The organism is Thiobaca trueperi, from assembly GCF_004342175.1.
GTDB lineage: Bacteria > Pseudomonadota > Gammaproteobacteria > Chromatiales > Chromatiaceae > Thiobaca > Thiobaca trueperi.
The window spans coordinates 114,212-171,882 of sequence record NZ_SMAO01000007.1; the positions used below are offsets into that span (position 1 = coordinate 114,212).

46 protein-coding genes (2 of these 46 running past the window's edge) are annotated in these 57,671 nt (G+C 62.0%); 34 read left to right on the top strand and 12 right to left on the bottom strand.

What is annotated here, in order from left to right:
• A protein-coding gene (locus EDC35_RS13705) for a TolC family outer membrane protein (RefSeq protein WP_132977818.1) crosses the window boundary here: on the bottom strand, positions 1 to 675 show its 5' end (the start). The gene continues 678 nt to the left of window position 1, outside the view; only the first 675 of its 1,353 coding nucleotides appear in the window; its start codon is at positions 673 to 675; its stop codon lies beyond the left edge, outside the window.
• Positions 676 to 1,150: 475 nt separating this feature from the next.
• Here EDC35_RS13705 and EDC35_RS13710 point away from each other — a divergent pair, with 475 nt between their 5' ends.
• On the top strand, positions 1,151 to 2,749 hold the full coding sequence (locus EDC35_RS13710) for a hypothetical protein (RefSeq protein ID WP_132977819.1): 1,599 nt from the start codon (positions 1,151 to 1,153) through the stop codon (positions 2,747 to 2,749).
• Between the two features lie 19 nt (positions 2,750 to 2,768).
• Here EDC35_RS13710 and lon read toward each other — a convergent pair whose 3' ends face one another.
• Positions 2,769 to 5,156, bottom strand: a complete 2,388-nt coding sequence (gene lon, locus EDC35_RS13715; protein WP_132977820.1) for an endopeptidase La — start codon at positions 5,154 to 5,156, stop codon at positions 2,769 to 2,771.
• A 239-nt stretch (positions 5,157 to 5,395) separates the two neighbouring features.
• Between lon and EDC35_RS13720 the strand changes: the two genes are divergently transcribed.
• The 5 genes from EDC35_RS13720 (at position 5,396) to lnt (ending at position 13,088) form a co-directional block, all read left to right on the top strand.
• Positions 5,396 to 7,672: a flagellin N-terminal helical domain-containing protein gene (locus EDC35_RS13720; protein ID WP_132977821.1), complete on the top strand. Its 2,277-nt coding sequence runs from the start codon at positions 5,396 to 5,398 to the stop codon at positions 7,670 to 7,672.
• Positions 7,673 to 7,743: 71 nt separating this feature from the next.
• Entirely contained in the window at positions 7,744 to 8,181 is a 438-nt protein-coding gene (locus EDC35_RS13725; protein WP_132977822.1) for a flagellar protein FlaG, read from the top strand.
• A 10-nt stretch (positions 8,182 to 8,191) separates the two neighbouring features.
• Positions 8,192 to 8,521 carry a hypothetical protein gene (locus tag EDC35_RS13730; protein ID WP_132977823.1) on the top strand — a complete coding sequence of 110 codons (330 nt, stop codon included), beginning with the start codon at positions 8,192 to 8,194 and terminating at the stop codon, positions 8,519 to 8,521.
• A 154-nt stretch (positions 8,522 to 8,675) separates the two neighbouring features.
• A complete protein-coding gene (gene fliD, locus EDC35_RS18875) occupies positions 8,676 to 11,426 on the top strand; it encodes a flagellar filament capping protein FliD (protein WP_243651670.1) in 2,751 nt (916 codons plus the stop codon).
• 150 nt (positions 11,427 to 11,576) lie between these two features.
• On the top strand, positions 11,577 to 13,088 hold the full coding sequence (lnt, locus tag EDC35_RS13745; protein ID WP_132977824.1) for an apolipoprotein N-acyltransferase: 1,512 nt from the start codon (positions 11,577 to 11,579) through the stop codon (positions 13,086 to 13,088).
• A 506-nt stretch (positions 13,089 to 13,594) separates the two neighbouring features.
• Here the strand turns inward: lnt and EDC35_RS13750 are convergent.
• The gene (locus EDC35_RS13750) at positions 13,595 to 14,452 is read right to left on the bottom strand and encodes an NAD(+)--dinitrogen-reductase ADP-D-ribosyltransferase (RefSeq protein ID WP_132977825.1); all 858 of its coding nucleotides are present in this window, start codon (positions 14,450 to 14,452) and stop codon (positions 13,595 to 13,597) included.
• A 187-nt stretch (positions 14,453 to 14,639) separates the two neighbouring features.
• Between EDC35_RS13750 and nifH the strand changes: the two genes are divergently transcribed.
• From nifH to EDC35_RS13795, 9 genes are all read left to right on the top strand, one after another.
• Positions 14,640 to 15,521: a nitrogenase iron protein gene (nifH, locus tag EDC35_RS13755; RefSeq protein ID WP_132977826.1), complete on the top strand. Its 882-nt coding sequence runs from the start codon at positions 14,640 to 14,642 to the stop codon at positions 15,519 to 15,521.
• A 166-nt stretch (positions 15,522 to 15,687) separates the two neighbouring features.
• Entirely contained in the window at positions 15,688 to 17,178 is a 1,491-nt protein-coding gene (gene nifD / locus EDC35_RS13760; protein ID WP_132977827.1) for a nitrogenase molybdenum-iron protein alpha chain, read from the top strand.
• Positions 17,179 to 17,311: 133 nt separating this feature from the next.
• Positions 17,312 to 18,883, top strand: a complete 1,572-nt coding sequence (gene nifK / locus EDC35_RS13765) for a nitrogenase molybdenum-iron protein subunit beta (RefSeq protein WP_132977828.1) — start codon at positions 17,312 to 17,314, stop codon at positions 18,881 to 18,883.
• Positions 18,884 to 19,036: 153 nt separating this feature from the next.
• A complete protein-coding gene (gene nifT / locus EDC35_RS13770; RefSeq protein WP_132977829.1) occupies positions 19,037 to 19,255 on the top strand; it encodes a putative nitrogen fixation protein NifT in 219 nt (72 codons plus the stop codon).
• 17 nt (positions 19,256 to 19,272) lie between these two features.
• Positions 19,273 to 19,473, top strand: coding sequence for a 4Fe-4S binding protein (locus EDC35_RS13775; RefSeq protein ID WP_132977830.1), 201 nt, complete (start codon positions 19,273 to 19,275; stop codon positions 19,471 to 19,473).
• 189 nt (positions 19,474 to 19,662) lie between these two features.
• Positions 19,663 to 20,370 carry a dinitrogenase iron-molybdenum cofactor biosynthesis protein gene (locus EDC35_RS13780; protein WP_132977831.1) on the top strand — a complete coding sequence of 236 codons (708 nt, stop codon included), beginning with the start codon at positions 19,663 to 19,665 and terminating at the stop codon, positions 20,368 to 20,370.
• A complete protein-coding gene (locus EDC35_RS13785) occupies positions 20,367 to 20,636 on the top strand; it encodes a DUF6129 family protein (RefSeq protein ID WP_132977832.1) in 270 nt (89 codons plus the stop codon). Before EDC35_RS13780 ends, EDC35_RS13785 begins: the two co-directional genes overlap by 4 nt.
• 324 nt (positions 20,637 to 20,960) lie before the next feature.
• Positions 20,961 to 21,920, top strand: coding sequence for a hypothetical protein (locus tag EDC35_RS13790; protein ID WP_132977833.1), 960 nt, complete (start codon positions 20,961 to 20,963; stop codon positions 21,918 to 21,920).
• Positions 21,921 to 22,184: 264 nt separating this feature from the next.
• On the top strand, positions 22,185 to 24,251 hold the full coding sequence (locus tag EDC35_RS13795; RefSeq protein ID WP_132977834.1) for an EAL domain-containing protein: 2,067 nt from the start codon (positions 22,185 to 22,187) through the stop codon (positions 24,249 to 24,251).
• 3 nt (positions 24,252 to 24,254) lie between these two features.
• On the opposite strand, the gene EDC35_RS13800 is transcribed toward EDC35_RS13795, so the two are convergent.
• Genes EDC35_RS13800 through EDC35_RS13810 form a run of 3 tightly spaced genes read right to left on the bottom strand, consistent with a single transcriptional unit; the run spans position 24,255 to position 31,881 of the window.
• Positions 24,255 to 28,283: a translocation/assembly module TamB domain-containing protein gene (locus tag EDC35_RS13800; protein WP_132977835.1), complete on the bottom strand. Its 4,029-nt coding sequence runs from the start codon at positions 28,281 to 28,283 to the stop codon at positions 24,255 to 24,257.
• A 2-nt stretch (positions 28,284 to 28,285) separates the two neighbouring features.
• Positions 28,286 to 30,211, bottom strand: a complete 1,926-nt coding sequence (locus EDC35_RS13805; protein ID WP_132977836.1) for an autotransporter assembly complex protein TamA — start codon at positions 30,209 to 30,211, stop codon at positions 28,286 to 28,288.
• 35 nt (positions 30,212 to 30,246) lie between these two features.
• Positions 30,247 to 31,881, bottom strand: a complete 1,635-nt coding sequence (locus tag EDC35_RS13810) for an alpha-D-glucose phosphate-specific phosphoglucomutase (protein WP_132977837.1) — start codon at positions 31,879 to 31,881, stop codon at positions 30,247 to 30,249.
• A 203-nt stretch (positions 31,882 to 32,084) separates the two neighbouring features.
• Here EDC35_RS13810 and htpG point away from each other — a divergent pair, with 203 nt between their 5' ends.
• The 3 genes from htpG (at position 32,085) to EDC35_RS13825 (ending at position 36,912) form a co-directional block, all read left to right on the top strand.
• Positions 32,085 to 34,004 carry a molecular chaperone HtpG gene (gene htpG, locus EDC35_RS13815; RefSeq protein WP_132977838.1) on the top strand — a complete coding sequence of 640 codons (1,920 nt, stop codon included), beginning with the start codon at positions 32,085 to 32,087 and terminating at the stop codon, positions 34,002 to 34,004.
• Between the two features lie 189 nt (positions 34,005 to 34,193).
• On the top strand, positions 34,194 to 35,708 hold the full coding sequence (gene purF, locus EDC35_RS13820) for an amidophosphoribosyltransferase (protein ID WP_132977839.1): 1,515 nt from the start codon (positions 34,194 to 34,196) through the stop codon (positions 35,706 to 35,708).
• The gene (locus tag EDC35_RS13825; RefSeq protein ID WP_243651685.1) at positions 35,689 to 36,912 is read left to right on the top strand and encodes an O-succinylhomoserine sulfhydrylase; all 1,224 of its coding nucleotides are present in this window, start codon (positions 35,689 to 35,691) and stop codon (positions 36,910 to 36,912) included. The genes purF and EDC35_RS13825 overlap by 20 nt, the downstream gene beginning before the upstream one ends.
• Positions 36,913 to 37,122: 210 nt before the next feature.
• Here the strand turns inward: EDC35_RS13825 and EDC35_RS13830 are convergent, their stop codons facing one another.
• Together EDC35_RS13830 and EDC35_RS18585 are read right to left on the bottom strand one after the other, a co-directional pair.
• Entirely contained in the window at positions 37,123 to 37,953 is an 831-nt protein-coding gene (locus EDC35_RS13830) for a retropepsin-like aspartic protease (RefSeq protein ID WP_243651672.1), read from the bottom strand.
• Positions 37,950 to 38,138: a hypothetical protein gene (locus EDC35_RS18585; protein ID WP_165903433.1), complete on the bottom strand. Its 189-nt coding sequence runs from the start codon at positions 38,136 to 38,138 to the stop codon at positions 37,950 to 37,952. Before EDC35_RS18585 ends, EDC35_RS13830 begins: the two co-directional genes overlap by 4 nt.
• 158 nt (positions 38,139 to 38,296) lie before the next feature.
• Between EDC35_RS18585 and EDC35_RS13835 the strand changes: the two genes are divergently transcribed.
• Positions 38,297 to 38,719: a hypothetical protein gene (locus tag EDC35_RS13835; RefSeq protein WP_132977841.1), complete on the top strand. Its 423-nt coding sequence runs from the start codon at positions 38,297 to 38,299 to the stop codon at positions 38,717 to 38,719.
• Between the two features lie 30 nt (positions 38,720 to 38,749).
• Here the strand turns inward: EDC35_RS13835 and EDC35_RS13840 are convergent, their stop codons facing one another.
• Positions 38,750 to 40,093, bottom strand: coding sequence for an alanine/glycine:cation symporter family protein (locus EDC35_RS13840; protein WP_132977842.1), 1,344 nt, complete (start codon positions 40,091 to 40,093; stop codon positions 38,750 to 38,752).
• Between the two features lie 180 nt (positions 40,094 to 40,273).
• Here EDC35_RS13840 and EDC35_RS13845 point away from each other — a divergent pair, with 180 nt between their 5' ends.
• The 5 genes from EDC35_RS13845 (at position 40,274) to fliS (ending at position 43,621) form a co-directional block, all read left to right on the top strand.
• Positions 40,274 to 40,948: a septation protein A gene (locus EDC35_RS13845; RefSeq protein WP_132977843.1), complete on the top strand. Its 675-nt coding sequence runs from the start codon at positions 40,274 to 40,276 to the stop codon at positions 40,946 to 40,948.
• A 1-nt stretch (position 40,949) separates the two neighbouring features.
• Complete coding sequence (locus EDC35_RS13850) at positions 40,950 to 41,249, top strand: YciI family protein (protein ID WP_132977844.1); 300 nt, start codon at positions 40,950 to 40,952, stop codon at positions 41,247 to 41,249.
• 58 nt (positions 41,250 to 41,307) lie between these two features.
• Entirely contained in the window at positions 41,308 to 42,234 is a 927-nt protein-coding gene (locus tag EDC35_RS13855; RefSeq protein ID WP_243651674.1) for a peptidylprolyl isomerase, read from the top strand.
• Between the two features lie 609 nt (positions 42,235 to 42,843).
• Positions 42,844 to 43,140: a flagellar protein FlaG gene (locus EDC35_RS13860; RefSeq protein ID WP_132977845.1), complete on the top strand. Its 297-nt coding sequence runs from the start codon at positions 42,844 to 42,846 to the stop codon at positions 43,138 to 43,140.
• Between the two features lie 79 nt (positions 43,141 to 43,219).
• A complete protein-coding gene (gene fliS, locus EDC35_RS13865) occupies positions 43,220 to 43,621 on the top strand; it encodes a flagellar export chaperone FliS (protein ID WP_132977846.1) in 402 nt (133 codons plus the stop codon).
• Positions 43,622 to 43,735: 114 nt separating this feature from the next.
• Here the strand turns inward: fliS and EDC35_RS13870 are convergent, their stop codons facing one another.
• Together EDC35_RS13870 and EDC35_RS13875 are read right to left on the bottom strand one after the other, a co-directional pair.
• A complete protein-coding gene (locus EDC35_RS13870) occupies positions 43,736 to 44,848 on the bottom strand; it encodes a phosphoserine transaminase (protein WP_132977847.1) in 1,113 nt (370 codons plus the stop codon).
• Between the two features lie 91 nt (positions 44,849 to 44,939).
• On the bottom strand, positions 44,940 to 46,172 hold the full coding sequence (locus tag EDC35_RS13875; RefSeq protein ID WP_132977848.1) for an ATP-grasp domain-containing protein: 1,233 nt from the start codon (positions 46,170 to 46,172) through the stop codon (positions 44,940 to 44,942).
• Positions 46,173 to 46,666: 494 nt separating this feature from the next.
• On the opposite strand from EDC35_RS13875, the gene EDC35_RS13880 reads away from it, so the two are divergent.
• Entirely contained in the window at positions 46,667 to 47,623 is a 957-nt protein-coding gene (locus EDC35_RS13880; RefSeq protein WP_132977849.1) for a GGDEF domain-containing protein, read from the top strand.
• Between the two features lie 116 nt (positions 47,624 to 47,739).
• Entirely contained in the window at positions 47,740 to 49,413 is a 1,674-nt protein-coding gene (locus EDC35_RS13885; protein WP_132977850.1) for a methyl-accepting chemotaxis protein, read from the top strand.
• On the opposite strand, the gene EDC35_RS13890 is transcribed toward EDC35_RS13885, so the two are convergent.
• Positions 49,381 to 49,770 (bottom strand): Uma2 family endonuclease, encoded by a 390-nt coding sequence (locus EDC35_RS13890; protein ID WP_243651676.1) that lies wholly within the window; start codon positions 49,768 to 49,770, stop codon positions 49,381 to 49,383. The genes EDC35_RS13885 and EDC35_RS13890 overlap by 33 nt on opposite strands.
• A 126-nt stretch (positions 49,771 to 49,896) precedes the next feature.
• On the opposite strand from EDC35_RS13890, the gene EDC35_RS19010 reads away from it, so the two are divergent.
• The 8 genes from EDC35_RS19010 to EDC35_RS13925 all read left to right on the top strand — a co-directional run.
• A complete protein-coding gene (locus EDC35_RS19010; RefSeq protein ID WP_279388001.1) occupies positions 49,897 to 50,028 on the top strand; it encodes a hypothetical protein in 132 nt (43 codons plus the stop codon).
• 31 nt (positions 50,029 to 50,059) lie between these two features.
• Positions 50,060 to 52,840 carry an ATP-binding protein gene (locus tag EDC35_RS13895; protein WP_132977852.1) on the top strand — a complete coding sequence of 927 codons (2,781 nt, stop codon included), beginning with the start codon at positions 50,060 to 50,062 and terminating at the stop codon, positions 52,838 to 52,840.
• A gap of 3 nt (positions 52,841 to 52,843) precedes the next feature.
• Positions 52,844 to 53,938, top strand: a complete 1,095-nt coding sequence (locus EDC35_RS13900) for a response regulator (RefSeq protein WP_132977853.1) — start codon at positions 52,844 to 52,846, stop codon at positions 53,936 to 53,938.
• 1 nt (position 53,939) lies between these two features.
• Complete coding sequence (locus EDC35_RS13905; protein ID WP_207896240.1) at positions 53,940 to 55,229, top strand: hypothetical protein; 1,290 nt, start codon at positions 53,940 to 53,942, stop codon at positions 55,227 to 55,229.
• A 10-nt stretch (positions 55,230 to 55,239) separates the two neighbouring features.
• Positions 55,240 to 55,644 carry a hypothetical protein gene (locus EDC35_RS13910; RefSeq protein WP_132977854.1) on the top strand — a complete coding sequence of 135 codons (405 nt, stop codon included), beginning with the start codon at positions 55,240 to 55,242 and terminating at the stop codon, positions 55,642 to 55,644.
• Positions 55,645 to 55,844: 200 nt separating this feature from the next.
• Positions 55,845 to 56,900, top strand: coding sequence for a HAMP domain-containing protein (locus EDC35_RS13915; protein ID WP_165903436.1), 1,056 nt, complete (start codon positions 55,845 to 55,847; stop codon positions 56,898 to 56,900).
• A gap of 2 nt (positions 56,901 to 56,902) precedes the next feature.
• Positions 56,903 to 57,430: a DUF8082 domain-containing protein gene (locus EDC35_RS13920; protein ID WP_132977856.1), complete on the top strand. Its 528-nt coding sequence runs from the start codon at positions 56,903 to 56,905 to the stop codon at positions 57,428 to 57,430.
• A 164-nt stretch (positions 57,431 to 57,594) separates the two neighbouring features.
• A protein-coding gene (locus EDC35_RS13925; RefSeq protein ID WP_243651677.1) for a response regulator crosses the window boundary here: on the top strand, positions 57,595 to 57,671 show its 5' end (the start). 781 nt of this gene lie beyond the right edge of the window; the window shows 77 of its 858 coding nt (coding positions 1-77); its start codon is at positions 57,595 to 57,597; its stop codon lies off the right edge, out of view.

A 57,671-nucleotide genomic window follows, 5' to 3' on the forward strand; every position in this document is an offset into this window, starting at 1 on the left:
CGCCAGTGGCGCATTGATCGGGCCGACGATGGTCCGCAGCAGTTCCCAGGCATTGTTCAGCAGATTTTTGGCGTTGATCAGATCCGCGCGCGACTTGTCATAGGCCGCCTGACTTTCGTTCACGTCGGTGATCGCCACCAGACCGACCTCGAAGCGTTGCCTGGACTGCTCCAGTTGGCGCTCGTTGGCGCGCAGCAGCGCATCCTGCACCGTCACGGCATCGGCTCGCCGCAGGACATTGAAATACGCCTCGGTGGTCTTGACCATGAGATCGATCTGGGCGTTGCGATAGGTCGCCTCGGCCTGCGCGATCACATTGTCGGACTGCTTGAGCGTCATCCAGTTGCCCCGGTTGTAAACCGACTGGTTGATCACCGCCTGCAGGCCCTGGGTATCGTAGTTTTCGGAGCGGCTGACGCGGCTGCCGGTGGCGCTCCGGCCGCTGCTATCGACGTTCTGGTAGGCCAGATTGCCGGTCGCGCTCACACTGGGGAGCAGCAGCGCCTGCGCCTGGGGTTTGACCTCACGGGTCGCGAAGAGGGTCTGTTCGGCCTCGCGCAGCGCGGGGGAGCTGACGACTGCCATATCGTAGATCTGGAGCAGATCCTCAGCCTGACTCACTGGAGTCAGACCGCACATGAGCATGGCGATCAGGGTTGGAAGACGTTTCCGCATCGGCTTTGGTTTCCTGTTCCTAAGCGGGCAAAAAAGGCCGCAAATCTAATGGTGCAGTATAGGGGACAAGCAGGCTTGCCCTCAATGAGCGGGCCAAGGGCGCGCCAGATATTCTGGATCTTTGCAAATTCAGTTGCTTAACCAATCTGGACCTCGTGCTCCACGTCTGCCTCATCAAGCAATCCGGATCTTTCCTTGATTTTTCCATCGTCACCAACTGGTCGGTGCCGCCGCCCGAGGTCAATCGCGATCCTTCGGAATGGCACCTCGAATGCACAGTGATGTCTGAACGGCGTCAGCAGTACGCAAGGTCGTATTTTTCGGCCCAACGAACGTCGCCGTCTTCAAACGAGCCGGCGCCTGGCGGAGGCCAAAATCATTCGGAGCAAAAAAGGTTATGAATCAGTCCACTATTCGAGCGGTCTCCCTCGTTCTTTCGCTCAGTGCATCCATGACGACGAGCGCTCAAATCCCAATGGCCGGCGACCTCGGCGACACGCCCATCGTCAACACTTCGGAGGCGACCGACAGATTGCCGGTCTGCCCGGATCACTGCCGGATCGGCGCGTTCAATGACACGGCGAGCTGTCATCTATGGGATTCACGAACCGGCCTCTGGAGCCATGATCCAGATGATCGTGAATACCGGCTGCATAACCGGGCGCGCCATCATATCGCCTGGCTGAACCAGTGGATGATGCCTGCCGGCGGCGTCATGGCCGCCGAGTTCGCCGACGCGACCCTGAGCGCGGTTCGCTCCTATGGCGGGCGGCGTGACTCGCCGATCTGGACCGGAACCTATCTGGCCGCCGAGGCGCTGCGCCTGATGAATACGGGTGCGCCGGACGCCGAGCGCGCGCTGCGCGAAACGGTCGAGACGCTGCATCGCTGGTGGAACATCTCGGGTGATCGCGGCTATCTGGCCCGTTATGCGGCGCCCGCCGATAGTCCGGCGCCGATTCAGGCGCTTCTGAGCGCCGATGATCCCGAGGTGCATCGGGATGTGAGTTATGAGAACCAAATCTGGCACTGGCGCGGCAACATCAGTCGCGATCAGTACCAGGGCGTGATGCTCGGCTATTCGCTGGCCTATGAGGCAACCTCCAACCCGACGATACGCGAGATCATCCGGCATGACGTGGTGGAATTCGTCGAACAGCTGATGAACAGCGAACGCCAGCGGGTCAATCTCATGATCAATGGATGGAACCTGAAAGCCAATGTCACCATTCCCTACGCCGTCTTCAGTCAGGCCGACGCACCCAACGGGACACCGGCCCTGACACTCAACACCAACCCTTTCGATGTTGTCGGCGAAGGCGTGCTCTTTTTTCTGCCCAATGCCGCCGATCTGGTGCGTCAGCTACCGGGCTTCGGCGCTTTCCCCGATTTTTACCAGCCGACCCAGGCGATTCAGCTCGCCGCCATCTTCCGCGTGGCGCTCCAGGTGACTGAGGATGTGCCTGAATATGCCGAGCGTCGCCAGATCATCGCGGAGCACTATGAGCGCCATGCCGACGAGTGGCTCGACATCGCCGCCGACTGGCGTAACACCAACCGCTGCGATTCCGGCTACTTCGGTCTCAACATCGGTTTCATGCCGCTCTACAACTGGATCCGGCTGGAGACGGACCCGGCACGCCGGGGACGGCTGCAGCGTGAGGTCTTGCGCGACGCACTCTGGGCCGAGGTTGCCGGGCACAAAAACGTCTTCTTTGCCTTCATCTATGCCGCGCAGGCGCCCGATGAGGATGACACGCGCGCCGTGATCGATGCCCATGTCGCCCAGTTGGCCCGCTTCCCTGACGCCCCCAATCTATCGCATCCGATCGATCTGCGCGGCCGCTATCCCGAGAGCACGACCTGTCCAGGGATCTCAGCCGAGGCCGTGAATGTCGATGAGCGTCCGCCAGCATCATTTACCTGGGAGCGGCATCCCTGGAAGCTCCAGGACGATGGCACGCCCAACATGGTCTATGGCGGGGTCGATTATCTGATCGCCTATTGGATGGGGCGCCATCATGGCTTCCTCGCTGATGATGCGCCGGGAACCTGTCTGCTCTGGAGGCAGTAATCCCTTTGCCTGAGGCCGTCTAACCGGCCTTGAACAGAAACGGCAGGACATCCGCATACTGTGAGGCGAAATGCACCAGCAGACCCTTGCGCACATGCTCCGGCACTTCCTCGAAATCGCCCCGGTTGTCTTCGGGCAGGATGATTTCCCGGATGCCGGCGCGACGGGCGGCGATCAGCTTTTCACGGATACCGCCGACCGGGAAGACCTCGCCGGTGAGTGTGATCTCGCCGGTCATGGCGATACGGCGGACGGGTTGATCAAGCGCCAGTGACAGCAGCGCCGAGGTGATGGTGACGCCGGCTGAAGGACCGTCCTTGGGCGTGGCGCCAGCGGGGACATGGACATGGATGAATGACTTTTCAAAGAAGGCCGGATCCGCGCCAAACAGCTTGGCGTGGCTGACCAGATAGCCGTAAGCGATCTCCGCCGATTCCTTCATGACATCGCCAAGCTGGCCGGTCAGCTTGAAGCCGCGCGCGAAGCTGTGGGTGCGCGCTGCCTCGATCGAGAGTGTTGCGCCACCCATTGAGGTCCAGGCCAGACCGGTGACGACGCCGGGGCCGGACAGCTTGCGCTCATCGCGGAAGACCGGGCTGCCGAGATAGCCTTTCAGATCGGGTTCATTGACCGTGATCGGCGTTTCCTCGCCCTCCAGCATCCGCACCGCGACCTTGCGCACGATCTTGCCGAGCTGTTTTTCCAGCCGGCGCACCCCGGCATCGCGCGCATAACCCTCGATCAGTGCACGCAGCGTCCTGACATCGAGCTTGATGGCGCCCTTGCCGAGTCCGGCACGGTCGATCTGACGCGGCAGGAGATATTTGCGGGCGATCTGGAGCTTTTCCTCGGCGATGTAACCCGAGAGCTTGATGACCTCCATGCGATCCAGCAGCGGTCCCGGAATGCTGTCCAACTGATTGGCGGTGCAGACGAAGAGCACCTTCGAGAGATCGAAGCGCAGATCCAGATAATGGTCCAGGAAATCGGCGTTCTGCTCCGGATCCAGCACCTCCAGCAGGGCCGAGGCCGGATCGCCATGATAGGAGGCGCCGATCTTGTCGATCTCGTCGAGCATGATGACCGGGTTGGCGGTACCGGTATCCTTGATGGCCTGAAGGAATTTGCCGGGCATGGCGCCGATGTAGGTGCGTCGATGGCCCTTGATTTCGGCCTCGTCACGGATGCCGCCGACCGAGAAGCGAAAGAAGCGCCGTCCCAGTGCATCGGCGATGGAATGGCCGATGGAGGTCTTGCCGACGCCGGGTGGCCCGACCAGCAGGATGATGGAGCCGGCAATCTCACCCTTGTGGATGCCGACCGCGAGAAATTCCAGGATGCGTCCCTTCACGTCCTCCAGACCGTAATGGTCGCGATCCAGCACGCGCCGGGCGCGCTTGAGATTCAGCTTGTCCGCTGAATGCAGGCCCCAGGGCAGCAGCGTGATCCAGTCGAGATAATTGCGGGTGACGGCGTACTCGGGCGAGCCGGTCTCCAGCATGCCCATTTTCTCCAGCTCTTCCTCGACCCGCTTGCCTGCCTGTTCGGTCAGCGTGAGCTTCTCCAGCCGCGCGCGGAACTTGTCGATCTCGGCGGTGCGATCATCCTTGGCGATGCCCAATTCTTTCTGAATCGCCTTGAGCTGTTCGCGCAGAAAGAACTCGCGCTGCTGCTTGTGCATCTTCTCCTCGACCGTGCGCCGGATCTTCTGCTGGGCGCGCGCGAGTTCGAGTTCGTTGTTGAGCAGCACCAAGACCTTTTCCATGCGCTGAAGCAGCGGCAGGATCTCCAGCACCTCCTGCAACTGCTGCTTGGTGGAGGTCGTGAGACTGGCGGCGAAATCGGCCAGATGTGACGGGTCATCGGGGCCAAAGCGGTCGAGAAACATCCGCAGCTCTTCGACATAGAGCGGATTGAGCGGCAGCAGCTCCTTGATGGTGTTGATGACCGCCATCGCGTAGGCCTTGACCTCCGCGTTGGGTGGCCCCTCCGGCTCGGGCAGATAAGCGACACGGGCGCAGAAGGGCGTCTGTGGATTGACCCAGTCGGCGACGCTGAAACGCTGGAGACATTCCACCAGCACTTGCAGGTGTCCGTCCTGCTGATGGATACGATGGACCCGGCAGGCGGTGCCGATCCGTCTGAAATTGATGGTGGTGGCCTCCTCCGAGGTCTCGCTATCGACCAGCACCACGCCGAGGATCTTGTGGTCGGTATCGGCCACCGCGCGGATGGTCGGCGCCCAGTGCTCGGCGTTCATCATCAGCGGGACCGCCTGTCCCGGAAAGAAGGGGCGGGATGCGACGGGTAGCAGATGGATTTCGATGGGCAGGACGTCATTGGCCCGCGCCAGTTGGATCGGCTCCATGTCTTCCATCTCGCTGTCGATCAGATCCTCGTCCGTCATGTTCACCTCGCTTGAAAAACCCTGGTTAAGGGCAGCCAATTTCAGGTCTTCGGTGCCGATTTGCAAGTGCGGGTTAAACGCAAGGGAGTGAACGCTGTACTCTGAATGCTTCGCCCAGCCAGCCCGGCTAAAGGTTTCAGCCCATCAGCCGATACCTTGAACGGATCCCAGTGATTACCCCACGGCCTACCGCTGATGTCCAGCAGTCCGCCGACTCAACACAGACAGGAGATACAGTCATGGCAATGGTCATCAATTCAAACATCGCATCGCTGAATGCACAGCGCCAGATCACCAAGTCCCAGAGTGGGCTGGCGCAGTCGATGGAACGTTTGAGCAGTGGTATGCGCATCAACTCAGCGAAGGACGACGCCGCCGGTTCAGCCATCGCCAGCCGCCTGACCTCGCAGGTGCGCGGCCTCAATCAGGCGGTGCGTAACGCCAACGACGGTATCTCGCTGGTGCAGACCGCCGAAGGCGCCCTGAGCGAATCGTCCAACATCCTGCAGCGCATGCGCGAGCTGTCGGTGCAATCCGCCAACGGCACCTACACCAGCGGCAACCGCTCGACCCTGAACGCCGAGACCCAGCAGTTGGTCAAGGAATTGGATCGTATCTCCTCCAGCACCAATTTCAACGGTATGAATCTGCTCGACGGCACATCAAAAGATGTCAAGTTGCAGATCGGCGCCGAGGCCAATCAGACCATCAGCGTCAATATCGGCGTCATGGATTCCAAATCGCTGGGTGTGGCGAAGACGGCGGGTGTGGGCGCTTTGGGACGGACGGGTGGCGGTAGTGATTTTGCGAACGTAGTCGATGAAGCAGCTAATACGGATCCGGACGTGAGTACGCTTCTCAAGTCCTTGGGCGACGGCGACCTCACCATCAACGGAATTGCCATCGGTGGCGCGACCGCTGCCTCCGATACTGCTTCAACTTACGGCAAGAGCGCGAGCGCCATTTCGACTGCTGCTGCCATCAATGCTCAAACCGATAAGACCGGCGTCACGGCGGTGGTGGGCGAGACCAAGCTTGGTGGTCAGGATATGAGCGAGCATGATGGCTCGGCTCAGGACGGTAACATCGTATTGAATGGCGTTACGATCAAGATCTCGACTCAGGCATTTGATACGACGACAGAGTCCTCCCGCCAGGCGGGTAATGCAGCAAGTCGTGCCGCTGTTGTTGATGCCATCAATAAAGAATCGGCGCGGACGGGTGTCACGGCTGTTGATACCGGAAGTGAAAATGGGGGCGTTTCACTCGTCGCGGCGGATGGACGCAACATCGCGTTGGATCTAAGTGAAATAGGCGGCGAAACGGCTTCTAAATCTATGGGTTTAGGGACCGACGTGATTGTCACCGACGCAACGACCGATCCGCCTACCAGGGCATATAATGATTTCTCTATCACCACTGGTACAGTGACATTGGTGTCCACCGGCGGCAAAGAGATCAATATCACCTCTGGTGCGACCGGCAGTGCTGCCGACGCGGGCTTTGTCGAGGGAAACTACAGCGGTACTGCGACCCAGGTATCGTCGGATCTTAAAGATTCGGCTGTGGCGATGACGGCGGGCAATGTTCTGGTCAACGGCGTTTCGGTCGGGCCTTCCTACGCGATAGACGACACCGCATCCAGTCATGGCAAGGAATACAGCGCCATTGCCAAGGCGGCAGCCTTCAATCTGGTGTCCGACAAGACCGGCGTCACGGCGGTGGCGAACCAGAACATCGCCAAAAACACAGTTGCACAAACAAATGATGGTGCCACAGTGACCGCCAGGATCAATGGCGTTCTGCTGGATACGGTAACCACCGCAGCAGACTCCGACATGAGCGCCAATCGCAAGGCATTCATTGATGCAGTGAATGCAAAAACCGCAGAAACCGGTGTGCGGGCGGTCGATACCGGCATCAACGGATCTGATGGAACCAGTGGCAGTGCAATGGGTGGCGGCGTGCAGCTCATTGCGGATGATGGGCGCAACATTGCGGTTGCAGTCGAAAACGGAAGCGAGGTCGGATTTGCTACTGCTGATATCGCAACCGACACTGGTGATACTGCCGAACCAACAGTCTTTGTCGGTGAATACACCCTCAAATCGGACAAAGAGATCGATATTGGGCGTGGAACCAATGCCAATCTCTCATTCTCGGGTCTGAGCGTCGGCACCTACGGCGGCGGAGAAGACGGCATGTCGCTCGCCAGCATCGACATCTCGACCGTCGAGGGCGCAAACAAGGCGATCAAGGCCATCGACAACGCACTCGAAAAGGTGAACGATGTGCGCGCTGATCTGGGTGCGGTCAACAACCGGCTGGACTTCACCATCAACAACCTGTCCAGCATCTCGCAGAACGCCTCGGCCTCGCGCTCACGCATTGAGGACGCGGACTTCGCGGCGGAAACGGCCTCGCTCTCGCGCTCGCAGGTGTTGACGCAGGCTGGCAGCGCGATGCTGGCGCAGGCCAACGCAGCACCGCAGCAGGTACTCTCGCTTCTGCGTTAAACTGAAGGTCAGGTGAGTGACAGATGGGCGGTTCTCCACGCGGGAACCGCCCGTGCGAACAGGAGAGAAATATGGCCAGCGATCCCTTGAGTCTGGCGGGATTGACACGGACGATTCCGTCTGCCAGCGGCGCCGGAATGCGCCCGGCCCCGAACGTCGAGAACGGCTCGGCTGGCGCTGCGCCCGAGAGCAGTCAGGCCAGCGTGACGACCGGTGCTCATGCCAGCAGCCTGGATGCATTCCAGCGCGGCGGATCCGGCGCGGTCAAGGCGAGTGACCAGGAGACGGTCGAGAAACTGAACGAGGCGGTTGATAAGATCAACGAGATGATGCAGAACGGCAAGCAGACGCTGACCTTTCAGCTTGACGAAGAGTCCGAACGCATGGTGATCCGGGTGCTGGATGCGCAAACCAAGGAAGTCATCCGCCAGATCCCAAGTGAAGAAACCTTGAAATTCGCAAAATATGTCGATGGTCTGGTGGGATTGATTTTTAACAAAAAGGCTTAGCAACGATTGCATGTCTGAAAGCCAGTTGATCGCCATGTTCCATGCTGGAACAGGGCGAAAATGCAGCGATCGAATTCAAATCAGTTGGCGTTCGTGCCGAGTCGCTTGCACGCGAGCCGGAAAGCGGCCCAATACCATCACGCCGGAAAAGCTCAAGATCGGCGTCTCCTATGTCGTGAATCCGATCATCGTCAACTTCACGGATAACCTGCGTTATGACCGTCGCGGGCGCGACCTGCCGACGGTTTACTGCGAATCGCTCAAAATCGGTCGCCCTGCCGAGTTCATCGAGTTGGGCGAGGAGTTTCGTGTGATTCCGCCCCTGCCAAACCGGGCCTGAAAGCTTCCGGACGGGGCGAATACCCCGCCCGGCTCGGTTCACTCAGGATCGGCCAGTCAATTCAAGATTTCGGTGCGGGTGCCGATAAAGATTCAGAGAATCAATGCGGGCATGGCTTGGAGTGGCTTGCCCCAAACGCTGAGGGGTGGCAATCATGGCAAGCAACGACATCATCAGTTCGCTTGGCGCCGGTTCGGGGATCGATATCGCCAAACTCGTCACCCAGTTGACGGCGGTGGAGCGCGCACCCCAGCAAGAACGGCTCGATGCGCGCAAGGAAAAGCTGGAGGCGCAGATCTCCGGTTATGGTCAGTTGAAGAGCGCGCTCGATAGCGTTCAAACCGCGATGGCGGCCCTGGGCGATAACGATCTCTTCAATGCCCGCTCGGTCTCCGTGCCGAGTTCCGATGTCATCACGGCCAACAAGGTGGCGCCCGGCGCTCAGACCGGCACTTACAAGATCGAAGTCACGCAGGTGGCCAGCGCCCAATCACTGGCGATGGCGAGCCAGTCTGACCGTGCCGCCGCACTCGGCAAATCCGGTGATCTGAACATTCGTTTTGGCGAGTGGGAGAATGCGTCCACATTCAATGTCAACAATGATCGTGCCTCGCTCAAGATCAGCGTCGCGGCGACCGATTCGCTTGATAGCATTGCCGAAAAGATCAACAGCCAGAATGCCGGTGTGCAGGCGTCGGTGCTGAAAGTGGATGGCCAGTTCCAGCTCATGCTGACCTCGCCCTCGGGCAAATCGAACGCCATGGAGATCACAGGCAGCACCGCCAGTCTGAGTGACTTCAACTTCAATAGCACGAACCGGACGGCAACGCAGACCCAGGCAGCGCAGGATGCCGAGTTGACGCTCAATGGCCTGAAAGTCACGCGCGAAAGCAATGACATTGATGATGTGATCCCCGGACTGTCTTTCACAATCAACAAGGCGTCACCTAGCGAGAGCCTGAGTTTTTCGATTACCGCAGACAAAAGTACCGCCGAGCAGTCGATTCGCGATTTTGTGACGGCCTACAACACGTTTCAGAAGAGCGCCCAGGAACTGGTGGGCTACAGCCGCGACAAGGACAACAAGCTGGTGCGCGGGGCGCTGGCCGGCGACAGCGCCGCCCGAACCATGATCAGCCGGCTGCGCGAGACCATCGGTGGCTCCGTGCCGGGCGTGCAGAGCGGGTTCACGGCGCTGACCAATGTGGGGATCCGCACTGAGCGCGACGGTTCGCTTTCGATTGATGAAAAGGAATTCAGCGCGGCGATCAGCGGGAATTTCAACCAGCTTGAAAGTCTGTTTGCCACCCGCAGCAGTTCGACCAACACGGCGGTCTCGGTGAATCCCGGCACCTTTGCCAATCGCGCGGTCTCGGGCACGCACGATGTCGTCATCACCCGCGATCCGACGAAAGGGCAGGCGGTTGGCAATGCGATCACTCATCCATTGGCGACGGGTACGTCACTGGTAGCCTCCGGGGAAAGCGGCGGCTACAGTTTCAAGCTCAACGTGGGCGGAACCCAGTCCGACACCATCGAACTGACCGGCAGTTATGGTTCAAGCGCTGCCCTGGTTGCGGCGCTGCAAACGCAGATTGATGCCGATACCAGTCTGGCGGGAAAGGGTGTGACGGTCGGTTTCGATGCCGGTACCGGGCGTTTCAGCTTTGCGAGTCAAACCAGTCCAACCGACCCGGTTACGTTCAGCGCGATCGGCAACCAGATGGGTGCGCTGGGGTTCACGCCGACTGCTGCCAGCCTCACTGCGAACGACATGACGCTCGCGCTCGACCCGGACACAGGGGATTTCGTGACCCCGCTCGATACGTCCGCCCCCGGCGATTACAGCTTTAAAATCAATGTCAATGGGGTCGGATCGGACCTGATCCAGCTCACTGGTACCTATGCCAACCCTCAGGCTCTGCGCAACGACCTGCAATCGTTGCTCGATAGCGATGCCGCGCTCACCGCCGACGGGGCGGGCGTGGATGTCAGCTTCAATGACCAGACCGGAAAATTCAGCTTCGTCTCGCGGCAGTCCGGCGAGGCGTCCGAGGTGAGCTTCACGCAGGCCAGCCCCCAGATGGCCGAGCTTGGCATTGATAACAGCCTGACCGCAGCCGGCACCGGCCTGACGGCCATGACCCATTCATTCAGCACGCCGACGCTAGTGACCTCCGGCCCGGGTCTGGATTACAGTTTCAAGATGAGTGTCGATGGGATCAAATCCGGTAGCATCACACTCACCGGCAGCTATGCCTCAGTCGAGGAACTGCGCGCCGATCTGCAATCACAGATCAATGGCGACGCCACGCTGAAAAAGGCGGGGGCGGCAGTGGATGTGAACATCAATACCGATCCCGATACCGGCGTCCAATCGTTCAGCTTCGTCTCGCGTGAGTATGGTTCGATCTCGAAGGTTAGCGTCACCGAGGCCAGCGCCGATATGGCCGCCCTGGGTATCGCATCGTCGGGTCTGACCAGCACTGATGGTGTCGATGTGAAAGGCACCATCAACGGTCAGGAGGGTTTCGGTGCCGGCAATGTGCTGCTGCCCGCGCTCGACTCCGCTGCCTATGGCCTGAATCTGAGCGTCAGCGAGGGGGCGACAGCACAGGGCGCCTTCCAAATCAGCTTTTCGCGCGGCATTGCCGGTGAGCTATCCAAGCTGATCGATGATTTCCAGGGCGCAGCGGGCGTGTTCAAGACACGCGAGGACGGCATTCAGAAGCAGCTTGACGGGATCAAGGAAGAGGTCAGTCTGCTTGATACCCGGATGGAAGGCATCTCCGCCCGTCTCACCGCCCAGTTCACCGCCATGGAACGTATCGTCAGCAGCCTCAAGGACACCGGCAGCCAGTTGGACGGCCTGAATGACCGGCTGCCGTTTACGGCCTCAAGCTAAACCGCATCCAGCGCGAGATGCTGAGTTTTGAGTGACTTCGACGTTTGGCGCATCAATGACCATGATGGCGATGCCTGACTGAACATTTGACCCCAGGGGTCGCGACTGCTAGAAACAGCGGCGTTTCCAGTCAAACCCCTGGCGGTTTCCATGCAGCCTCTGCTTCACTCGCGTCTTGCTCCGATTCTCCCCGCGTTGTTTGCCCTCGGCAGCGGTGCGCTGCTTGTCCTCGGTTTTGCGCCTTTCTCATTCTTTCCGCTCGCCGTTCTCGCGCTGCTGGGATTTTTCCACAGTCTGACGGGCGCGACACCGCGCGCCGGTTTCTGGCGTGGCTGGCTGTTCGGTGTGGGCCTGCTGGGTTTCGGGGTCTTCTGGATCCGTATCAGCCTCAATGAGTTCGGCAACATGGATGCCTGGGTCGCCCATCTGCTGACGGCGCTCTTCATCGGGGCGATGGCGCTCTATTACGGCCTGGCCGGCTGGCTGATCTGCCGTCTGGATGGCGGTTCGGTCTGGGTTGGGCCGCTGCTTCTGCTGCCGGGCGTTTATGTGCTGCTCGAATGGCTGCGCGGCTGGCTCTTCACCGGCTTTCCCTGGCTCAATCTCGGTTACACCCAGATCGAGGGGCCGCTCGCCGGTTATGCGCCGGTCGCGGGGGTCTATGGCGTCAGTCTGCTGGTCGCGCTCTCCGGCGGTCTGCTGTGGGGGCTGATCCGCTGGCCGGGTCGCGCCCGTCTGGCGACGGGATCCTTTCTGGCGGCGATCTGGCTCGGCGGCGTCGGTCTACAGCAGGTCGAATGGACCGAGCCTTCTGGCCCGGCATTCAAGGCCAGCGTGGTTCAGGCCAATATCCCGCAGGCGGTCAAATGGGCGCCGGACGCCGGGGTCATGATCGCGCAGGCCTATCTGGAGCTCACCCTGGATCATCTCGACTCGGATCTGATCGTCTGGCCGGAGACCGCACTGCCTGATTTTCTGCATCAGGTTCGCGCTCCGCTGCTGACGCCCCTGGCCGAACGCGCCCGCGCCGAGGGCACTGAAATCGTGCTCGGCATTCCGGTGATGGAGGAGACCGGACGCTATTACAACGGCCTCCTCAGCATCGGCAGTCGCGAGGATCTCTATGCCAAGCGCCACCTGGTGCCTTTCGGCGAATTCATGCCCTTCAAATCCTGGCTTGGCCCGCTGGTGCAACTCTTCGAGGTGCCCATGTCGGATTTCAGTCGCGGCGACAAGACGCGCCCCCTGCTGGTGGTGGGCCAATATCTGGCCGGTGCGTCCATCTGTTATGAGGACGCCTTTCCGACCGAGGTCGTGCAGGCGCTGCCCGAGGCGCAGTTTCTGATCAATGTCAGCAACGATGCCTGGTTTGGTGATTCGCTCGCCCCGCATCAGCATCTGGAGATTGCCCGTATGCGCGCGCTGGAGACCGGGCGTTTTCTGCTGCGCGCGACCAATACCGGGATCTCGGCCATCGTCGATGAGCGGGGTCGGACGATGGCTTCCGTGCCCTCATTCGTGCGCGGTGGCGCGACCGCCGAGGTGCAGCCCCGCGTTGGCGCGACGCCCTTTGTCCGGTTTCACAACTGGCTGGCCATCGGGTTGGCGTTGACGATGATCGTGCTTGGTTTGCTGGTCAGGCGATTAGGCCAGGGTCGATAAGCACGCTTACGCTGCCGGCCATGGAGAGCGAAGCGAAGGCCGGTAGTCCCGGGTAGGCGTAGAGCGCGGGCGTAGCGCCGGAGTCGCGTAGGGGCCAGCGGTCCCGAAGCGGCGAAGGCGATATGCAAGCGCCTCCGAGACGCCGTCGAGTCATTCGTCGTAGGGCCGGTGCGCAGCCCAAGCGCGCCCGTTGGGCGCTGCTTGTGGCGGAGCGGCGGCCCGGAGCGGGACGAGCCCGGGCCAAAAAGTTGTCACGTCGCGAGGGCGTAAGGGCGACTCGGAGTCCCGTTACGCATCCTGAGCGGCGTTGACACCCCGGAACCGCGCCCAGCGCAGTATGCGATGTTTTGGGTTGGATCGATCTTGACAGTATCGACGACTGTGTGTGCCGGCTCGGATTAAGATATTGAAAAATATAAAATCTTAAACCGCGTCTCCACTGAGGTCGGTGACATCCGCAGGGCTGAACACAAGCTGAAAATGATGCCTGTCGCGCTGGACGCGGTTTAAATCGTACTGATCTCAACCTCATACACCCCGCCGATCACGACATACTCATCCTCGCCTCTGAGCATGCCCGGCAGCAGGCGGTTATAGAAAAAGACCTTGGGCAGCGGAGCCCGGGTCATGAGGATGTAATCGCCGAATTCGTCCGCCCGCTCGCGGTGGCTGGTGAAGCTGTTGAGGTTGTTGAAGAGCACCCGGTAGCGCCCGGCGCCACAGGTTCCCAGGATTTCGTGATCATCGATGCGGTTGATGCCGCGATAGAGTCTGAGATGGCTGGCCGCAGACTGTTCGCGCCGCAGTTCGTACTGGCAATAGGTATAGAGCAGGTCGAGCTGCGCCTCCAGTGCATTGGTCGCATAGAGACCCCGCGCGCCTTCAAGCAGATAACGCTGGTAGGCATCGCCGCTGTGATCGAGCAGTGAGCCGGCGTGATGACGCGCCAGCAGACCGAAGCGGCTCTCGACCCAACGTTTGAGCACCGCCCCCTCGCGTCCATCCGAATCGAATGACCAGCCGCGCACCAGACGCAGATAGTTGGCGTTGACCCGCGACTTGCGCTGGCGTCCCGGCATCAGTCCGGCCTCTTCCGGTTCCTCCAGCAGAAAACGCACCGTCATGTAATCCATGAAACGCTGCGCGCGCGTCGGCTGATCGGGCAGTGAGTCCAGGGTGGTGAAGAGCCCGGCATGAAAGTCGCGAATGCCGTCGATTTCCAGTGCGACCGGATGCTGCTGATAGGTCAGACTGCCCAGGATCACGGCGGGCAGGTTGCAGCGATTCATTGGCAACCGCGCACAGGCGGGGAGGGTGGGTGTCGGGTGTCGCTCGGTTTGTGCGATTTGTCGGTTGTTGTCCATGCAGACCCTGCGGCTTTGTCGCGGATGCGACCAGATCAAATGACGCTGTCATTTGATTGGGTTTATTTTTATTTTTTAATCAGTCAGTTAGGTCTGATTTAAAAACTGGCACGGGGGTTGCTTTATTACTGTCGTCGAGTGAATTCGTTCAACGCTTGCAACAGCAGGCACCACAGGAGAGCAATCCATGGCAATGCGTCAATGCGCCATCTACGGCAAAGGCGGTATCGGCAAGTCCACCACCACCCAGAATCTCGTCGCCGGTCTGGCCGAGCTGGGTAAAAAGGTCATGATCGTCGGCTGTGACCCCAAGGCCGACTCGACCCGTTTGATCCTGCACTCCAAGGCGCAGAATACCATCATGGAGATGGCCGCCGAAGCGGGTTCGGTGGAAGACCTCGAACTGGAAGATGTGCTCAAGGTCGGCTACGGCAACATCAAGTGCGTCGAGTCCGGCGGTCCTGAGCCGGGTGTGGGCTGCGCCGGTCGCGGTGTCATCACCGCCATCAACTTCCTCGAAGAGGAAGGCGCTTATGAAGCCGATCTGGACTTCGTGTTCTATGACGTGCTCGGCGACGTGGTCTGCGGCGGGTTCGCCATGCCGATCCGCGAGAACAAGGCGCAGGAAATCTACATCGTCTGCTCCGGCGAGATGATGGCCATGTTCGCCGCCAACAACATCGCCAAGGGCATCGTGAAATACGCCAGCTCCGGCAGCGTGCGTCTCGCCGGCCTCATCTGCAACAGCCGTAACACCGCCCGCGAAGATGAACTCATCATGGAGCTGGCCCGTCAGTTGGGTACTCAGATGATCCATTTCGTGCCGCGCGACAACGTGGTGCAGCGCGCCGAGATCCGCCGCATGACGGTCATCGAGTACGACCCCAAGGCCAAGCAGGCCGACGAGTACCGCAGCCTCGCGCAGAAGATCATCGACAACAAGATGTTCGTCGTCCCGACCCCGATCACCATGGATGCACTCGAAGACCTGCTGATGGAATTCGGCCTGATGGACGGCGAAGACGAAAGCATCATCGGCAAGACGGCGGCGGAAGAAGCGGTTGCTTAAGCAGTTGGCAGTTGGCAGAAAACCATGTGGTTCTGTTTCAGCGCGTCAAGCTCAAATCTGACGACTGACGACTGACGACTGACGACTCAAGTTACCGAAAACACGCAAGTCAGAAAATTCTGATGCCGGGAGTCCGCAAATTGGCGGCACGGCAGGAGCAAAGGTCATGACAGCATTGACTCGTGAAGAGACCCAGGCCCTCATCCAGGAGGTGCTTGAGGTCTACCCGGACAAGGCCAAGAAGGATCGCGCCAAGCATCTGGCCGTCAACGATCCTTCGGTGGAACAGTCCAAGAAGTGCATCACCTCCAACCGCAAGTCGCTGCCTGGCGTCATGACCATCCGTGGTTGCGCCTATGCCGGCTCCAAGGGTGTGGTCTGGGGTCCGATCAAGGACATGATCCATATCTCGCACGGTCCGGTCGGCTGCGGCGCCTATTCGCGTGCCGGTCGCCGCAACTATTACGTTGGTCATACCGGCGTCAATACCTTCGGCACCATGAACTTCACCTCGGATTTCCAGGAGAAGGACATCGTCTTCGGCGGCGACAAGAAGCTCGCCAAGCTGATCGACGAGATCAATGAGCTGTTCCCCCTGGTCAAAGGGATCAGCGTGCAGTCCGAGTGTCCGATCGGTCTGATCGGCGACGACATCGAGGCGGTGTCCAAGAAGAAGGGCAAGGAACTCGACAAGCCGATCGTGCCGGTACGCTGCGAAGGCTTCCGGGGTGTGTCCCAGTCGCTGGGTCACCACATCGCCAACGACGCCATCCGCGACTGGGTCATCGGCAACCGCGATGGTGATCCGACCTTCCAGACCACGCCTTACGATGTGGCCGTGATCGGCGACTACAACATCGGTGGCGACGCCTGGGCCTCACGCATCCTGCTTGAGGAAATGGGTCTGCGCGTGGTGGCTCAGTGGTCCGGCGACGGCACCCTGGCCGAGATGGAACTGACCCCCAAGGTCAAGCTCAACCTCATCCACTGCTACCGCTCGATGAACTACATCAGCCGCTTCATGGAAGAGAAGTACGGGATTCCGTGGATGGAATACAACTTCTTCGGCCCGACCAAGATCGCTGAGTCGCTGCGCAAGATCGCCGCCTTCTTCGACGAGACCATCCAGGCCAATGCCGAGAAGGTCATCGCCAAATACGAGGCCGAATACAGCGCCATCATCGCCAAGTACCGTCCGCGTCTGGAAGGCAAGCGGGTCATGCTGTACGTCGGCGGTCTGCGTCCGCGCCACGTGGTCGGCGCCTACGAAGACCTGGGGATGGAAGTGGTCGGCACCGGCTATGAGTTCGCCCACAACGACGACTACGACCGCACCATGAAGGAAATGGGCGAGGCCACGCTGCTCTATGACGATGTCACCGGCTACGAGTTCGAGGAATTCGTCAAGCGGGTCAAGCCTGACCTCATCGGCTCCGGCGTCAAGGAGAAGTACATCTTCCAGAAGATGGGCGTGCCCTTCCGTCAGATGCACTCCTGGGATTACTCGGGTCCGTACCACGGCTATGACGGCTTTGCCATCTTCGCCCGCGATATGGACATGACCGTCAACAATCCCTGCTGGAACAGCATGCAGGCGCCCTGGCTCAAGCCCGCTGAGGGTGAGACCGAGGTCAAGAAGCTGGCCGCCAGCGCCTGATTGACCTAGCCACCAGCTTCCAGCCGCCAGACTCCAGCGTATCTTGCTGGTCCTGAAGGCTGGTCGCTGGAAGCCCCGATGAACCCTTTGCATGTCGTCGTCCGCAGATTAGCGGCGCGGCAGGAGCACACTCATGAGCCAGACAGTCGATAAGATCAAACCCTGCTACCCGCTGTTCGGCGATGCCGACTATGTCGAGAACCTCGCCAACAAGCGGGCGACAGTCGAGGAAGCGCCGCCCATCGATAAGATCGAAGAGGTCTTTCAGTGGACGACGACCAAGGAATACCAGGAGCTGAACTTCAAGCGCGAAGCCCTGACCATCAACCCGGCCAAGGCCTGTCAGCCGCTCGGCGCGGTGCTCTGCGCACTGGGCTTCGAGAAGACCCTGCCTTATGTCCATGGTTCGCAGGGCTGTGTGGCTTACTTCCGCACCTATTTCAACCGTCATTTCAAGGAGCCGGTTGCCTGTGTCTCCGACTCCATGACCGAAGACGCGGCCGTCTTCGGCGGCCAGAAAAACATGTTCGACGGTCTGGAGAACGCCAAGGCGCTCTACAAGCCCGAGTGCATCGCGGTCAGCACCACCTGCATGGCCGAGGTCATCGGTGACGACCTCAATGCCTTCATCGGCAATGCCCGCAAGGAAGGGTACATCCCGGAAGAATTCCCGGTCCCCTTTGCGCACACCCCGAGCTTCGTCGGCAGCCACACCACCGGCTGGGACAACATGTTCGAGGGCTTCCAACGGCATTTCACGCTGAATTACATGGAAGACAAGGTCGTCGGTTCCAACGGCAAGATCAACATCGTGCCCGGCTTCGAGACCTATCTCGGCAACTACCGCGTCATCCATCGCATGATGAATGAAATGGGCGTCGGCTACAGCCTGCTGTGCGATCCGACCGAGGTGCTGGATACCCCGGCCGATGGCGAATACCGCATGTATGCTGGCGGCACCCCGCTCGCCGAGATGAAGGATGCGCCGAACGCCATCGACACGCTCCTGCTGCAACCCTGGCAGTTGCCCAAGACCAAGAAGTTTGCCGAGATCACCTGGAAGCAGCCGGTCAACCACATCAACATCCCCATGGGGCTGGAGTGGACCGACGAGTTCCTGATGAAGGTCTCCGAACTGACCGGCAAGGAGATCCCGGCGTCGCTGGCCAAGGAGCGCGGGCGTCTGGTCGACATGATGACCGACAGCCACACCTGGCTGCACGGCAAGAAGTTCGCGCTCTATGGCGATGCCGATTATGTTCTGGGCATGGTCAAGTTCCTGCTGGAGCTGGGCGCCGAGCCGACCCACATCCTCTGCAACAGCGCCAACAAACGCTGGAAGAAAGAGGTTGAAAAGGTGCTGGCGTCCTCGCCCTACGGCGCTGGCGGTCAGGTCCATATCGGCTGCGACCTCTGGCACATGCGCTCGCTGTGCTTCACCGACAAGCCGGATTTCCTGATCGGCAACAGCTACGGCAAGTTCATCCAGCGCGACACCCTGCACAAGGGCAAGGAATTCGAGGTGCCGCTGATCCGCATCGGCTTCCCGATCTTCGACCGTCATCACCTGCATCGGATGACGACCCTGGGTTACGAGGGCGCTATGTACATCCTCACCACCCTGGTCAATGCGATACTGGAGCGTCTGGACGACGAGACCCGCGAGATGGGCGTGACCGACTACAACTACGACCTGGTTCGCTAATCTGAAATCGCGGCGCGTGGCGCGGACAGTGCCACGCGCCGCAATTTCCGATGTGTTCAATTTTTTAACTCCCTCTCCCCCGAGGGGGAGAAGGTTGGGGTGAGGGGCGGTCGGTTGCACTCACCGTGATGATTGAGCGACGAGACAAGCGCCATGCCCAATGTGATGATTCGCAAGAACGACGCGGGAGACCTGCTCTTCTACGTCGCCAAGAAGGATATGGAGGAGACCATCGCCTCCGTGGAGACGGACACCTCCGAGACCTGGGGCGGGGAAGTGGTGCTGACTGACGGATCCCGTTGGTACATCGATCCCATCAGCCCGCCACCCGTTTTTCCGACCACCCTGCGCTTCAAGCGCGGTGATGAGTGACATCTGGAGAAATCGTTATGGCCATGAAAATCGTCCGTGAACTCTGTACCGCCTGTGGCGACTGCGAGCCGGTCTGTCCGACGCAGTCCATCACGCCCTTCAAGGGCGTCTACAAGATCGACGCCAACACCTGTAGCGAATGCGAGGGCGATGGCGAGCCCGGCTCGCCGCAGTGTCTCGATGTCTGCATGGAAGACGACTGTATCGTGTCAGTCTGATGCCATCGATTGTCGGGTTGGCGTTGTCCAACCCGATCTGGCGCGGAAAATGGACAGGATTAACAGGATTTTCCAGGATGGACAGGATTTTATAAATCATTCTTTTTAATCCTGTTAATCTTGGGTCATCCTGTTAATCCTGTCTGTTTCTTCAACAGATGATGCACTGCCTAACTGGGGACATGCACGATGCCCAATGCCTCGCTCTCTGACGATATCGCCCTGCGCATCGGTCTGGCCGCGCGCACGCTGCCGGATACCGATCCCGCCCGTCTGCTGCGGGTGCTGGCGGACGCCGTGGGGCTTCCGCCCACTGCCGAGCGTCTGGCCGGACTCAAGGTCAAGGATCTCAAGCAGGCCGCCTCGGGTGATCTGGCCGATCTCGATATGGATGCACTCAGGGCGGCGCTCGCCATCCTCAAGGGCGAGGCCGGGCTCCAACTGGCCCCGCTCCCGCCGACTGACCCCTATATCGAAGGCGAGATGCCGGACTCCATCCGGGTCGCCTGCGCCTCCAATGGCGGCGAGGAACTCGATGGTCACTTCGGGGCCGCGCGCCATTTCCTCATTTATCAGGTCTCAGCGACCGAAAGCCGTCTGATCGATGTCCGCACGGTCGATGAATCTCAGGCCGGCGATGATCGCAACGCCTACCGCGCCGAACTGATCGCCGACTGTCAGGTGCTCTATGTCGCCTCCATCGGCGGTCCGGCGGCAGCCAAGGTCATCAAACGTGACATTCACCCGATCAAGGACGCCGACGGCGGCAGCGCCCGCAAACGCATGCTGGCCCTGCAGCCGATCCTCGCCAGCAACCCGCCACCCTGGCTGGCCAAGGCGATGGGTCAGGCGCCGGAGGCCCGCGTTCGTTTCGAGCGCGAAGAGGTCGAGGCATGATCGAGCCCGTCCGTCTCCAGCAGGTCGCCGAGATCGTGCGGCGCGCCGGGCTCAATGAGCAGACCCTCGCCGCCCTGCGCGAGACCTTCGAGGATCTTCATTTCACGTCCTGCCATGACGATGATGTCGGCCTCAGCGAACCCTTCCATCGCGGCGAAGGCTTCAATCTCTATCTGGTCGATGGGCGTCAGCATTGTCTGAAGCTGACGACCGATCCCGAAGCCGCGACCGGACTCCTGCTGGCCCAGGTCGATGGGGACGGTTAGGCGATTGGTGTTTCTCCGATGAACTCGTTTTTTGACAGGATTAACAGGATTTTTAATGCACTGTTTTTAATCCTGTAAATCCTGTCTAAATATTGGATCCTGGTGATGAAGCTCCGCTTCGTCACCCGCGAGACGAAGCGCTGCTTCGCGAATCCGAGGGTAAATGATCGGGTCGATCCAGAGCCGCCGTCTCGTGAAGCAGAGCTTCATCGGGGAGGTCACGAAGCCAGAGCTTCGTGACCAGAAGACGAACGAACGGCCTCGGGATTTCCAAGGTGCTGCACGAGTAATCACCTAAACCAAAAATAAGATGGTAAAGAGGCGATGGCGAACACACTGAGCAAGCTGGAACCGGGACTGGCTGAACTGGAGTTGCAGATCGCGGAGGTCTGCCAGTCGGTCGATGCCTCAGAAGGAATCGAGCCACTCCTGACGGCCATTCAGCCGCTGCTGCCGGATCTGGGCATCCAGCATGCGATGACCCGCGTCGGCTGGCATCGACTGGGCGGGGTGGTGGATCAGGATGGTCAGCGTGTCGCCCATCAGCTCAGGGAGTGGGCCGAGGCTGAATCCGGCGGCGATGTCGATGAGCTCCTGTTCAGGTTTGCCGACAGGCCCTATTTCGCCACCCGGCTCAACGGTCAGACGCATTATCTGGTCGCCCCCACCGGCCCGCTGGCGCAGGACTTTATCCAGATCGAAATCGAACAGTTGCAGGAAGTGCTGGACCGCCATCTCATGATGCCGGACTGGTTCCCCGACAGCCTCAACGATTTCGTCGATCCGCTCGATTTTCCGCGTCTGGAACACCAGCCGGTCGGCTCGCCGCGTCTGCTGTTTCGGCGCCTGACGCGCATCCCCGAGCTGATCGACTCGCCGGGCGCCAGCCCGCGTCTACGGCGTTTTCTCGCCGAGTGGGATCAGAGTTCAGCCGCCGAGTCCGAAGGCTTTTGTCAGCATTGGGTGCTTGCGATTCGCGAATATCAGGATCAGGACGGCGACGCCCATCAGAGCGCCAAGCCGGTGCCCGCGCTGGCGACCCGGATCCCGATCCTGCCTGATGCCGAAGTGGCACGGGGCGCGGGTCTGGCCAATCAGATCCACGGTTTCGACCGTGAACTTGGCTACCACTTCGCCTGGTATTTCCACATGCTGACCAACCGTCAGGTCTCGCACAAACTGGCCGAGGCGGTGCATGCGGATCTGATGGGCGCCTATGCCTATCTCCCCGCGCGCGATCTCAAGATCCTGCGTCAGTGGTATCAGGATCCCTACGGGGTTTAAGGTGGTTTCCGGGAAAGTTTCTACCAGAGTCAAGGCTCCAAATGGACAGGATGAACAGGATTTCGCAGGATTCACAGGAGACAAGTCATTGTTTTCTAAATCCTGTCAATCTTGAAAAATCCTGTTAATCCTGTCTATTTAAAAGACAAAGCGTGAAACCCGGTTTCATCGAGAATGTGGCTCGGGGGTGGATCCCATCGTTCACGCTGTGCCAGAATCCCGTTCCAGGCTTGAGTCTTTATTTGCTTGGGAGGGAACCGCAGGATGACGAATCCACCACGCCACGAGACCGACCGCTCAGGCGTCATACTCTTCCTGACCTCCGACGCGAAAGCCGCTGCCGACCTTGAAGCGGCGCTGACACCGCACGGTCTGCAACTCGCAACCTTTGCTGATCCCATCACGGCGATGGCGCGTTTCACGACCGAAGCGCCCGCGCTCCTGCTGTTCGATACGCGCCTCCTGTCCGATCCGGCAGACGTGGGGGCGCTGACGACCTGCTTTGCGACCGACCTGCGCTCGCCGCCCCCGCTGGTCGTCCTCGCGCATCAGGAGGATATCCGTTTGCGGCTCGCCGCCATGCGCGCGGGCGCGGCGCTCTATCTGCCGGCGTCACACGAATTCGATGAACTGGCCGAGCGTCTCGCGCACGTTTTGGGTGTGCCGCGTCAGGCGTCTGATCGGGTGCTGGTGGTGGATGATCAGCCGGTGGCTGCGCTCTTCGCCAGCCGGGTTCTGCAGGGTGCCGGCATCCTGGTCGAGCGGGTCTGCAATCCGCTGGAGGTGATGCAGGCGCTGGATCGCTTCAACCCGGATCTGGTGCTGATGGATCTGCATATGCCGGGCGCGTCGGGGATCGAGCTGACCGGCATCATCCGCGAACAGGATCGTTTTGCCGATCTGCCGATCATCTTTCTGTCCGGGGAGCTGGATCCTGAGCAGCAGATGGCCGCGTTGCGCATTGGCGGCGACGATTTTCTCGCCAAACCGGTCGCGCCGGATCGGCTGGTGGAGGCGGTGCGGCAGCGGCTTCAGCGATCCAGAGAACGGATGCGGCGTTTGCGTGGACCGGGAACGATTGACGGGCTGACCCGGCTGGCGACCCGCGACCGGCTCTTGCAGCGTCTGGATCGACTGATCGGACAGATCCCGGCTGGCCGGCTGGGCGCGGAAGGACGCAACCCGTCCGCTCAGCGCGCGCTGATCTATCTGGAGCTGCAAGGCTCGCAGGAGGCGCTGGAGCGTCTGGCAGCCGAAGTAGCGGCACGGGTCAGCGAGGACGATCTGGCGGCGCGGGTTGGCGAGCGCGCGGTCGCGATACTGATGCGTCGCGAGCACAACCTGGCGCTGGCCGAAGCCGCACAGACGCTGACCTATGAGGTTGGCAGGGCGCTGGATGAGACGGCCGCTGGTGTGGCCCTGGGTGCGGGCTGGTATCCGCTCGTCGGCGGTTGCAATGATTCGGTGACGCTGCTGTCACGTGCGGGCAGGGCCGCACGCTGGTCGTTGCGCCAGGGCGAGCGCCGGATCGAGCACTCTGCGCGCGAGGAACGGGGCGCGGATGAGGCGACGCACGAGTCAGCCATTCGGGAGGCCATCCAGGCCGACCAACTGCAACTGCTGTTCGAGCCGATGGTGGCGCTGACCGGCATCCAGGGTGAGCGTTACGAGATGACGCCGCGTCTGCGGCTTGGCGACGGCGAACTGCTGCCGCCCGCCGATTTTGCCCCCATTGCCGCCCGCACCGGTCTGGCCGCTCGCCTCGACCGCTGGCTGCTGTCTGCCGGGCTGGACGTTCTCAAATCATGTCTGGACGCCGGCAGGCCGGTTCAGATCTGTATCCATCAGTCGCTTACCGGCGCCGCCGACGAGGATTGGGCCGCGTGGGTGCGCGATCAGATCAATACGCGGAATCTGATCCGGCTGCGTCCAGTCGTGCAGTTCGAGGTGGCCGAAGCGGATGCCTGTCTGGATCTGGCGATGGCCCGCGCCGGTCAGCTTGGACGCCTGGGCATCCGTCTCTGTCTCAACGGTCTCGATTTCAGTCAGCGCAGCCCCCGAGTCCTGCATGCCCTGCCTTCGGCCTTCGTCCGCATCGCCCGACGTGTCGTCCAGGGACCGGAGGCCGAATCCATTGCCTGGCTGGTGCAATCCGCCAAAGCCTGCGGCAACCGTGTCATCGCCACCGGTGTCGATGGTCCGGAGTCGATTGCCCGGCTTTATGCCGCTGGCGTCGAGTTGATTCAGGGGGCTTATGTGCAGCCGCCGACCGCGCAGATGGATTTCGATTTTGCTGGCGCCGAGGGCTCGGACCGGAACCGGGCGTTCTGACATTCAGTATTCGCGCTCATAGGCCGCGCCTGCGCGGGTGCCGCCGGTGGCGCCGACATCGGCCTCCAGACGAATGTTGGGCGTGAGTTCGATCCGCACCACGCCCTGGGTCTCATTGGTGCGGGCGCTTTGGCGGGCGCCGAGATAGACCCGCTCGGAGAGATAACGCCCGCCTTCGACGGTGGCGCCGCCCTGTTCGTCGGTGCCGACCGAGAGTCGATCCAGCCCGAGTCCCGTGCGGGCGCGGTCGAGCACGCCAAAGCCGCCGCCCTTGCCAATGCCCGCGAGCGATGCCGCCGCCATGCCGAGACGCGCCGCCTGCAACGGCGAGAGTCGTCCCCCGGCGACGCCGAATAGCAGACGCGACAGCACTTCGTCCTGGGGCAGTTCGGGCTCGCCGCGCAGCTCGATGCGCGGCGCGCTGGCGGTCCCCAGCACGGCGAGGATGGCGGTACTGTCGGCGGTGGTGACACGTGCCTCCAGATCCAGGGTCGGATCGATCCCGGTGGCGCCGTCGAAGCCGATGCGACCGCGCGAAAAATTCAGCGTCTGGCCCACCAGTTCGTATTCACCGCGCAGCAGTTTGAAGCCGCCGCTGAGATTGGGATTCGCCGCCGTGCCGCGCACCTGCACCTCGCCGCCGAGTTCGGCATCGACGCCGCGCCCGCGCAGATAGATCCTGCGGGGTGCTGAGACCGAGAGATCCAGCCCCAGATCGAGCGGCGCGCTGGTCTGAGTGCGCGGCGTCGGTGGATTGGGATGATCCGCCGTGCCGCGCTCGCGCACCTCCAGGGTGGCGATATTCGCCGGCAGGTGTTCCGGCAGGCGAATATCCACCTCGTCCAGCCGCACGTTTCCCGCCAGATCCAGACGCTCGCGCGCACGTCCGCGCAGGGTCAGGTCGGCGTTGCCTTTGACACTCGCGATGTCGCTCTGCACCGGGCGCGCCTCGCTGGCGACCAGACGCAGATCGACCGGCAATCCGGGCGCCAGAACCCCGACGCTGCCATCGAGCGTCAGGCTGCCCGGCCCCGCCCGTGCCGTCAGTCGTTCCACGCGCAGGGTGTCGTCGGCCAGACGCAAGGTGCCGGTCATCCCGGTCAGGGCCAGACCGATGGTCCGATCGCGCAATGTGGCATCACTGAGTTGCAGCGTGCCATTCAGACGCGGCGCGGCGAGGGTGCCGACGATGCGGGTGTCGAGGACGGCCCGTCCGCTGATCTGGCGTCCGCCGCTGGTCAGCAATGGATCGAGCAGCCCGAGATCGACCTGACCATCGGCGCGCAGGGCCAGCGCACCCGGCGCGAAAGGCAGGCGACCATCAATGCGTCCGCGCACTTGCAGGCTGGCGCCTTTGCCAGTGGCGAGCCGCGCGTCGAGATCGGTGCCGCGCTCGCCCAGATCCGCCGAAATCTGGATCTGCGTCGCCGGCAGACTGCGCGCCGCGCCCTCGTTCAAACGCAGCTCGGTCGCCTGGACGCGCAGCGAGCCGGTCGGTGCGTCAAGCGCGCCGGCCAGCCGGATCTGTGCGCCGAGGGTGCCGGTCAGCGGTACATCCGGTGCGGCGAGCTGGACCAGATCCAGCGGCAGCCCGGCGAGTGTCGCGTTGAGATCGAGTCGGGGCATCAGCCGCCCGGCGAGATCAAGCGTGCCCTTGCGCAGACCGAGACGCAGACGGTCGACCGCCAGCCCATCGGCGAAATTCAGGGTTGAGGGCGCGAGCAGACGCAGGGTCTCGCCGCGCGCACTGGTTTCCAGACGCTGGACCGCCAGCCGGCTGGCGGGCGCGTCCAATCGTGCGCTGGTCGTCAGCACGAGCGGGCCGGCGGGGCTGGTCAGCCTGGCGTCCGCCGTCAGATCGAGCGCGTTGGCCGTGCCGCGCGCGGTCAGCGAGAGATCCCCGCCGATCTCTCCAGCCGCCAGTCCGCGCAGACGCAGCGTCGCATCGGTCGTGGCCGCGCCCAGCGGCGACTTGACCTGCGCAGTCAGCATCAGCGACTCGATCCCCACCGCTCCGGGCAGGGTCAGACCCTTGCCGTCGGCCTCGATCAGTGCCTGACCCGCATCCGTCAGCGCGAGTCGCGCGTCGAGACGCCCGGCGACTGTGGGCGCGGGTTGTCCGCCGGTCGGCGGCGAGAGGATGGCGAGCAGTGGATTGAGATCGGCCAGACGCGGGGCGTTCAGCCGGATCTCGCCCTGCGGCAGCGTGGCGCCGTGTGGCAGACGCAGACTGCCCGACGCGGCGACGCTGGCCCAGCGGCTGTCGCCGAACGACAGGGTCAGCGCGCCATCGGTCGTCCGTCCCGCTTGCAGGTCGATGGCGACCGGCTGTCCGGCCCAGTCGCCGTTCAACGTCAGCGCGACCTCCGCTGGCGCGAGCCGGGCAGCGAGACGCCCGGCGAGCCGTCCGCGACCGGCCTCTCCGAGATTGGCATCGGTTTCGAGTTCAGCGACCAGCTCGGGCGCGTCCAGGCTGCCCGACAGGCCGCCCAGCGCCTGAAGCCGACCGGACCAGCCGGGACCGAGCGCACCGAGGTCGGACAGATCCAGCGCCCAGCCCAGGGTCAGCGTCTCGCCTGCCAGTTGGCCCTGCGCGGCGACCTTGAGTTTCGCGCCCTTGATCCGGGCGGAGTCGAGCTGCCAGACATCGCCGTCCTGTCTGACCTTGAGCGCGAGCGGTGCCGATGCCCCAAGCAGCGCGACCAGCGGCCCCGGCGCCTGAGTCAGCTTCAGGTCGCCGCTCGCATCCAGATGTGGCGAGTCGCCCGCCGCGCCAGCGACCTCGAAACGGGCACTGCCGGCCAGTTTCGCGCCAATCAGGGTCGCGAAGGCGGCGAGGTCAGGGAGGTTCAGGGTCGCACGACCGGTGCGCTCGGCCAGCCGGCCTTCGGCGGCGAGATCGAGCAGCGGATGTTTGGCGCTGAGCTGGAAGGGGAGGGCAGCATCCTGTGGGCTCAGCTCGCCCGTGATATGCAGCGGGTCTGTCGTCACCGCTGCGGGCAGATCCAGTGGGGCGCGAAGACCCTGGAGCGCGGCATCGAGGGTCAGGCGCGCGGCGTCGCCCTCGGCGGTTGCGGTCAGGCGGTCGAGCCCGTAATCACCGAAGGCGAGTCCGTCCAATTCGAGTCTGGCGTTGCCCTGAGGCGCGTCCAGGGTGCCGCGCACATCCGCCTTGAGCGCGATCCGCCGCCAGCCGAGATCCTGCGCCGTCAGCGCCATCGCTGGCACCTCGGCGGAGAGACGCAGCCCGCTGGTGGAGCTGGTGTTGAGATCCAGCACGCCCTCGGCGGCGGCCTGCAAGGGTCCGGCTTCCAGTCTGGCGTCGAGCGCGAGCGCGGTGGACGGCCCTTCTGCGCGGGCGTCGAAGCGCCAGCCATCCAGGTCAGCCGGGACGCGCAGGCCGAGCGGCTCGGCCAGCCGTGCAAGCAGACCGCCGGAGGCTTCTTCCAGTCCGAGCTTCAGGTCATAGCGCCCGGCGTCGATGCCCCATTCCAGGCTGTAGCGATCCGCGCGGCCAATGGCGGCGACACGCAGTGCGCCCCGGCTTCTATCGATGGACAGTGCATCGCCGCTGCCCTCGACCGTCAGTCGCGGCGCGCCGGGCAGTGCCTGCTCCAGACTCAGATCCGCAATCGCCAGATGTTGCAGCAGCACCTGCATCGGCAATCGAATCGGCCCGCTTGGCTCATCGTCGTTTGCTTCTGGCAGGCGACTCAGGACCACCGCACGGGCGGTCAGCGCCTCGACGGCGATTTTGCCGCGCGGCAGTTGCCAGAGATCCAGATCGAGTACGGCATCTTCGACCAGCAGCCAGACGCCCGCTTCGTCGCGCAGCTCCAGACGGGCGAGACGCGGCGCGGTCGGCAGGGTGCCGCTCAGTCCCGACAGCACGACCTGACCACCGGTCAGCGATTCCAGCCTGGCGACCAGGAAGCCGCGTCCGGGTTCGGTATTGACGGCCAGCAGCAGCAACGCCAGCAGCAGGACGGGCGTCAGCAGGATGATCGACAGTGGCAGCAGAAAACGGCGCATGCTCAGAATGCCTGTCCAATTCCAATATAAAGCTGCACTGGCGAATCGCCGTCGTCGGGATTGAGCGGGGTGGCGACGTCGACCCGCACCGGGCCGATGGGGGTGTAATAACGCACCCCGAGACCGACACCGACCGCCAGCGCGCCAGTGCCGGGAATGCCGTTTTCGCTCACCATGCCAGCGTCGGAAAAGGCGACCGCGCCCCAGTTGGCACCGAATCGCTGGCGCCATTCGAGCGCCATCTCCAGCAGCCCGTCGCCGCCAGCAGGCGAGCCGGATGCCGTCTCGGGGCCGATGGACTGGAAGGGATAACCGCGCACCGAGCCGCCCCCGCCGGAATAGAAGCGCCAGTCCGGCGGCACCGCTTCCGGGCCGGCGCCGACGATGCTGCCCAGCGCGAAACGACCGGCGAGGATGGAGCGTCCGCTTTGACTCCCTGAATCGGCTTCCTGCGCATCGCTGTCTGCCGCGCCTGCCCTGGTCAAGCCGGCGAACAGATTGCCGGTCAGCCCCTGAGTGAGATCGAGATAGGTCGATCCGGCCACACGCGCGACGAGGAAACCCGAGCCGTCGCCCTCCAGCACCTGGGTTGGCGTGACCTGGGAGCCGAGACGCAGGCCCCGATGCGGATCCAGCGGGTTGTCGGTGGTGTCGTAAGTCAGGGTCAGGGGCAGCGAAAGCAGTTGATAGTTTCGCGCCGTTCCGTCCTGCACGATCCGCGAACGCTGGAAGGCCAGCCCGGCGCTGGCGGAGAGTCCGGCAGAAAAGCGCCGCTCCAGTGCCGCGCCAGCGGTCACGGCTTCGCGATCATAGGCATCGAGACTTTCCTTGACCCCGCCCAGATCCAGGCGCAGATCGAGATTGCGCAGCCAGAGATCGGGGATGCGCAGACTGACGTTGGCGAGATAGCTGAGATCTTCCGGCGCGCTCTCGATCAGATGTCCGATCTCGCCTTTCACGGTCAGTTGCTCGGCCCGGCCAAAGAGGTTGCGATGGATCCAGGAGGTCGAGAGACTCGCGCCCTCGTCGGTCGAATAGGCACCGGCAAAGCGCAGCACGCGCGGCGGACGTTCAGCGACCTCCAGGGTCAGCGGCAACTGATCCTGCGCATCCGGTTTGGTGTCCGGGGTGAGTCGCGCCCAGGCCAGCACGCCACCCGCCAGCAGATCCTGGCGCGCCGCTTCCAGACGGCTCGGGCTGTATGGCTCACCCGGCGTCAGACCCAGGCGGCGCAGAACATAATCCTCGCGCAGCCGGTCGAGTCCATGCACCGAAACGGTTCCCAGACTGAGCCGGGGACCGGGATCGGCCAGATAGACGACATCCATGGTGCGGGTATCGTGATCCACCACCGCATCGGGTGGCGGGAGGGTGGCCAGGGCAAAGCCTTCCTCGCGCAGGGCGCGCAGCACCGCTGCACCGGCGGCGAGCACATCCGCTGCGCGCGCCGGCTCGCCGGGCTTGAGATGGAAAGCGGCCCTGGCAGCCTCGGGCACGGGGCCGTCGAGCCGCACGACCCCGAGTTGATAAAGCGGTCCCGGATCGATCTGGACCGACACTGCGACCGGCGGCGCCGACGGCAGGTTTTCGAGCATTGGAAGCAGAGTCGGATCCCGGGTGGCAAGCCCGGCGATGCGAACCTGAATGGACGCATCGTAATAGCCGAAACTGCGCAGCACGTCATCGAAGCGCGCCGCGTCGGCCTCGGCGCGGGCGATGAGCGCGAAGGGGCCGACCGGTGCCTCCTCGCGCAACCCGGCGAGCTGGGATGAATCGGTGACCGCCTGATCGATCCGGGCATTGCCGGTCGGTGCCAGGGTCAGACTGTAAGGCATGGGGTCGGCTGCCAGCACGGCGGTCACGCCAGTCAAGCCCGCACAGATCGATAGAAACCGCATCCAGCGGCGGCTGGGGTTGGGATTCGCCATCTTGCGATTCAAGCCAGTCCCATCCCATGCCATGGTCAGGTCACGACATCCGGCTCGCGGCGTCCGGTGCGGGCTTCGATCTGCGCCAGATCGCGGGCGATCCGGATCAGCGGCTGCATGGCCTCCTGGGTGTCCTGATGATGACGCGCCGGATCGGGCTCGTAATATTCCAGATAGACCCGCAGGGTCGCGCCCTCGGTACCGGTGCCGGAGAGACGGAAGACGATCCGCGCGCCGCTCTCGAAACCGATGCGGATGCCCTGGCGTTGCGAGCAACTGCCGTCGATGGGGTCGGTGTAGGTGAAGTCGTCGGCGTAACGGACGGTCTGGTCGCCCAGCGTCTGGCCGGGCAGGTCGGGCAGCAGATGGCGCAGATGATCCATCAGACCCTCGGCGCCGGCCAGATCCACCGCCTCGTAGTCATGCCGGGTGTAGTAATTGCGACCGAAGCGGCGCCAGTGCTCGGTGACGATCTCGGCGACCGGCTGCTGACGCACCGCCAGCAGGTTGAGCCAGAAGAGGACCGCCCAGAGCCCGTCCTTTTCGCGCAGATGATCCGATCCGGTGCCGAAACTCTCCTCGCCGCAGAGCGTGATGCGACCGGCATCGAGCAGATTGCCGAAGAATTTCCAGCCGGTGGGGGTCTCGAAGCATTCCACCCCCATGAGTTCGGCGACCCGGTCAGCCGCCTGACTGGTGGGCATGGAGCGGGCGATACCGCGAATGCCGGATTGATAGCCCGGCGTCAGGTGTGCGTTGGCGGCGAGGATCGCCAGACTGTCGCTCGGGGTGACGAAGACATTCTTGCCGAGAATCATGTTGCGGTCGCCATCGCCATCGGAGGCGGCGCCGAAGTCGAGTCCGTCCTGACCCTGAGTGAGCGCGACCAGCTCTTGGGCATGGGCGAGATTGGGGTCCGGATGTCCGCCGCCGAAGTCTTCCTTGGCCTGACCGTTCATGACCGTGCCGGGCGCCGCGCCGAGCCGGTTTTCCAGGATCTCGACGGCATAGGGTCCGGTGACGGCGTGCATGGCGTCGAAACGCATGCTGAAATGACCGGAGTTGAACAACTGATGGATGGCGTTGAAATCGAACAGCGACTCCATCAGCGCGGCATAGTCGGCGACCGGGTCCATGACGATGACCTCCATGCCGCCGAGCGCAAAGGTGCCGAGCCGGTCCAGATCAAGCGGCGGGGTGTCAAGGGTCAGATAGCGGTCGATGGTCTGGGTGCGGGCATAGACCGCGTCAGTCATGGCCTCGGGCGCTGGCCCGCCGTTGGCGGCATTGAACTTGATGCCGAAGTCTTCGTCCGGGCCACCCGGATTATGGCTGGCGGAGAGCACGATGCCGCCCTGGGTCTTGTACTGACGGATAATGCAGGAGGCCGCCGGGGTGGAGAAGATGCCGCCGCGTCCGACCCGCGCCTGTCGCACGCCATTGGCGGCGGCCATGCGCAGGATGACCTGGATCGCCTCGCGGTTGTAATAACGGCCATCGCCGCCGACCACCAGTGCGCCGCCCTGGAGTTCGGGCTGGGTGTCGAAGATCGACTGGACGAAATTTTCCAGGTAGTGCGGCTGCTGGAAGACCTTGACCTTCTTGCGCAGGCCGGAGGTGCCGGGGCGCTGGCCCGCGATGGGTGTGGTGGCGATAACCTGTGATTCCATCTTCAAACCCTTGACTTGTGGTCGGATTGCCTGCACTAAGCGGGCGAGTGTCGGCGTGGGATGACGGTTTTCCCGGCGCGCCGTGATGAATGTCTGGCATTGTATCCCCCCAGGCCGCCCATGCGACAATACCGAATTGGCCCGGAAGCCACTTCCGGGCCGGTTTCAACCCAACCCATACAGATAGAAGGTCACAAAGCAAGATGACAGTCGAAGCGCATAAGGAAACACTGGAATTCAAGGCCGAGGTCAGTCAGGTGCTGGATCTGGTGATCCGGTCACTCTACTCGAACAAGGAGATCTTTCTGCGCGAGCTGATCTCGAATGCCTCGGATGCGGCGGAAAAGCTCCGCTTCGAGGCGCTGAGCGACGATGGACTTTACGAAGGCGACAGCGAGCTGCGGATTCGGGTCACGGCCGACCGCGAGGCCGGCACGCTCACCATCTCGGACAACGGCATCGGTCTGGGCCGCCAGGAGGTGATGGAGACCATCGGCAGCATCGCCAGTTCTGGCACCCGCCGTTTCATCGAGAGCATGTCCGGCGATCAGGCCAAGGACAGCAAGCTGATCGGCCAGTTCGGCGTCGGCTTTTATTCCGCCTATATCGTCGCCGACAGGGTCACGCTGATCTCGCGTCGCGCCGGTCTGGGCGCCGAACATGGCGTGCGCTGGGAGTCCGATGGTCGTGGCAGCTATACGCTGGAGACGGTCGAGAAGGCCGGTCGCGGCACCGATGTCATCCTCCATCTGAAAGAGGACGAAAAGGAGTTTCTGGATAGCTGGCGGGTGCGTTCCATCATCGGCAAGTTCTCCGACCACATCGCCCTGCCGGTCGAGATGGCCAAGGAACTTTACGGCGAAGAGGCCGAGCAGAAAAAGGGCGAGCCGCCCGAATTCGAGCAGGTCAATCGCGGCACCGCGCTGTGGATGCGCAGCAAGTCGGAGATCACCGACGAGGAATACAACGACTTCTACAAGCACGTCTCGCACGACTTCCAGCCGCCGCTGGCCCATGCCCACAACCGGGTCGAGGGCACCAACGAATATACCGCGCTGCTCTATGTCCCGAGCAAGGCGCCCTGGGATCTCTTCGACCGCGAGCAGAAACACGGCGTCAAGCTCTATGTGAAGCGTGTCTTCATCATGGACGAGGCCGACAAGCTGATGCCGCACTATCTGCGCTTCGTCAAGGGCGTGGTGGACTCCGACGACCTGCCGCTGAACGTCTCGCGCGAGATCCTCCAGCACAACCGCAAGATCGATACCATCCGTCAGGCCAATACCAAGCGCGTACTGGGTCTGCTGGAAACCCTGGCGACCGAGGAGCCGGAGAAATATGCCAGCTTCTGGGACGAATTCGGCAAGGTGATCAAGGAAGGTCCGGCTGAAGATTTCGCCAACCGCGAGAAGATCGCCAGTCTGCTGCGTTTTGCCTCGACCCACAGCGAGGACAATGCCCAGCGCGTCTCCTTCGACGACTATCTCGGGCGCATGAAGGAGGGTCAGGACAAGATCTATTACATTACCGCCGACAGTCCGGCAGCGGCCCGTTTCAGCCCGCATCTGGAGGTCTTCCGCAAGAAGGGCGTCGAGGTCCTGCTGCTGTCGGATCGGGTCGACGAATGGCTGGTCAGCCATCTGACCGAGTACAAGGACAAGCCGCTTCAGTCGGTGGCCAAGGGCGATCTGGATCTGGGCGAACTGGCCGACAAGGACGAGCAGGAAACCAGGGAAAAGGCCGCCGCCGAGCATGGCACCCTGCTGGAGCGTCTCAAGACCGCGCTCGGCGAGCGGGTCGAGGCGGTGCGTCCCAGTACCCGGCTGGTCGATTCACCCGCCTGTCTGGTGGTCGGGGCGGACGACATGAGCGCCAATCTGGCGCGGGTGCTCAAGGCCGTCGGTCAGAGCGCACCCGAGACCAAACCAACCCTGGAGGTCAATCTGGATCATCCGCTGGTCAGGCGTCTGGAGTCCGAAACGGACGAAGGGCGCTTCGGCGATCTCGGCATGATCCTCTTCGATCAGGCACAACTGGCCGAAGGCGGTCAGCTTGACGATCCGGCTGGTTTCGTCGGACGGCTGAACAAGCTGATGCTCAATATGATGATGGCCGGCGGCTGATGAGACGCAGGCCAGCGCGCCGCAACGGGCGCGCTGGCCTGACTGAAGCAGCATGATCGACACGAAACTGCTGAAGGTGGTCGGACAGCGGTTGACTCGGGTTGAAGGCAACCGGGATTCTGAGTTACCTTGATCGGCTCTCAATCATCTGCGCCGATTCTTCGCGGCGCGCGGGCGGGTATCCCATCCATGTGCGGAATCGTTGGAATCGTCGGCCACAGTCCGGTCAATCAGTCACTTTACGATGCGCTGCTGGTCTTGCAGCATCGCGGCCAGGATGCCGCCGGGATCGTCACCTGTCAGGGCGACAGACTCTATCTGCGCAAGGACAAGGGTCTGGCGCGGGATGTGTTCCAAACGCGCCACATGATCCAGTTGCCCGGCAACATGGGGGTCGGTCATGTGCGCTATCCTACCGCCGGGGCCGCCGGTTCGGCTGAGGCGCAGCCTTTCTATGTCAACTCGCCCTATGGCATCGTGCTGGCGCATAACGGCAACCTGACCAATGCCGAAGACCTCAAGCGCGATCTCTTCGTCGATGATCTGCGTCATCTCAATACCGAATCCGATTCCGAAGTCCTGCTCAACATCTTCGCCCACGAGTTGCAGATCCAGGGCAAGCTGCGCATCGACGAGCAGGATGTCTTCCGCGCCGTCGCCGGGGTGCATCGGCGCTGTCTGGGCGGTTATGCTGCAGTCGCCATGATCCCCGGTTTTGGCCTGTTCGGCTTTCGCGATCCCAACGGGATCCGTCCGCTGGTCTATGGTCGCCGCGAGACCCCCGAAGGTACCGAGTACATGATCGCCTCGGAGAGTGTGGCGCTCGACACCATCGGCTTCCAGATCATCGCCGATGTCGCGCCCGGCGAAACGGTGCTGATCACGGTCGATGGCATGATCCATACCCGCCAGTGCGCCGCGCAGCCGGTGCTCTCGCCCTGCATCTTCGAGTTCGTCTATTTCGCCCGCCCGGATTCGATCATCGACAACATCTCGGTGCACAAGGCCCGTTCGCGCATGGGCAAAAAGCTGGCGGCCAAGATCAAGCGCGAGTGGTCCAATCACGATATCGATGTGGTGATCCCGATCCCGGACACCAGCCGCACCGCCGCCCTGCAACTGGCCAATCATCTGGGCGTTCCCTATGCCGAGGGCTTCATCAAGAACCGCTATATCGGTCGCACCTTCATCATGCCGGGGCAGAAGGTGCGCAAGAAATCGGTGCGGCAGAAGCTCAACGCCATTGAGCTGGAATTCCGCAGGAAGAACGTCCTGCTGGTGGACGATTCCATCGTGCGCGGCACCACCTCGCAGCAGATTATCCAGATGGCCCGCGATGCCGGCGCGCACCGGGTCTATTTCGCCTCCGCCGCGCCGCCGGTGCGCTATCCGAACGTCTATGGCATCGACATGCCGGCGGCCAGTGAGCTCATCGCCCACGGTCGCACCGAAGACGAGGTGGCGCGCGAATTGGGGGCCGACAGACTGATTTTTCAGGATCTCGACGATCTGATCGAGGCCGTCCAGAAAAAGGGCAAGAGTCATGTCGATCGTTTCGATACCTCGGTCTTCGATGGTCATTATGTGACCGGGGATGTCACACCTGAGTATCTCCAGGCGCTCGAAGCCCGGCGTAACGACAGCGCCAAGGAGAGCCGTTTTCCGTGCAGCGAGAGCGCCATTGATCTCTACAACAGCGACTGAGTTATCCCCCGAGTCCGGCGAGGCAACCGGCGGGATCGGCGGCTTCGCCACCCGCGCCATTCGCACCGGGCATCAGCGGACGCCCGAGGGCGAGCACGGCGAGCCGATCTTCACCACCTCCAGTTTCGTCTTCGCCAGCGCCGCCGAGGCGGCGGCGCGCTTTGCTGGCGAGCAGTCGGGCAACATCTATTCGCGCTTCACCAATCCCACGGTGCGCGCCTTCGAGGAGCGTCTGGCCTCGCTGGAGAGCGGCGAACGCTGCGTGGCGACCGCCTCCGGCATGGCGGCCATCCTGGCGGTCTGCATGGGTCTGCTGAAGACGGGCGACCGCATTCTCTCGTCGCGCAGTCTGTTCGGCAGCACCACGCTGCTGTTCAACAAATATCTGGCGCGTTTTGGCATCGAGACCGACTATGTGCCGTTGAGCGATCCCGGCGCCTGGGAGGCCGCGATTCATCCGCGCACCCGGCTGCTGTTCTGCGAGACGCCATCGAATCCGCTGACCGAAATGGTCGACCTGCGCCGCCTGGCTGACATTGCCCATCGTCATGGTTGTCTGCTGGCGGTGGACAACTGTTTCTGCACCCCGGCGCTGCAACGTCCACTGGAGCTGGGTGCCGATCTGGTCATCCATTCGGCGACCAAATATCTCGACGGTCAGGGCCGCTGCGTCGGCGGGGCCGTGGTCGGCGATCACAAGCTGGTGGGCGAAGAGGTTTATGGCGTGCTGCGGACCGCTGGTCCCACGCTCAGTCCATTCAATGCCTGGGTCTTTCTCAAGGGGCTCGAAACGCTCGATCTGCGGATGCAGGCGCACGCGCGGGGCGCGGCGCAACTGGCCGACTGGCTGCTGGCCCAGCCAGCGGTCGAGCGGGTTTATTATCCCGGCCTGCCTGAGCATCCGCAGCATCATCTGCTCGGCACGCAACAGCGCAATGGCGGCGGTATCGTCGCCTTCGATGTGCGCGGCGGTCGCGAAGCGGCCTGGCGCGTGATCGACTCCACCCGGCTGTTGTCCATCACCGCCAATCTCGGCGATGTCAAGACCACCATCACCCATCCGGCGACCACGACCCACGGACGCCTGAGCCCGGAAGACCGCGCGACTGCCGGCATCGGCGAGGGGCTGATCCGGGTTGCGGTCGGGCTGGAGGAGGGCGCCGACATCCAGACCGATCTGGCGCGGGGACTGGCGGGGCTCTGACGCCTGATAGCTGAATCCGGCACGCTCGATCTGATCAGTCGCCGGACTCTATCGATTGCCGGCACGAGGTGAGCGATCAGAGCTGACCGCGCTGTCGGACCTCTTCAATCGCCATTTCGCCAATGACGGCCTGCTGCTGCCGTCCCCGATCCCGAGCCGCTGGTGCGCAGCGAGCTGCGTCTTGTCCGGCGTTGGCAGGGGCGCGGCAGTTCACTTCGAGACCAGCGTCAGGCGGCTGTTTTCATCATCGATCGTCATCTGAAAGCGGCCCAGCACATTCATGCCGAGCAGCGCCTGACCGCCGAGCAGCGAATCCTCAATGAAGGCCGCATCGACATCGGCGATGCGCCGCTCGCCCAGCCAGATCGCGACGAGCGTGCCGATGCGCGCCTCGACCGCCCCATTGGCCGTCTGCACCTGTTGACTGCGCAGACCATCCGCTGCCAGGCCAAGCGACCCGATCAGCGATGCCGGCAGCACCACCTGGTCGGCGCCGGTATCGATGAGCAGGGATTGCTGCACGCGCTGCTTGTTGGGGCCTTCAAGGGTGATGTTGACGATATGTGCAGATCCCTTGCGCTGCGTCGAGAGGACGACTTCGCCGGTGTCGCTGGCGCTGGACTGGCTCTTGCCATCGCCTTCGACCACCATCGGTGGTGGAACATAGGCCACCTTTTCGCCGAGGATGATCACACGCTCGATCCGGTTGTTCGGGGCGGTCACGATGACATGATCGAAATTCTCCAGCAGGGCGTGCAGGCGCGTGAGCAGGTTGCCGCCCTCGACACGCGCCCTGGCGTCGGCGGTCTGCTCGATGCCGCGTGCCTCGAAGCCATGACGCGACATCAGCCGTTCGAGTTCAGCCTTGACCTCGACGACCTGAACCGGTTTTGGCTTTGGCCTGGGCGTTGCGGGCATGGTCCCGGCAGATGCGGGCGCCGGTTCGATCTGAGGTGCTGCCGTCTGCGCCGCCGCACCAATCAGCCCGCTGGCGAACAGCAGGATCGACAGCGCAAGACGGCAGATAACAGGATGCGTCACGGCAGGGCGCGCTTTATTTCTGATTCTCTTTTTTGGCCTTTTTCTCGGCCTTTTTCTCTTTCATGCTTTTCAGCGGCGCTTTCTTCGTTTCCTTCTTTTTGTCTTCGCCTTTGCTCATGGTTGATGCTCCAGTTTGCATGCGCCCGCTGGCGCGGAATCGAATCCTGACAGTTCAGATCGAACATCAGGCTCCAGGCGGATTGCCGGTCACGTCATAAAGACCGCGATGCCCGCTTGAAATGGCGTTTAGCATGCCGCCCCGGTGGCGTCAAGGCCGCGAGCGCGAGGGCGGGTATGGTAGAGTGTGCGCCATTTCTCGATGGAGACCGATCCGATGTTCCCGATGCCTTCTTCCACCCAGCTTTATGTCTTTCTGATCGCAACCGTTTTATTCGCCATGCTGACCGGCTGTCAGGCGCTGCCATCCGCCCGACAGACAGTGATCCCACCCACGGACGTTCCAGGACAGGAGTGCGTTGCTCGCTGTGATCTGCCCTACAGCCAGTGCGAGCAGCGCCAGCGGCTGCGCGAAACGCAATGCCAGCAGGATTTCAAGCAGATCAGCGACGATCATGCCGCCTGCATCGCTGCCAAGGGGCGCCAGTGCCTGCAACCCGTGCCCTGCCAGGGCGCAGATATGGGGATTTGCGCGACCCAGCGTGAGGAATGTGTCCTGACCTGCGGCGGGCAGGTTGAATCACGCCCTGAAATCTGGCCCTGGAAGAGCCGGGACGCCTCTCAACCTGCCCCTGAAGCATCGCCTTAAGCGCCCTGGTGCGCCAGCGTCTTCAGCACATTACTGCGCCGGTCGTGCGAAATACTCCCGCGTCAAGCGGAACACCACCGGACTCAGCAGCAGCAGCGCGACCAGATTCGGCAGCGCCATGAGTGCGTTGAGCGTGTCCGCCACCAGCCAGATGAAGTCCAGCTTGGCCAGCGCGCCAACGGGGATCATCAGCACCCAGAGCACGCGGAATGGCATGATGATACGTTCGCCGAACAGATATTCGGCGCAGCGCTCGCCATAGACGCTCCAGCCCAGGATCGTGGTGAAGGCGAAGAGAACGAGTCCGATGGCGACAATGTAGGAACCAAAACCGGGCAGACTCTGCTCAAAGGCGGCAGTGGAGAGCGCGGCGCCGGTCAGGCCCGAGGTCCAGGCGCCGGAGACGACGATCACCAGTCCGGTGATGGTGCAGATCACCAGTGTATCGATGAAGGTGCCAATCATGGCCACCGTGCCCTGCGCCACCGGGTCGTTGGATTGCGCGGCGGCATGGGCAATCGGCGCGCTGCCGAGTCCGGCCTCGTTGGAGAAGATGCCGCGCGCCACACCGAACTGAATCGCCGCCGCGATGGTTGCGCCAGCGAAACCGCCAGCCGCCGCCGTGGGATTGAATGCCTGGACGACGATCAGTTCCAGCGCCGGGCCGATCTGATCCAGATTCATTGCCAGAATCACCAGACCGCCACCGACATAGACTACTGCCATAAAAGGTACGAGCGCCGCCGACACGTCGCCGATACGTCGGATGCCGCCGAGCAGCACCAGCCCGGCAAAGACCGCCATCGCCACACCGCTGACCCACAGTGGAACGCCGAAGGTGGTTTGCGCGGCGTGCGCGACCGAATTGGCCTGCACCGTGTTGCCGATGCCGAATCCGGCCAGCACCCCGAACAGGGCAAAGGCGGTCGCCATCCACAGCCATTTCTGGCCCAGACCGAGCTTGATGTAATACATGGGGCCGCCCAGGTGGTTGCCCTGGCCATCCACCTCGCGATAGTGCATGGCCAGCACGGCTTCGGCGTATTTGGTCGCCATGCCGACCAGCGCGGTACACCACATCCAGAAGAGCGCGCCCGGCCCGCCGAGAAAGATCGCGGTCGCCACCCCCGCGATGTTACCGGTGCCCACGGTGGCCGAAAGGACCGTCATCAGCGCCTTGTACGGCGTGATGTCGCCGGCCCCCTGCTGTTTGCGTCCCTGCCAGAGCATGCGAAAGCCGAAACCGAGTTTCAGCAGCGGCATCAGGCGCAGCCCCAGCATCAGGAAAAACCCGACGCCCAAGATCAGCACCAGCATCGGCGGTCCCCAGACGAGACCGTTCAAGGTATTCACCCACGTCGAGATCAGTTCCACCGCGATTCCCCCAGAATGTAAACAGCCCAGAAACGCGCGCAACGATAACAGGCGGGCAGGTCATTGTCCCCATCTGATCTACATCTGAAAACACGAGTCTTTACCGCGACCGGCCACAGGTCTTATGCTCCTGCCGCTTCGCGACCTCGCCAGCGCGTTCCAGCGCAGAGAACCCGACACATGAAGCTCCTGATCGATTTCTTCCCCATTCTTTTATTCTTCATTGCCTACAAACTGGCCGGCATCTATGTCGCCACCGGGGTGGCGATTGTCGCCTCGGCGGCTCAGGTCGGCTGGTTCTGGCTGCGTCACCGGCGTGTCGAGACCATGCATCTGGTGACACTCGGACTGCTGGTCTTCTTCGGTGGACTGACCATCGCGCTGCACGACCCGATTTTTGTGATGTGGAAACCAACCCTGGTCAACTGGCTCTTTGCGATCGCCTTTCTTGGCAGTCAGCTGATCGGCCAGCGCACCCTGATCGAACGCATGATGGGGCACGCCATCGACCTGCCGACGGTCATCTGGTCGCGTCTCAACCTGATGTGGACGGTCTTCTTCGTCCTGCTTGGCTTCGCCAATCTGTTCGTGGTCTATGTCTGGAGTGGTTTCTACGCGGCCCAGCAGACACTGATCGGCGCCACCGGCGATGCCGCCATCGATCTCTCCACCTGCGCGGCGGTCTATGCCGACCACCTGCTCGCGCTGTGCAACGCCGCCCAGGCCGGCGAGGAGATCTGGGTCAACTTCAAACTCTTCGGTATGATGGGCCTGACGATTGCGTTCGTGATCGCCCAGGCGTTTTACCTGTCCCGCCACATGCCAGATCAACCCGACCCAAAGGAGACCGTCTGACGTGCTCTACGCCATCATTGCTGTCGATTGCGCAAACAGTCTGCCCGACCGCCTGCGCGTTCGCCCCGCTCATCTGCAACGCCTGCAAGCCCTGCAGGATGAGGGACGATTGATCCTCGCCGGGCCACATCCGGCCATCGACAGTCCCGATCCGGGCGAGGCCGGTTTCTCCGGTTCGCTGATCGTGGCCGAATTTCCTGATCTGACCGCCGCCGAGGCCTGGGCCGCTGCGGATCCTTATCGGGAAGCCGGTGTCTACCGCGAGGTCACGGTCAAGCCTTTCAAACAAGTCTTTCCCTGACGTTTCAACCCTCCGTTCAAGTATCGAACTGTTTTACCCACCACCCATGGAAAAGCTCATGATGAAGACCGCTCGTATTCCGCTCGTGCTCTGTGCCCTGCTGGCATCCGGAAGCCTGGCTGCCGAGGATAAGCCCAACGCCAGCAAGCAGGATGATCCCAATGCCCTGATCGCGACTGTCAATGGCGCCCCTTATTCGCTGAACGTCTTCCGGATGTTTTACCAGGAGCAGCTCCAGCAGAGCCGGAACGGCAACAGTCCTGAATTCCAGCAGCAGGTGCTCGATGAATTCATGACCCTCGTTGTCGCCTCGCAGGAAGGTGATCGCCGCAAGCTCGCAGACGATCCGGATGTGGCGGCCGCCTTGCAGGCGGCGCAGCAGCTGGAGCGCATGAAGCTCATCTCGCAGGCTGCCGGGGCTGCCATGGCGGACGAAATCAACCCGTCCGAAGACGAGCTCAAGACCGCCTACGATAAGATCAAGGCCGATTTCGAGGCCCGCACCAAGGAACAGGGCGAGCGGATCGAGTACAAGGCGCGTCATATCCTGGTCAAGGATGAAGACGAGGCCAAGAAGATCATCAAGCAACTGAACAAGGGTGAGGATTTCGCCGAGCTGGCCAAGAAAAGCTCCACCGGCCCGACCGGCAAGGATGGCGGCGAACTCGACTGGTTTGATGCCAGTCAGATGGTCGCGCCCTTCGCCGAGGCCGTCGCCGCCATGAAGCCCGGCACCTACTCCAAGACCCCGGTGCAGACCCAGTTCGGCTGGCATGTAATCGAGCTTCAGGAGACCCGCAAGGCCGAGGCGCCCAAGCCGCCGACCTTCGAGGACGCCAAGCCGCAGCTGGAAGCCCTGCTCAAGCGCCAGAAGATTTCCGAAGCGATTGCCAAGATGCGTAACGAGGCCAAAGTCGAGTTCAACGAGGAGATCGTCAAGATCACGCCGGACAAGACCCCGGAAACCGCGCCGAAGGACAAATAAGGCGGCAAAATTCCTCCAGCGGATAGGAGTTGGGTTGAGGGATGCCCTTACGATGCAAGCGGCGCCTGATCCTTGCCCTCCCGCTCATCCCGGCCCTTCTCTCCCGCAGGGGAGAAGGGCGTTCAAGGCGTTGCTCCATGAGCATCCCGCGTCCAGTGGCGCATCGACGGCTCCTGGCTGAAACGTAGAAATCCACGCCCTTTTGGCGTGGTCAGTGTTCAACGGCTCTGCCAGTTGAGCAAACTGCTTCCGTCGTTTGCGTACAAGCCAGCTAAAGCGACTCGCCGGGGCCAGATTGCAGCTCGGCACAGGCGGCCCCTCAAACCAACGTCATCCGTTGGATCCTGGTGACAGCTCGTGCAGTACCTTAGAAATTCCGAGGCCGCTCGTTGTCGTTGTCGTAATCGAAGATTCGCAAATCGACAACGACAACGACCATGATCGGGAAGAACCTCGGAACCTCTGCACTGCTGCATCAAAACCCTTCAGCATCCCCGCTCAAGAACTCCCGCCGGTTGCCGTTACATTCACCGTGAGCGGGATCGGGCAGTACCCAAGACCCCGTCAGAGCAAAATCAAAAACGCCGAAAACAGCAGCAGGTTTCGATTATGTCGATCGAATCATTCACGACCAGCAAGGAATCTGCGGAGACGGCGCGTCTGTCATCCCGGGTCATGCAGGTCGAGCATTCGACGATGGTGGATCAGATCGTCGAATCCATCGACAGCTTCCTGCAGAACCTGGATCGTATACTGGAATTCGATCTGGATGAGACGAGCGGTTTGGTGGCCATTAACGTGATTGACGCCAAACGCCATGAGATCATTCGCCGCATTTCGCCTGAGCAGGCATTGAAACTCATGGCGCGGGTACGCGAGAACGGGGCATGGGAGATGCCCGCTTAACTGAACCAACCGATCCGCGACTATTTTTATTCAAACGAGCAATCGTTCACATCAACCACTTGTCGGGAGTGATGACACCATGTACGCGATGCGCAGAGAACTCAATCAATACCGTCAGGCCGGCCCCATCGCCGAGGCCGCTGTCGCTGACCCACATCGCCTGATTCAAATGCTGTTTGAAGGTGCGCTGGAACGCATCGCGGTGGCGCGCGGGGCGATGCTGCAAAACAATATCCGTGTCAAAGGCGAGAAACTGGGTCAGGCCATTACCATTATTGATGGTCTGCGCGGCCTGCTCGATCACAACCAGGGCGCGGATCTGGCGGAAAAGCTGGATGCACTTTACGAATACATGGGCCGGCGTCTGCTGGAAGGCAACGCCCGCAACGATCCGGACGCGCTGGACGAGGTGATTCGTCTGCTGCGTGAAGTGAAATCCGGCTGGGATGCGATTCCTGAGATGTTGCGGCAGGCATCCTGAAGGGCTGTACCGATGGTTTGATGCGTTGACTCGGTTCGGATGGCGGCGGCGGCACCCCCGACATCCAATGCCGCTGACCGAACCGGGTTTTTAATCTGCTGCAGGACGGGTTTTTCAGGAGCCTGTCACAGCATGGCGCAAGCTGGCGAATTCGCGCATGAACTGACTGAGCAAATCGACCGCTGCGGGTGTCATGGCGTTATAGATCGATGCCCGAATTCCGCCCAATGAGCGGTGTCCCGTCAAGCCGCTGAATCCTGCCCCGCTCGCCTGTCGCAAAAATTCCCTTTCCAATTCGGCCGATGGCAGGTTGAAGGTCACGTTCATCAGTGATCGATGCTCGGGCATGGACCAGCCGGCATAAAAACCGCTGCTGTCGTCAATCGCGCTGTACAGGCGTTCGGCTTTTTCACGATTGATGGCATCCATCTTTTCCAGCCCGCCGATTTCATGCAGGAGCCAGCGGGTGACGAGCAGCACCACATAGATGGCGAAGACCGGCGGTGTGTTATAGATTGAGCGGGCCTTGAGGTGGGTGCGGTAATCGAGTAATGATGGGAGTCCATCTGGCGCGTGGGCCAATAAATCGCGCCGAATGATGACGACGGTGACGCCCGCCGGGCCTATATTTTTTTGCGCGTGTGCATAAATGAGATCAAAGCGGTTCGGATCGAATGGACGCGAGAGAAAATCCGATGACATGTCGCAAACGCGGATGATCTCATCCAGTCCCGGAATCGCATGGAACTGAATGCCTTCGACTGTTTCATTTGAAACATAATGAAAATAGGCGGCATCGGTCGAGCAGGAGAGTTCAGGGGGTGCGGGCAGACGCCGGAAGCCGTCTGACTCGCCATCCCAGATGACGCGCACATCGCCCAGCAGACGCGCCTCGGCAATCGATTTGCCGCTCCAATAACCCGTGTGCAGATATTCCGCTGTCTGGTGGCGATGAGGCAGCAGCAGCATCGGGATCATGGTGAACTGGAGCGTGGCGCCACCCTGTAGAAACAGCACCGCATGACTGTCGGGAAGCTGGAGCAGATGGCGGATGTTGCGCTCTGCTTCATCCACGACTGCCGCGAACCAGTCCGAGCGATGACTGATCCCCAGAATCGAGAGCCCCACTTCCGGCACACAGGTGATGGCGGCCTGCGTTTCAGCCAGCACGCTCTCCGGCAGCACGCCGGGGCCGCCGGAGAAATTGAGTCTGTTAAGCCTGTTCATGTTTCAATCCGCGCCCGGCCAAGCCGGGCGATACTTGCACGGAAGAGGTTACGCCTCTCCCGTGCGGCACCACCCCCTGAAGGTGGAGGCTTCACCCCAGGGATTTTCGATGACCTGTCTGATCTGAGGTCGCCTGGTCCGGCTCAGTCGCCCTGATCAGCATGGTGCGAAAGGCGGCGAACAGTTTGCGCATGGCGGGCGATTTATAGGGATAGAGATCAGGCGGATCCAGATCGTGAACGATCATGGCGTGATCGACCTCGAAGATCAGCAGTCGTCCGTCCGGCATCTCGGCGCAGTCGATCCCGAGATAATCCAGCCCGATGGCCTCATGGATGGCGGCAAGCGCGGCGCCATGCCTGACCGCGAATGATTGATCGAAGGTCGCCATAAAGGTGGCTTCCTCGGCGCGCTTCTCGGCGCTGTCTGCCATTCCTGCGTTGAGATAATGAATCATCCAGTGGCTGGAGACGGCCATGTGGCAGGCGAACGGCTGCCCGGCGATCAGGATCACGCGGACTTTGCGGAACAGACCATCCTGACTGTGATAGTCGATGAAGGGCGAGACGAAAAATTCCTCGCCCGGCAGCCTGTTGAGGAGGGCGACCAGTTCTTCGGGTGTATCGAGCTTGTTCAGATCATGGCCGGCGTGCGAGTCGAGCGGACGAACCAGGAGCGGAAAGCCCAGCTCGTGCGGGGAGTCGCTGCTCGCCGCGAGGTCGTCGGCCACCTGGCGCAGGCGTGCCCGGTCGATCCGCCGGGTAGGCGGCATCAGGGTGCCGGGTACTCCCTGCAGGAGCCGCGCCGCCATTTCTCTGGCGGTATGGCTGATATGCAGCGGGTTGTTCAGGATGGGGCGGGGCCAGTCTGCCAGATGCGGCAGCCAGGATGTCAGCAGCGCCCGATTCGCCTCCGATTCGCCGATGGCGATAAAGAGCACATCGTGCTCAGGGATCTCCACCGGATCGATGTCGCCCGGCGTGGCGTAATAGAGGTTCAGTTCGATGTCGCTGTTTTCCAGCAGACATTCGACCGGGACGTTTGCCATCAGATCACCGGGCGCCATCAGCGCCAGCAGGCGGAGTCTGATCGGCGGTTGGGCGGGAAGTCGATAATGCCGGCTGATCCTGAGCGCCTCCTGCTGGAGCTTGAGTGCGAGATCCTGGTTGCCGTGAAACTGAAAGATGATCGCCGCATCCATCAGCGATGCCGCTTCCTGCGGATCGTCCGTCGCCTGCCGAATCAGCGATTGACAGAGTGACGTCAGGTCCGCGCCAGCGAAATGCCGCCGCAAGAGCGCGGCAAGGCCGAGGTAGTGATGCATGAAGGCGGGATTCCGAATTGACCAGTAGCTGAGGATTCTCCGCCCCGCTTTCAGTTGGCGCAAGCGATGAACTGTCGATTGTTTGACGCCGTTCATCCAGTCTCGTCAAGCGGGCGCCTGATTCAGGCTGCATTGGCTGCAAGAGCGACAGAAAGCCGTCGTTTCCCCACGCGGCGATGTCCGGGAAATTGATGTCGGTGAATTTAATTTTTGACAGGATTAACAGGATTTTATATCTTGTTCTTAAACCTCTTAATCCAATTCGGGTCTGTTTAAACCGTATCAGTTTCTGTCGGTCAGGCTAGCGTGGCTTAACCCGACCTGCGGCCTACTTTTTCACAGGATTGAATATCTTAAATCGCGCCAGATCCAACGGTCGTCGATGCTGCCAAAGTCGATCCAAACCAAAAACATCACCTAATCGCACGGGGCGCGGTTTAATTGGCATCAATTTCGCTTAGATCCGTTTACGATCAATCTCGTTGGGGAACGCCGTGAACTTAACCAGCCAAGCCGATACGCCACGCCTGACACTGGTATCGTCGGTTGAGCCGTCGTTGCTGCGCCAGCCGAGCGAAGACATCGAGCCCACGCGGTTTTTGCAGGCGATTACGGCATCGCTTGATCTGGAGCAGGTTCTGAACACCCTGAATGACTTTCTGCATGATCTGGTCGGCCACAGCGGATGGGAATATCAGCATGCAGACGCCGCCTGCCGGCTGGAGGGTGGCAACCCCGACCGCCATCGGCTTGAATATGCCCTGACGCTGAATGGTCAGGAAATGGGAGCGCTGAAACTCATGCGCGGACGCCGTTTCTCCGAAACCGATCAGGCCCGGATCGAGGGTCTGCTGGGTCTGGCGGCACCGGCGCTGCACAATGCGCTGCGTTTTTATGCCCTGACTCAGCAGTTGGAGCGCGATCCGCTGACCGGTCTCGGCAATCGTCGCGCCCTGACCCTGCAGGGCGGTCAGTGGCTGGCGGACAGCATTCGTCACAAGCAGCCGCTGTCGATGCTGGTCATGGATCTCGACCGCTTCAAAGCGGTCAACGACACCTATGGTCATCCAGTGGGCGACCGTCTCCTGTGCAGTCTGGCCGACAGCCTGCGCGCCGTCACCCGCACGGCTGATCTGTGCGTGCGGATGGGCGGCGACGAGTTCGTCGTGCTGCTGCCGGGAACCGGTCTCGCCGATGCGCTGGAATGCGCCGAGCGGATCCGTCAGGCCGTGGCGAAGCTCGCGCTCATCGCTACGAGTGGCGACCCGGTCAAGACCAGTGTGAGCATCGGGGTGGCGACCCATCGGCCTGGAATGGATCTGGACCATTTGTATCATCAGGCGGATGATGCACTCTATGCCGCCAAGCGTGCGGGCTGCAATCGGGTGCTGGCGGGCGCGAGTCATGCGGACGGCGAGCGGAAGAGTGAACCGTTTGGCATGTATGGATGAGCAAATTGCCGTAAACTGCCCGCCCATCGGATGGCGGCGAGATGTCAGTCAAACCAAAAAGCGCCGTTGAGGCGCTTTTTACATTTGGTCGATGAGGTTTTTCAGGAACAGATGTGATGCATAAGATGCGATTGAGCGTGAAGCTGATGCTCGGCTTTCTGTCGGTGGCGATCATCGTGCTGGTCGTCGGGTTGTTTGGCATCAAGGGCGAGCTGGACATGCGCGATCAGCTCGTCACCGTTGGCGAGGTGCTGATGCCCGCCATCATCCAGCTCGACCGGCTCAATGTCGAACGACTCCAGGTGCGCGCCCAGACGCTTGAGGTGCAGAACCAGTCAACCTGGTCGCCGAGTGTGCGCGAGACGCTTGATCAGCTTCTGCGCCAGCGCGCCGCATCCTGGAAGAACCTTGAGGATGCGCTGGCCTGGTATGAAAAACTGCCGCGATCCGTGGCCGAGCAGGCGGTGTTCGATGCGCTCAAGGCCGAATACAGCAACTGGCGGAAGGTCAATCAACAGCTGGAACAACTCATTCAGCGCAAGATGCAGGCGGCGGATCAGGACGCCTATGCACCCCTGCACGATGAGTATGACCGGCTCGTCACCGCAAGCTTTCTGATCTCCGACCGCGTAGGTGTCCTGATCGAATCCATGGTGGCGCTCAACAATCAGGACGCCCAGACGGTGATTTCCACCGCCCTGGCGGAAGGGCGTCAGACGGTCACCATCACGGCGGTCGGCATGGGGCTGGGGCTGCTGCTGGCAGTGTTTTTGGGCTCCTTCATGACGCGCGACACCCTGCGCCGGCTTGGCGGCGATCCTGCCGAGGTGGTGGCGCTGGTTGAGCAGGTCGCGCAGGGCGACCTGACGGTTCAGATCGCGCTGCGCCAGGGCGATACGACCAGTATGCTGGCGGCCTTTGCCCGGATGGTGACGAATATCCAGCGTCTGCTGCGCGAGGTCTCGACCGCCAGTTCGCAGGTGGCGGCAGCGGCCGAGCAGTTATCGGCGACGAGCGATGAAATGCGCGAGCAGGTGCGCCTGGAGCAGTCCGAAACGGATCAGGTCGCCACCGCCATGAACGAGATGACGGCCACGGTGGAAGAGGTGGCGCGGCATGCCGCCGCCGCCGCGCGTGCCGCTCAGGATACCGATAAAGAGACTGATGCCGGCGGCAAGGTGGTGATGCAGACCATCGCCGCCATTGAGTCGCTGGCGCATGAGGTCGAAGCGGCCGGGCAGGTGATCGCACGTCTGTCCGAAGACAGCAGCGAGATCGGCGCGGTGCTGGATGTGATCCGGGGCGTGGCCGAACAGACCAATCTGCTGGCGCTCAATGCCGCCATCGAAGCGGCGCGCGCCGGTGAGCAGGGACGCGGTTTCGCCGTGGTTGCAGCCGAGGTGCGCACCCTGGCCAGCCGCACCCAGGCATCGATCCAGGACATTCAGGAAAAGATTGAGCGGGTGCAGACCGGTTCGCTCGGTGCGGTGCAGGTGATGGACAAGGGGCAGGCCAAGGCGCGGGAGAGCGTCGCCCAGGCGCGGCGCGCGGGCGAGTCGCTGAATGTCATCAGCGTCTCCATTACCAGCATCAGCGATATGAACCGCCAGATCGCCAGCGCCGCCGAGGAGCAGACGGCGGTGGCCGAGGAGATCAACCGCAACATCCATGCCATCACCGGAACCGTGGACCAGACCTCCGCCGGTTCGATGCAGATTGCCAGCGCCAGCGAACAACTGGCGAGACTGGCGGCGCAGTTACAGGACCGCGTGGGGCAGTTCAGGATTTAAGGAGATTTCCGCGCAACGCACATCCTCATAGATCGCTTCAATGGGGCACTGAAAATCGATGGAGGCGAATTCAAGCGTCTGCCCCACGCCGGAGGACAGAAACAGCCACTGTCCATCAGGCCGGCGCCGGAAGACATCGACCGTCATGCGTTCGGTTTCGATCAGGACGCACTCGGTCAGCGAGGGGATCTGGCGGTAATAGCCAAATTTGGCGCCACGGTTATAGGCGGCGGTCGATTCCGACAGCACCTCGACGATGAGGCTCGGATGGCGCTTCATCTGTGGCTCGCCCGCGTCGCCTGGATGGCAGGTCACGAAGACTTCGGGATAGAAGAAGCAGTCGGCAGTGTTGCTCATTCCCGTACGCCCGATCCTGGCGGGTTCCGTCATCATCGGCCATCAGAGGTTGCCGTCGCTCAGGTTGATTCTTAGAATCAAGCCATGACCACGCAGCCTGCGCATCAACCTGGGGTCAGTCATGTCATGACGAACGGCCACCTCGACGAACCCCGCACGGTCCATGGCGTTGTGGCGCTGCGGTTCGATTTCGGTCCCGCGACGATGGACTGGCGCGTCGTCGATCCATTCCGCTCGATCCGTTCTAAACGCGCCTGATCCGGGTGCCGGCCATGTCTGAGTCATCGACATGAAGCTGCGCCGTCTCTCCCTGGTCTTTTTTGCCACGCTGCTCCTCATGCTGGGCGCCAACGGGATCTTTACCCTGTTCGTCTGGAATGCGCACACACGTCTCGGCGAAGCGCAGGAGCACCGCCAGCGGGCGCTGGTTCTGGTGCAGGCTCTGCGCCAGGAGTCGGAGCTGCTGGCGCGTCTGGTCAGTCTCTACACCAACTCGGGTGAGCCGCGCTTTCTGCTGTCCTATTACGACATCCTGGGGATCCGCGAAGGCAATCAACCCGCGCTCGCGCATCCCAGCCCCGGCATCTACTGGGAGCAGGTGATTGCGGGCGATATCGAGCATGTGCTGCCGGAGCAGGGGGTACGCCAGTCGTTGCGGGAGCGGATGCGCTCGCTCGGCTTCAATGACACCGAACTGGCAACGCTCGATAAGATGCTGGCAGCCACGGAGGCGCTGAAGCAGATCGAACAGATCGCCTTCGCCGCGACTCAGGGGCTTTACGACCCCAAGCGACGTGAATTCATTTCCGATGGCCAGCCCGATCATGCTTTTGCCAGACACTTGATCGACAGTCAGGATTACAACCGACGGCGTCTGCATCTGTCCGAAACCATCGAAGAACTGTTGGCACAGGTGGACCAACGCACGGGTGACGAACTGCGGCGTGCGCGTGCGCAACTGCAAAACTGGATCCTGGTGTCGAGTCTCGGGTTGCTGCTGATGGCACTCCTGATCGGGGGAGAATTGCACATTCTCACCCGCCATGTGCTGCGTCCGGTGCAGCGATTGCGCACCGTGGCGGGTCAGTTGGCCGAGGGACGTTACGAAGGGCGTGTCGGTCATCTTCGCGGGGTGGATGAACTCAAGGTTCTCGGCGCCATTCTCGACGACATGGCCTGCGCCATTGATGCCGACATCCACCGTCGCGAACAGGTGCAGCAGGAACTGGAAAGGTCGCGTCTCCGCGCCGAGGCGGCGACCCAGGCCAAGAGCCGTTTTCTCGCCAACATGAGCCATGAGATCCGCACGCCGATGAATGCCGTCATCGGCATGCTCTATCTGGCGCTGGAGACGCCGCTCACCGCATCGCAGCGGGATTATCTGGACAAGGCGCAGACATCGGCCAAATCCCTGCTCGGTCTCATCAACGATATTCTCGATTTTTCCAGGGTGGAGGCGGGCCGGCTGAAACTCGATGAGGCGCCTTTCCAACTGGAACAGGTCATTGCCGAAACCCTGGCGCTCGTGCAGCAGCGTGCGCGGGAAAAAGAGATCGAGCTGCTGTTCGAGGTCCACCCGCCAGGGTTGATGGATGTGCATCGACATCTGCTCGGGGATGCGCTGCGTCTGCGTCAGATCCTGACCAATCTGCTGTCCAATGCGGTCAAGTTCACTCATGCCGGCCATGTGCGTCTGACGCTTGATCTGGTGCGTGAGGGTGAGCGCGCGGTCGTCCTGCAATTTGCGGTCGAGGATACCGGGATTGGCATGACATCGGAGCACATGGACCGGCTGTTTCAGGAGTTCACTCAGGCCGACAGCTCCACCACCCGCGAATACGGCGGCTCCGGGCTGGGGCTGGCGATCTCCAAACGACTGGCGGAGATGATGGGCGGAGAGATCGAGGCCAGCAGTCAGCCGGGACAGGGATCGATCTTTCGCTTCAGGGTGGGTTTCGCCCGCATTCCTGAGGGTGTTGATTCCGCCGTGCCGGGGTCGGTTGCAGACGGTCCGCCAGCACCGCCCGATGCCGTCCGCCCGTCACTGCAGGGGATGCGCGTCCTGCTGGTGGAGGACAATCCGCTCAACCAGCAGTTGGCCGTCAGTCTGATGCAGGCGCGCGGGGTTGTGGTGGACGTGGCGAATCATGGCGCCGACGCATTGGCGCGGCTGGCGGCCAGTCCTGCCAACCATTATGCCCTGGTTCTGATGGATCTCCAGATGCCGGTCCTTGATGGATATCAGGCCACGATCCGTCTGCGTGCCGATCCCCGTTACGCTGATCTGCCGATCGTCGCCATGACGGCGCACGCCCTGGAGGAGGAACGCCAGCGCGGGCTGGACATGGGCATGCAGGATTATCTGACCAAGCCCTTCGAGCCGCGCGACCTCTACGCCATTCTGGCGCGTTATGTGCCACAGGATCTGACGCCGACGCCGGAAACCGTCCTGACGCCAGCAGACGCCGCCTTGACGGATCCACTTGCCAGTATCGCTGGACTGGACATCAGGGCGGGCCTGAAATATGTCAGCGGCAACCGACAGCTCTATCGCAAGCTGCTGGGCGACTTTCGCGATCAATACCTGTCAGTGCAGATGAGGCTGCGCGGCAGTCTGGAGCAGGGAGACTGGGATGCCGCCGTGCGTGATATCCACACCCTGAAGGGTCTGGCCGGCACCCTGGGGATGAGCGCGCTGCAACCCGTGGCCGCTGCGCTGGAACAGGCGTTCAGGGCGCGTGCGCCGCACGCGACGGATCTGCTGTCGTCGCTCGACGCCGTACTGGGCCCACTGCTCGACGATCTGGCGCAACTGAAGACCCCCGCCGCGCAGGTCCCGAAAGCGCCGCCCGATACGGGTGACGGGATGCGCCACCTGGAGCGTCTGCGCCAGTTGCTGATGGAAGGCGATGCCGAAGCGCTCGATCTGTGGTATGAGCAGGCGGATGTTTTTGAGTGCATGCTGCCGCACGCGACCTGGCGGCAGATCAGACGCGCGCTGGAACATTTCGACTTCGATCTGGCTCTGAGACAGCTTGGGGTTACGGCTGATGGTATAAGGGAAGACTAGCGCATGACGTTACGAGAACCGACGCGCCCGACCATTCTGGTGGTGGACGACACCCCCGCGAATCTGGCTCTGCTCGGTCAGATGCTCAAGCGCGATTACCGCGTCAAACTGGCCAACAATGGTCAGCGGGCGCTGGATCTGGCGCACACCGCACCGCCCGATCTGGTGCTGTGCGATGTGATGATGCCGGGCATGAGCGGATTCGATGTCTGCCGCCAGCTCAAGTCCAATCCCGACACGGCGCGGATCCCGGTGATTTTCGTCACGGCCGCCATGGACATTGAGGATGAGCGGCTGGGGTTCGAGGTTGGCGCCGTGGATTACATTCACAAGCCGGTCACGCCCCTGATCGCGCTGGCGCGGATCAAGACCCATCTCCAGATCAAACATTGGCAGGATTTCATGGCGGATCAGCGCGCCTGGCTGGAGCGCGAAGTGGCGCGTCAGGTCGATCAGGTGCTGCAACTCCAGTCCGCCTCCATTCATGTCATGGTGTCTCTGGCCGAGTTCCGCGACGAAGAAACCGGCAACCATATCCGTCGCACCCAGGAATATGTGCGTCAACTCGGCAACTGGATGCTGCACCACGGTTTTCATGCCGATGCGTTGAACGCCACCACGGTCGATCAGATGGCCCAGGCCGCCCCGCTGCACGACATCGGCAAGATCGCGATTCCCGACCATATCCTGCTCAAGCCCGGACCCCTGACGCCAGATGAATTTCTGGTCATGCAGACGCATACCGTGCAGGGCTACAGGATTCTGGAGCAGGCGCGCAAATCCATGGGCGAGGCCAATCCGCTGCTGATCCATGCCGCGCAGATCACCCGTCATCACCATGAACGCTGGGACGGCGGCGGCTACCCCGATGGCCTGGTCGGCGAGGCCATTCCGCTGGCGGCGCGTCTGATGGCGGTCGCCGATGTCTATGACGCACTCCGCTCGACGCGACCCTACAAGGGGCCCTTCAGCCACGAGGATTCCATGGGGCATATCCGCGCCGGACGCGGCACCCAGTTCGATCCGGATCTGGTGGACGCCTGCGTCAGCATGCAGGATCTCTTCGCCGAGATCGCCGCAAGTCTGGCGGATCAGTGAGATGCGCAGGATCCGCACGGGCGTTCGTTATTGGCTGGCCCTGTCGGTTCTGAGCGCACCGCTCGCCGCGCATGCCGGGGTCGAGCTCTCGGGCTTCGGGACGCTGGGCGCCGCTATCTCCGATCAGGATTTCATCTATCAGCGCTATCTCGACGATGGCGGCACCCTGAACCGGGACTCGCTGGCGGGACTCCAGCTCGATGCCCGGCTCACGGCGACCTGGGGCATGACGCTTCAGGTCAAAATGGCCCCATCGGCCTATGACGACAACGCCTGGGAGCCGACCCTGACCTGGGCCTTTCTCTCCTGGCGACCGAGCAACGACCTGCTGCTGCGCGCCGGCAAGCTGCGTCTGCCGCTGATGCTCTATTCGGCCAACAGCGATGTGGGAACCACCTTCGATTTCGCCCGTCTGCCAACCGAGGTCTATTCGCTGCTGCCGACCACGGATCTCAAGGGGCTGTCGTTCGCCAAGACCTGGCTCGACCACGACCGCGAATGGGTGCTTGAAGGCTACCTGGGTCAGGCTTATACCGAGTGGCGCTATTATCTGCGCGGAGGGCTGGAGCCGATCTTCTCCCCCGGCACAATGTTTCTTGGCTATGACATGGATATGGTCGGATCAGTCCTGTCGCTGTACAGCGGCGACCATATCTGGCGCATCGGTCTGCACCGGGCTGACGCCACATGGGATCAGGGTCCGGTGCCCACCCGCTTCCCCTTTGTCCCGCTCGCGCCCGGAATGGGTTACTACCAGATATCGGATGCGATGCCGGGACCGGGCGTCCCATACATCGACCAATACGTCATCTATCTTCTGACGCTGGGCGCCGAGATCGCGCTGCCCAGGGATTTTCGCCTGATTGGCGAGTATGGACGGCGGCATTTCGAGAATGCGACCACCGGGCCGGACACCAGCGCCGGCTATCTGGCGGTGCTCAAGCGCATCGGACGCTGGACGCCTTATGTTTACTGGGCTGGCATCCGCACGGACGAAAGCGTGCTGGATCATATCGATTCGCTCAACCGTAACCGACTGCCCGATTTCATCCCCGGCGCCGCCGCGATCAATGCCTCGCAGCGGGTGGGGGCCGATCTGCTCAGTCCTTATGAACAGGATTCCTGGGCGGTCGGCACCGCGTACCGTCTGTCTCCCAGGAGTCTGCTCAAGGCCGAATGGATGCATACGCAAACCGGGCGTCTGTCCAGCTTCGTCGATACGCCGCCCGCTGAAGACAGTGGCGGGCGGCAGATCAATGTCTTTTCCCTCTCTTACAGTTTCACGTTCTGAGGGAAGAGACGTGCGTATCCCGCTCACCCTGCTGCTCATCTCCGCGCTCCCGGTCCTGGCTGATCCCGTCATCATCGGCCACCAGGGATTGCCGCCGCTCGATGCGAAGACACTGGAGCGCATCTATACCGGCAAGGTCGTCGAGCTGAACGGGATGCGTCTGACGCCAGTCAATCTGCCGCCGCGCAGCACACTGCGCGAACGCTTTCTCCAGAATTATCTGGGACAGGACGAGGGCAAATACACCGGCTACTGGACCGTCCGCCGCTATATCGGCAAGGGCACGCCGCCGCGCGAGCTGGACAACACCGCAGAGGTGATTCAATTCATCTCACACACGACAGGGGCCATCGGTTATGTCGATGAATCAGATGTGAGTCCGGACACCCCTGTACTGCTGCGCCGGTCGCCATGACGCAGGTCACATTTTGGTGCGATGGGCAGGGTTGGGGCTCGCTGAAGTCGGTTTTCACTGACATAATATCCCGCAATTTTAAGAGGGCAGATCGAGTTCCAGGGTCAAGCAAGGCTTCTTGGATCGCAGGGTGTCGTACCGCAATTTTTTAGGAGGAGGTACCTTTGGATAGGCAGTCGTCCGAGCGAAAACCATTTAGCTTGAACATTTTTCACCAGATCCTGCTTGCCACCTGCCTGGTCGCACTCATCCCGATCGGCGGTCTCTGGTATCTGGGGGTCCATGAAACCCAGCAGGAGCTCACGACGAGCGTCTCGCGGAATCTTTCGGCAAGCGCGGATTCCATTGCCGGGAGCGTGGAGCAATGGACCGGTATGAATCTGCGGATGCTTGAGCAGAATGCCGCAACCCCGGCGATTCGCAGCATGGAAGCCCGCTCGCAGGATCCCGTGCTGAAGACGCTGACCGACACCTACAACTGGGTTTACCTCGCATTCACCGTCCTCCCGGACGGTCAGAATCTCGGGCGCAGCGACGGCAGGGAGCCGACCTTCTACGGCGACCGGGTCTATTTCCAGCAGGTGATGGGCGGCGCTCCGATCGGCAGGCAGCTCGTCCTCGGCAAGTCGTCCAACAAGCCCGCCTACATTCTCGCCAAACCGATCAAGGATCAGGCCGAGAAGACCCTCGGGGTCATCGCCATTGCGATGACGCTGGAGGATCTCTCGAAGACCATCACCAACACCCGCATCGGCAAGACCGGGTACGCCATCCTGGTGGACGAAGAGCATCGGCTGATCGCTCACGGGGATGGCTCGATTTCGTCCGAACTACAGGACTTTAGCCGTCATCCGGCCCTGGCGAAGCGGGCTGGCGGCGATGGCGTCAATCGTGTGCACGACGAGAGCGGCAAGGAACTCGTCACCTACGTCAAGGCGCTCAATCAGGGTTGGAAGCTCATCGTGCAGCAGGACGCTGAAGAGGCCTACGCCCGGGCCGAGCAGGCTCTGCGCGGCGCACTCGCGTTGCTGCTGGTGACCCTGGTCGTCGTCATCATCGTCGCCCTGCTGCTCGCCAAACGCCTGAGCGCCCCCATTCGTCGCCTGACGGCGGCTGCCGACGAGATCAGCCGTGGCAACCTGGAGGCCGTGATCGGCGAGGGTGAACGGATCGACGAGATTGGCGCCTTGTCCAGAGCGATCGAGCGCATGCGCGTCAGTCTCCAGATGGCCTTTGAGCGTCTGCGCAAGCGTTGATCATGGCTGACAATACGGTTCCATTTGCAGAGATCCTGTCCGATCTCCGGCGACTCTCCGAAACGGGCGCCACCGGCGCCATGTTCATCGCCACCAGCGATAACCGGAGCGCCCAGCTTGCACTGGACAAGGGCAGGATCGTCTATCTCTACCATGCAGGCCGGGTGGGTCTGCGTGCGCTGGAGGAGATGGCCCTCATCCAGGGCGGGCGTTACCGTTTTCAGCCCGGCAACAGCTCCCTGCCGCGCCTTGATCTCCCCGACACGGCGAGCATTCTCGCCGCGCTGGCGGGAGGACCGATGCTCGGGGCGTCCGCCGGTTCCAGGGCGGATCCGCTGACGCCGACCCAGAAGTCTGTGCTGGAGAGCTGCCTCGCCGAATTCGTCGGGCCGATTGCAGGGATCCTCTGCGACGACCATCTGCCGTCCGCCGTCGATCTGGATTCGGCCATCAAGGCGCTGGAGCGGGAGCTGCCATCAGAGGTGCAGGTTCAGCAGTTCCAAAACATGGTCCGCTCAAAGCTGCGCTGAGGACGACCGTCTTGCGGAGAACTGCGCTTTCATGACGTTCTTGTGACGGGTTACCATTCACGGCAAGCATGCGATGTAACCTGACGATTGAGACAGGGTTACGATGACAGGACTCATGCTTCTCGACACCGTGGTCACGGGTCGCCATTGATGATCCTGACCGCATGGCAGCCAGACAGGTCACTTTGAACACGGTCCAGCCAATGCAGAAGAAAAACACATTCGCCATCTCATTGCTTGG

Bases quoted from the DNA above. Each gene is read 5' to 3' on its own strand.
- EDC35_RS13710 (WP_132977819.1), top strand. From the start codon at position 1,151: ATGGCCGGCGACCTCGGCGACACGCCCATCGTCAACACTTCGGAGGCG.
- lon (WP_132977820.1), bottom strand. From the start codon at position 5,156: ATGACGGACGAGGATCTGATCGACAGCGAGATGGAAGACATGGAGCCG.
- EDC35_RS13720 (WP_132977821.1), top strand. From the start codon at position 5,396: ATGGCAATGGTCATCAATTCAAACATCGCATCGCTGAATGCACAGCGC.
- EDC35_RS13725 (WP_132977822.1), top strand. From the start codon at position 7,744: ATGGCCAGCGATCCCTTGAGTCTGGCGGGATTGACACGGACGATTCCG.
- EDC35_RS13730 (WP_132977823.1), top strand. From the start codon at position 8,192: ATGTCTGAAAGCCAGTTGATCGCCATGTTCCATGCTGGAACAGGGCGA.
- fliD (WP_243651670.1), top strand. From the start codon at position 8,676: ATGGCAAGCAACGACATCATCAGTTCGCTTGGCGCCGGTTCGGGGATC.
- lnt (WP_132977824.1), top strand. From the start codon at position 11,577: ATGCAGCCTCTGCTTCACTCGCGTCTTGCTCCGATTCTCCCCGCGTTG.
- EDC35_RS13750 (WP_132977825.1), bottom strand. From the start codon at position 14,452: ATGGACAACAACCGACAAATCGCACAAACCGAGCGACACCCGACACCC.
- nifH (WP_132977826.1), top strand. From the start codon at position 14,640: ATGGCAATGCGTCAATGCGCCATCTACGGCAAAGGCGGTATCGGCAAG.
- nifD (WP_132977827.1), top strand. From the start codon at position 15,688: ATGACAGCATTGACTCGTGAAGAGACCCAGGCCCTCATCCAGGAGGTG.
- nifK (WP_132977828.1), top strand. From the start codon at position 17,312: ATGAGCCAGACAGTCGATAAGATCAAACCCTGCTACCCGCTGTTCGGC.
- nifT (WP_132977829.1), top strand. From the start codon at position 19,037: ATGCCCAATGTGATGATTCGCAAGAACGACGCGGGAGACCTGCTCTTC.
- EDC35_RS13775 (WP_132977830.1), top strand. From the start codon at position 19,273: ATGGCCATGAAAATCGTCCGTGAACTCTGTACCGCCTGTGGCGACTGC.
- EDC35_RS13780 (WP_132977831.1), top strand. From the start codon at position 19,663: ATGCCCAATGCCTCGCTCTCTGACGATATCGCCCTGCGCATCGGTCTG.
- EDC35_RS13785 (WP_132977832.1), top strand. From the start codon at position 20,367: ATGATCGAGCCCGTCCGTCTCCAGCAGGTCGCCGAGATCGTGCGGCGC.
- EDC35_RS13790 (WP_132977833.1), top strand. From the start codon at position 20,961: ATGGCGAACACACTGAGCAAGCTGGAACCGGGACTGGCTGAACTGGAG.
- EDC35_RS13795 (WP_132977834.1), top strand. From the start codon at position 22,185: ATGACGAATCCACCACGCCACGAGACCGACCGCTCAGGCGTCATACTC.
- EDC35_RS13800 (WP_132977835.1), bottom strand. From the start codon at position 28,283: ATGCGCCGTTTTCTGCTGCCACTGTCGATCATCCTGCTGACGCCCGTC.
- EDC35_RS13805 (WP_132977836.1), bottom strand. From the start codon at position 30,211: ATGGCGAATCCCAACCCCAGCCGCCGCTGGATGCGGTTTCTATCGATC.
- EDC35_RS13810 (WP_132977837.1), bottom strand. From the start codon at position 31,881: ATGGAATCACAGGTTATCGCCACCACACCCATCGCGGGCCAGCGCCCC.
- htpG (WP_132977838.1), top strand. From the start codon at position 32,085: ATGACAGTCGAAGCGCATAAGGAAACACTGGAATTCAAGGCCGAGGTC.
- purF (WP_132977839.1), top strand. From the start codon at position 34,194: ATGTGCGGAATCGTTGGAATCGTCGGCCACAGTCCGGTCAATCAGTCA.
- EDC35_RS18585 (WP_165903433.1), bottom strand. From the start codon at position 38,138: ATGTTCGATCTGAACTGTCAGGATTCGATTCCGCGCCAGCGGGCGCAT.
- EDC35_RS13835 (WP_132977841.1), top strand. From the start codon at position 38,297: ATGCCTTCTTCCACCCAGCTTTATGTCTTTCTGATCGCAACCGTTTTA.
- EDC35_RS13845 (WP_132977843.1), top strand. From the start codon at position 40,274: ATGAAGCTCCTGATCGATTTCTTCCCCATTCTTTTATTCTTCATTGCC.
- EDC35_RS13855 (WP_243651674.1), top strand. From the start codon at position 41,308: ATGATGAAGACCGCTCGTATTCCGCTCGTGCTCTGTGCCCTGCTGGCA.
- EDC35_RS13860 (WP_132977845.1), top strand. From the start codon at position 42,844: ATGTCGATCGAATCATTCACGACCAGCAAGGAATCTGCGGAGACGGCG.
- fliS (WP_132977846.1), top strand. From the start codon at position 43,220: ATGTACGCGATGCGCAGAGAACTCAATCAATACCGTCAGGCCGGCCCC.
- EDC35_RS13870 (WP_132977847.1), bottom strand. From the start codon at position 44,848: ATGAACAGGCTTAACAGACTCAATTTCTCCGGCGGCCCCGGCGTGCTG.
- EDC35_RS13875 (WP_132977848.1), bottom strand. From the start codon at position 46,172: ATGCATCACTACCTCGGCCTTGCCGCGCTCTTGCGGCGGCATTTCGCT.
- EDC35_RS13885 (WP_132977850.1), top strand. From the start codon at position 47,740: ATGCATAAGATGCGATTGAGCGTGAAGCTGATGCTCGGCTTTCTGTCG.
- EDC35_RS13890 (WP_243651676.1), bottom strand. From the start codon at position 49,770: ATGAGCAACACTGCCGACTGCTTCTTCTATCCCGAAGTCTTCGTGACC.
- EDC35_RS19010 (WP_279388001.1), top strand. From the start codon at position 49,897: ATGACGAACGGCCACCTCGACGAACCCCGCACGGTCCATGGCGTTGTG.
- EDC35_RS13895 (WP_132977852.1), top strand. From the start codon at position 50,060: ATGAAGCTGCGCCGTCTCTCCCTGGTCTTTTTTGCCACGCTGCTCCTC.
- EDC35_RS13900 (WP_132977853.1), top strand. From the start codon at position 52,844: ATGACGTTACGAGAACCGACGCGCCCGACCATTCTGGTGGTGGACGAC.
- EDC35_RS13905 (WP_207896240.1), top strand. From the start codon at position 53,940: ATGCGCAGGATCCGCACGGGCGTTCGTTATTGGCTGGCCCTGTCGGTT.
- EDC35_RS13920 (WP_132977856.1), top strand. From the start codon at position 56,903: ATGGCTGACAATACGGTTCCATTTGCAGAGATCCTGTCCGATCTCCGG.